37 protein-coding genes, 1 CRISPR repeat array and 1 riboswitch are annotated in these 57,671 nt (G+C 34.1%); of the genes, 16 read left to right on the plus strand and 21 right to left on the minus strand.

Annotation, left to right across the window (positions count from 1 at the left end):
• Positions 1-427 precede the first annotated feature (427 nt).
• A CRISPR array of direct repeats spans positions 428-1,836; the repeat unit is 28 nt; unit sequence TTTCTAAACTGCCTACACGGCAGTGAAC.
• Positions 1,837-2,196: 360 nt separating this feature from the next.
• Genes ACGH6S_RS06455 through ACGH6S_RS06470 form a run of 4 tightly spaced genes read left to right on the plus strand, consistent with a single transcriptional unit; the run spans position 2,197 to position 9,157 of the window.
• A complete protein-coding gene (locus ACGH6S_RS06455) occupies positions 2,197-3,762 on the plus strand; it encodes a type I restriction-modification system subunit M (RefSeq protein ID WP_411578539.1) in 1,566 nt (521 codons plus the stop codon).
• Positions 3,759-4,922 (plus strand): restriction endonuclease subunit S, encoded by a 1,164-nt coding sequence (locus ACGH6S_RS06460; protein WP_411578538.1) that lies wholly within the window; start codon positions 3,759-3,761, stop codon positions 4,920-4,922. The genes ACGH6S_RS06455 and ACGH6S_RS06460 overlap by 4 nt, the downstream gene beginning before the upstream one ends.
• A 20-nt stretch (positions 4,923-4,942) precedes the next feature.
• On the plus strand, positions 4,943-6,043 hold the full coding sequence (locus ACGH6S_RS06465) for an anticodon nuclease (RefSeq protein ID WP_411578537.1): 1,101 nt from the start codon (positions 4,943-4,945) through the stop codon (positions 6,041-6,043).
• 12 nt (positions 6,044-6,055) lie between these two features.
• Positions 6,056-9,157, plus strand: a complete 3,102-nt coding sequence (locus ACGH6S_RS06470) for a type I restriction endonuclease subunit R (RefSeq protein WP_411578536.1) — start codon at positions 6,056-6,058, stop codon at positions 9,155-9,157.
• An 85-nt stretch (positions 9,158-9,242) separates the two neighbouring features.
• On the opposite strand, the gene ACGH6S_RS06475 is transcribed toward ACGH6S_RS06470, so the two are convergent.
• A complete protein-coding gene (locus ACGH6S_RS06475; protein ID WP_411578535.1) occupies positions 9,243-9,947 on the minus strand; it encodes a GntR family transcriptional regulator in 705 nt (234 codons plus the stop codon).
• Positions 9,948-10,124: 177 nt separating this feature from the next.
• On the opposite strand from ACGH6S_RS06475, the gene ACGH6S_RS06480 reads away from it, so the two are divergent.
• Positions 10,125-12,014, plus strand: coding sequence for a beta-glucoside-specific PTS transporter subunit IIABC (locus ACGH6S_RS06480; RefSeq protein WP_411578534.1), 1,890 nt, complete (start codon positions 10,125-10,127; stop codon positions 12,012-12,014).
• Between the two features lie 13 nt (positions 12,015-12,027).
• Positions 12,028-13,464 carry a 6-phospho-beta-glucosidase gene (locus ACGH6S_RS06485; protein ID WP_411578533.1) on the plus strand — a complete coding sequence of 479 codons (1,437 nt, stop codon included), beginning with the start codon at positions 12,028-12,030 and terminating at the stop codon, positions 13,462-13,464.
• Positions 13,465-13,543: 79 nt separating this feature from the next.
• On the opposite strand, the gene dinB is transcribed toward ACGH6S_RS06485, so the two are convergent.
• The 10 genes from dinB to rnm all read right to left on the minus strand — a co-directional run bounded on the left by dinB (position 13,544) and on the right by rnm (position 25,898).
• Positions 13,544-14,599 carry a DNA polymerase IV gene (gene dinB / locus ACGH6S_RS06490; protein ID WP_065611232.1) on the minus strand — a complete coding sequence of 352 codons (1,056 nt, stop codon included), beginning with the start codon at positions 14,597-14,599 and terminating at the stop codon, positions 13,544-13,546.
• 82 nt (positions 14,600-14,681) lie between these two features.
• Positions 14,682-16,388 carry a phosphoethanolamine transferase CptA gene (cptA, locus tag ACGH6S_RS06495; RefSeq protein WP_411578532.1) on the minus strand — a complete coding sequence of 569 codons (1,707 nt, stop codon included), beginning with the start codon at positions 16,386-16,388 and terminating at the stop codon, positions 14,682-14,684.
• Between the two features lie 117 nt (positions 16,389-16,505).
• Complete coding sequence (gene thiQ, locus ACGH6S_RS06500) at positions 16,506-17,216, minus strand: thiamine ABC transporter ATP-binding protein ThiQ (RefSeq protein WP_065589937.1); 711 nt, start codon at positions 17,214-17,216, stop codon at positions 16,506-16,508.
• The gene (gene thiP, locus ACGH6S_RS06505; protein WP_411578531.1) at positions 17,194-18,771 is read right to left on the minus strand and encodes a thiamine/thiamine pyrophosphate ABC transporter permease; all 1,578 of its coding nucleotides are present in this window, start codon (positions 18,769-18,771) and stop codon (positions 17,194-17,196) included. The genes thiQ and thiP overlap by 23 nt, the downstream gene beginning before the upstream one ends.
• Before the next feature lie 14 nt (positions 18,772-18,785).
• Complete coding sequence (gene thiB, locus ACGH6S_RS06510; RefSeq protein WP_085165243.1) at positions 18,786-19,781, minus strand: thiamine ABC transporter substrate binding subunit; 996 nt, start codon at positions 19,779-19,781, stop codon at positions 18,786-18,788.
• Positions 19,782-19,821: 40 nt separating this feature from the next.
• Positions 19,822-19,930, minus strand: a riboswitch (TPP riboswitch).
• 224 nt (positions 19,931-20,154) lie between these two features.
• Positions 20,155-21,090 (minus strand): hypothetical protein, encoded by a 936-nt coding sequence (locus ACGH6S_RS06515; protein WP_143422084.1) that lies wholly within the window; start codon positions 21,088-21,090, stop codon positions 20,155-20,157.
• 495 nt (positions 21,091-21,585) lie between these two features.
• Positions 21,586-22,974 carry a hypothetical protein gene (locus ACGH6S_RS06520; protein ID WP_411578530.1) on the minus strand — a complete coding sequence of 463 codons (1,389 nt, stop codon included), beginning with the start codon at positions 22,972-22,974 and terminating at the stop codon, positions 21,586-21,588.
• A 275-nt stretch (positions 22,975-23,249) separates the two neighbouring features.
• Complete coding sequence (gene rluB, locus ACGH6S_RS06525) at positions 23,250-24,254, minus strand: 23S rRNA pseudouridine(2605) synthase RluB (protein ID WP_411578529.1); 1,005 nt, start codon at positions 24,252-24,254, stop codon at positions 23,250-23,252.
• 80 nt (positions 24,255-24,334) lie between these two features.
• Entirely contained in the window at positions 24,335-24,955 is a 621-nt protein-coding gene (locus ACGH6S_RS06530) for an L-threonylcarbamoyladenylate synthase (protein WP_034909803.1), read from the minus strand.
• Positions 24,956-25,064: 109 nt separating this feature from the next.
• Positions 25,065-25,898, minus strand: a complete 834-nt coding sequence (gene rnm / locus ACGH6S_RS06535; protein WP_411578528.1) for an RNase RNM — start codon at positions 25,896-25,898, stop codon at positions 25,065-25,067.
• A gap of 70 nt (positions 25,899-25,968) precedes the next feature.
• On the opposite strand from rnm, the gene rraB reads away from it, so the two are divergent.
• Entirely contained in the window at positions 25,969-26,364 is a 396-nt protein-coding gene (gene rraB, locus ACGH6S_RS06540) for a ribonuclease E inhibitor RraB (protein ID WP_411578527.1), read from the plus strand.
• A gap of 71 nt (positions 26,365-26,435) precedes the next feature.
• On the opposite strand, the gene ACGH6S_RS06545 is transcribed toward rraB, so the two are convergent.
• The 5 genes from ACGH6S_RS06545 to prfA all read right to left on the minus strand — a co-directional run bounded on the left by ACGH6S_RS06545 (position 26,436) and on the right by prfA (position 34,130).
• Complete coding sequence (locus ACGH6S_RS06545; RefSeq protein ID WP_411578526.1) at positions 26,436-29,114, minus strand: beta-N-acetylhexosaminidase; 2,679 nt, start codon at positions 29,112-29,114, stop codon at positions 26,436-26,438.
• A 9-nt stretch (positions 29,115-29,123) separates the two neighbouring features.
• Entirely contained in the window at positions 29,124-30,539 is a 1,416-nt protein-coding gene (locus tag ACGH6S_RS06550) for an OprD family outer membrane porin (protein WP_411578525.1), read from the minus strand.
• Positions 30,540-31,340: 801 nt separating this feature from the next.
• Complete coding sequence (kdsA, locus tag ACGH6S_RS06555; protein WP_065560258.1) at positions 31,341-32,195, minus strand: 3-deoxy-8-phosphooctulonate synthase; 855 nt, start codon at positions 32,193-32,195, stop codon at positions 31,341-31,343.
• Positions 32,196-32,211: 16 nt separating this feature from the next.
• Entirely contained in the window at positions 32,212-33,048 is an 837-nt protein-coding gene (gene prmC / locus ACGH6S_RS06560; RefSeq protein WP_034909809.1) for a peptide chain release factor N(5)-glutamine methyltransferase, read from the minus strand.
• Entirely contained in the window at positions 33,045-34,130 is a 1,086-nt protein-coding gene (prfA, locus tag ACGH6S_RS06565; protein ID WP_065589944.1) for a peptide chain release factor 1, read from the minus strand. The genes prmC and prfA overlap by 4 nt, the downstream gene beginning before the upstream one ends.
• Before the next feature lie 584 nt (positions 34,131-34,714).
• Between prfA and ACGH6S_RS06570 the strand changes: the two genes are divergently transcribed.
• Genes ACGH6S_RS06570 through ACGH6S_RS06585 form a run of 4 tightly spaced genes read left to right on the plus strand, consistent with a single transcriptional unit; the run spans position 34,715 to position 43,556 of the window.
• On the plus strand, positions 34,715-37,978 hold the full coding sequence (locus ACGH6S_RS06570) for a helicase-related protein (protein ID WP_411578524.1): 3,264 nt from the start codon (positions 34,715-34,717) through the stop codon (positions 37,976-37,978).
• Positions 37,978-38,583: a DUF4391 domain-containing protein gene (locus ACGH6S_RS06575; RefSeq protein WP_411578523.1), complete on the plus strand. Its 606-nt coding sequence runs from the start codon at positions 37,978-37,980 to the stop codon at positions 38,581-38,583. Before ACGH6S_RS06570 ends, ACGH6S_RS06575 begins: the two co-directional genes overlap by 1 nt.
• Entirely contained in the window at positions 38,584-40,443 is a 1,860-nt protein-coding gene (locus ACGH6S_RS06580) for a site-specific DNA-methyltransferase (protein WP_411578522.1), read from the plus strand.
• On the plus strand, positions 40,443-43,556 hold the full coding sequence (locus tag ACGH6S_RS06585) for a type III restriction-modification system endonuclease (protein ID WP_411578521.1): 3,114 nt from the start codon (positions 40,443-40,445) through the stop codon (positions 43,554-43,556). The genes ACGH6S_RS06580 and ACGH6S_RS06585 overlap by 1 nt, the downstream gene beginning before the upstream one ends.
• 411 nt (positions 43,557-43,967) lie before the next feature.
• Here ACGH6S_RS06585 and ACGH6S_RS06590 read toward each other — a convergent pair whose 3' ends face one another.
• The 4 genes from ACGH6S_RS06590 to aceE form a co-directional block, all read right to left on the minus strand.
• The gene (locus tag ACGH6S_RS06590; RefSeq protein ID WP_085165220.1) at positions 43,968-44,324 is read right to left on the minus strand and encodes a hypothetical protein; all 357 of its coding nucleotides are present in this window, start codon (positions 44,322-44,324) and stop codon (positions 43,968-43,970) included.
• Between the two features lie 370 nt (positions 44,325-44,694).
• Positions 44,695-46,119 carry a dihydrolipoyl dehydrogenase gene (gene lpdA / locus ACGH6S_RS06595; protein WP_065560236.1) on the minus strand — a complete coding sequence of 475 codons (1,425 nt, stop codon included), beginning with the start codon at positions 46,117-46,119 and terminating at the stop codon, positions 44,695-44,697.
• Between the two features lie 16 nt (positions 46,120-46,135).
• Complete coding sequence (aceF, locus tag ACGH6S_RS06600) at positions 46,136-47,719, minus strand: pyruvate dehydrogenase complex dihydrolipoyllysine-residue acetyltransferase (protein WP_411578520.1); 1,584 nt, start codon at positions 47,717-47,719, stop codon at positions 46,136-46,138.
• A 12-nt stretch (positions 47,720-47,731) separates the two neighbouring features.
• Positions 47,732-50,398 (minus strand): pyruvate dehydrogenase (acetyl-transferring), homodimeric type, encoded by a 2,667-nt coding sequence (gene aceE / locus ACGH6S_RS06605; protein WP_065589946.1) that lies wholly within the window; start codon positions 50,396-50,398, stop codon positions 47,732-47,734.
• A gap of 377 nt (positions 50,399-50,775) precedes the next feature.
• Between aceE and lipB the strand changes: the two genes are divergently transcribed.
• Both lipB and lipA read left to right on the plus strand, forming a co-directional pair.
• Entirely contained in the window at positions 50,776-51,396 is a 621-nt protein-coding gene (gene lipB / locus ACGH6S_RS06610; RefSeq protein ID WP_065589947.1) for a lipoyl(octanoyl) transferase LipB, read from the plus strand.
• Between the two features lie 10 nt (positions 51,397-51,406).
• Positions 51,407-52,366 (plus strand): lipoyl synthase, encoded by a 960-nt coding sequence (gene lipA, locus ACGH6S_RS06615; protein WP_065589948.1) that lies wholly within the window; start codon positions 51,407-51,409, stop codon positions 52,364-52,366.
• Between the two features lie 39 nt (positions 52,367-52,405).
• On the opposite strand, the gene ACGH6S_RS06620 is transcribed toward lipA, so the two are convergent.
• Complete coding sequence (locus ACGH6S_RS06620; RefSeq protein WP_411578519.1) at positions 52,406-54,178, minus strand: DUF3413 domain-containing protein; 1,773 nt, start codon at positions 54,176-54,178, stop codon at positions 52,406-52,408.
• Positions 54,179-54,367: 189 nt separating this feature from the next.
• Between ACGH6S_RS06620 and ACGH6S_RS06625 the strand changes: the two genes are divergently transcribed.
• The 3 genes from ACGH6S_RS06625 to ACGH6S_RS06635 all read left to right on the plus strand — a co-directional run bounded on the left by ACGH6S_RS06625 (position 54,368) and on the right by ACGH6S_RS06635 (position 57,398).
• Positions 54,368-56,140, plus strand: a complete 1,773-nt coding sequence (locus tag ACGH6S_RS06625) for an AAA family ATPase (protein ID WP_411578518.1) — start codon at positions 54,368-54,370, stop codon at positions 56,138-56,140.
• A 117-nt stretch (positions 56,141-56,257) separates the two neighbouring features.
• Positions 56,258-56,779, plus strand: a complete 522-nt coding sequence (gene fabA, locus ACGH6S_RS06630) for a bifunctional 3-hydroxydecanoyl-ACP dehydratase/trans-2-decenoyl-ACP isomerase (protein ID WP_034909831.1) — start codon at positions 56,258-56,260, stop codon at positions 56,777-56,779.
• Between the two features lie 97 nt (positions 56,780-56,876).
• Positions 56,877-57,398 carry a thermonuclease family protein gene (locus tag ACGH6S_RS06635; RefSeq protein WP_296300583.1) on the plus strand — a complete coding sequence of 174 codons (522 nt, stop codon included), beginning with the start codon at positions 56,877-56,879 and terminating at the stop codon, positions 57,396-57,398.
• Positions 57,399-57,671 lie beyond the last annotated feature (273 nt).

Here is a 57,671-nt window from a genome sequence, read left to right on the forward strand (position 1 = left end):
TTCACCTGTCAAGTAAATTAATGATTTATTTTAATTTTTATGTTTATTTGATTGTTTAATGAACTATTCCTTTAAGGAGATTAAAGTATAGCTATTTTAAAAAAACTTGGCTAGTTTTTTATGCAATTTTTTAATTAGAATACGGTGTTAGGTTTTGTAAGTCTTAACTTTTGTGAAAATAATGAATATTGGTGATAATTTCTAAACTAAGGAATTAGTGAATTACCTAACAACCAATGGACATATAATCCTTACCATGTTATGGGATGTATTACGCCCATAAAATCGTTTAGGTAGAGTATTGATTTTATTTAATTTTTTATTTTTATTAAAATCAACCAGTTATACAGAAATTTCTATTTTTTATACAAAATACCGCCTACACGGCAGTGAACGTCTAACCGCTAGTAGTTCCTTTAGCCCGTCGTTTCTAAACTGCCTACACGGCAGTGAACTAAGTTTAATAACGTCACTTCCATACGATCTATTTCTAAACTGCCTACACGGCAGTGAACACAATCAACGAAGCAACAAAATGCCGACGTTTTTTCTAAACTGCCTACACGGCAGTGAACTAATTTCATCGATTAAATCACCTAAAAATGTATTTCTAAACTGCCTACACGGCAGTGAACTTTTTGAAACCAGCAACAGAACCCGAATCGGCTTTCTAAACTGCCTACACGGCAGTGAACGAATAGGAACGCTTATTGGTATTATCTTCACATTTCTAAACTGCCTACACGGCAGTGAACCGAACGGGTTTGTACGTCCAAACGTCTATATATTTTCTAAACTGCCTACACGGCAGTGAACATAATTTTTGTCAAATTTAAATCTACCGAGTATTTCTAAACTGCCTACACGGCAGTGAACTAATTTATTTATACCTTCCATCGTTTTTTCAATTTCTAAACTGCCTACACGGCAGTGAACATATTTTAAAAGAAAAAAGCGGAGCAACATTTTTTCTAAACTGCCTACACGGCAGTGAACAAAAGAGGGGACGTCTTGTAATTTGACATTTTTTTCTAAACTGCCTACACGGCAGTGAACATTTAGAATCAAGTCGCTTGCTTAATCGAACATTTCTAAACTGCCTACACGGCAGTGAACGCCCTACTGTCAAAATCACTTAGGTCTGTTATTTTCTAAACTGCCTACACGGCAGTGAACACGCCGATCGGTATATCATCGGGAAGCATGGATTTCTAAACTGCCTACACGGCAGTGAACCACCCTCCGAGCCAATATTAGTGACGGGCAACTTTCTAAACTGCCTACACGGCAGTGAACGGAACAGCGAACGGATGAATGGTTTAACGCACTTTCTAAACTGCCTACACGGCAGTGAACGGATGCTAACTTGCAAGATGCTGATTTGCAAGTTTCTAAACTGCCTACACGGCAGTGAACTGAAAGCATTGTTTATAATTTAATCTTCGAAATTTCTAAACTGCCTACACGGCAGTGAACTCTCTGATCAGGCGTTTGCAGCATTTATTCGCTTTCTAAACTGCCTACACGGCAGTGAACGTTCGTCAACAGGCAATTGTAATTCTTCAAGCTTTCTAAACTGCCTACACGGCAGTGAACAGCTCGTGATGATTATGAGATTCGTCGACAAATTTCTAAACTGCCTACACGGCAGTGAACCAAATACTTAATCATGCAATTTCTTGCGGTGATTTCTAAACTGCCTACACGGCAGTGAACCAAACTACATTCATGTTTATTGTTAATAGTGTTTTCTAAACTGCCTACACGGCAGTGAACTCGAGATAAGCACCCTCCCACACCCAAGCATATTTCTAAACTGCCTACACGGCAGTGAACTAGAAGCTAATATACTATCAATATAGTATGTAAAAAGGCAAATAGGTATTTAGGTTTTAAAAACCCTTTTTTTAGAGATAAATTTAATTTATTGATTTTATTAACTTTTAAAATATAGCTAAAAAAAGGGTTTTGTTTTTAGATTTTGTTGCTTTGTTATTTTTTAAGATTTCCCAACCTTAAAGTTCAAAATACCCATTGGCTGAGTTTTTAATAAACACCCCAGATGGAAAAATAACAACAAATCAGCTATGCTATAGCACCTATAACAGGTAGCTATAAAATGACTAATATGAAAATAAAAATTAGTTACTTTCTAATTAGGCAGCACCTATTTTTTATTTAGGAATTTTGAAAAATATGACATCTAGTAACGCTAAATCAATTACCGAAACACAACAACGCGATCAACTACAACGACAAATTTGGAAAATTGCCGACGAAGTCCGTGGTGCTGTCGATGGTTGGGATTTTAAACAATATGTACTTGGTTCTTTGTTTTATCGCTTTATTAGTGAGAATTTTGCCAATTATATTGAAGGTGGCGATGAGAGTATCGATTACAGCACATTATCCGACGATGTCATTAACGATGAAGTTAAAAAAGACGCAATAAAAACCAAAGGCTATTTTATTTATCCTAGCCAATTATTTTGTAAAATTGTAGCTGAAGCTAATACCAATCCAAGTTTAAATACTGACTTGGCAAATATTTTTAATGCGATTGAAAGCTCAGCCATTGGTTACCCTTCAGAAAGCGATATTAAAGGATTATTTGCCGATTTTGATACTACCAGTAACCGATTAGGTAATACAGTTGCCGATAAAAACAAACGGTTAGCGGCAGTACTTAATGGTGTGGCCGAACTGGATTTTGGTGATTTTGCAGACAATCAAATCGATCTGTTTGGCGATGCTTATGAGTATTTGATTTCTAATTATGCCTCGAATGCTGGTAAATCAGGTGGTGAATTTTTTACGCCGCCGAATGTGTCCAAGCTGATCTCGCAATTAGCCTTACATAATCAAAAAAAGGTCAATAAGATCTATGATCCAGCAGCAGGATCAGGCTCTTTATTGTTACAAGCGAAAAAACAGTTTGACGAACATATTATTGAGGATGGGTTCTTCGGTCAAGAAATCAATCATACTACCTATAACCTTGCTCGAATGAATATGTTTTTACACAATATCAACTATGATAAATTTGAAATTGCTTTAGGGGACACGCTACTTAATCCAAAATTTGGCGACGAAAAGCTATTTGATGCAATCGTTTCTAATCCACCCTATTCAATTAAATGGATTGGCAGTGATGATCCAACCTTAATCAATGATGACCGATATGCGCCTGCTGGCGTACTAGCACCAAAATCGAAAGCCGATTTTGCCTTTATTATGCATGCACTAAGTTATTTGTCCGAGCGAGGGCGAGCGGCAATTGTTACCTTTCCGGGGATATTTTATCGTGGTGGTGCGGAACAAAAAATTCGTAATTATTTGGTCGATAATGATTTTGTTGAAACCGTAATCTCGCTCGCACCAAACTTATTTTATGGCACATCGATTGCGGTTAATATTTTGGTGCTTGCCAAAAATAAAACCGTCAAAACAACACAATTTATTGATGCTAGCAAACTGTTTAAAAAAGAGACCAATAATAATGTGCTCACTGATGAACATATTCAAGAAATTATGCAAGTATTTGCTAGCAAGCAAGATATCGAATATTTTGCTAAATCGGTCGATAATCAAACCATTGCGCAAAATGACTATAATCTATCAGTCAGTTCGTATGTTGAAGCCGAAGATACCCGTGAAGTGATTGATATTACACAGCTTAATGCCGAAATAAAAGATACCGTAGCAAAAATTGAAAGCTTACGATCCCAAATTGACGCAATTGTGGCGGAGATTGAGGGATGATTAAACGTAATAATATAACTGAGTTATTAAAAGGTGTTGAGGTTGAGTGGAAGACGCTGGGGGAAGTTACTACTATACTAACAGCACAATCAAAAGTAAAAAAAGATAGATACAGCAAATCAGGAAAAATTCCTATTATTGACCAAGGTGAACAATTTATTGCTGGTTATAGTAATGAGAATATTCAACCTATTGAATCGGGAGAATATATCATTTTTGGTGATCATTCAGAACACATAAAATATGTCGATTTTTCTTTCATTCAAGGTGCTGATGGAATAAAAATTCTTAAAACTAAAAATGATAATACAAAATATATTTATTATGCATTTAAGAATTTTTATCATAAAGAGCTTTCATATAAAAGACATTGGTCTAATGCAAAAGAAACGTCTATTCCTATTCCTCCGCTTCACGTTCAAACCGAAATAGCCCGTATTTTAGACACATTCACAGCTCTCACAGCAGAGCTCACAGCAGAGCTCACAGCAGAGCTTACTGCACGGAAAAAACAATACAACTATTATCGAGATAAATTGTTGACCTTTAAAGAGGATGAGGTTGAGTGGAAGACTGTAGAGGAGATTTTCTATTTAAAAAATGGATACACACCAAGCAAATCAGAATCTAAATTTTGGGAAAATGGTGATATTCCTTGGTTTAGGATGGAAGATATTCGGGAAAATGGGCGAGTTTTAAATGATGCGTTACAAAAAATCAATAAAATAGCTGTAAAAGGTGGAAAGTTATTTTCTGAGAATTCAATTATTATTTCTACATCAGCAACTATAGGTGAGCATGCTTTAGTTACCGTTCCTTATTTATCAAATCAAAGATTTACAAATATAAGTTTAAAGGAAGAATATCAAGATCATTTTGATATCAGATTTATTTTTTATTATTGTTTTATTTTATGTAATTGGTGTAAAAAAAATACTACAGTATCAAATTTTTCTTCCGTAGATATGAATGGCTTTAAAAAATTTAAATTTCCCATTCCCCCACTCAAGGAACAAGCCCGTATTGTCGAAATCCTAGACAAATTCGATGCGCTAACAAATTCCATTACAGAGGGTTTACCGCGCGAGATTGCATTACGTCAAAAACAATATGAGTATTATCGGAATTTGTTATTAGACTTTCCGAAAGTGCAAGAATAATAAGATAGAGTTATAAAAAGATGAATACCACATTAAGGAATATTGCTGAAAAGCTGGATAAAAATGATAAAAAAACCCAATTAATCTATGCTTTTAACGGTACGGGTAAAACACGTTTATCTCAAATATTTAAAAATTTAATTATATCGCAGCATAAAGACGATAAAGAAAATAATGCAGCCTTAACAAGGCACAATATCCTGTACTATAACGCCTTTACTGAGGATTTATTTGCTTGGGATAATGATAAACACCAAGAGGGTGAACATCAATTAACCATAAAACCTAACTCATTTACTGACTGGATTTTGAAAGACCAAGGACAAGACCAAAATATTGTTCGTTACTTTCAATCCTATACCCATCAAAGATTACTGCCACATTTCAATGAGGATTTTTCTGCTATTAGTTTTTCGCTAGCAGGCGATAATGATCAGCGTATTGATAATATTAAAATCTCTAAAGGCGAGGAAAACAATTTAATTTGGAGTCTTTTTTTTACACTGATTAACTTAGTTATTGCAGAGCGCAATATTACTGACAAAAGCGAACGCTCGACGAATGAATTTGACCATTTACGCTATATTTTTATTGATGATCCCGTCAGTTCGTTGGACGAGAATCATCTTATCCAATTGGCGGTAGATATTGCCCAATTAATTAAATCTAGTGAATCTAAAATTAAATTTATTATTACGACCCATAATCCACTGTTTTATAATGTACTTTATAATGAGTTAGGTTTAAAAAATGGCTATATTTTAAGACGATTTGAAGACGGTGAATTTGCATTAGAAGAGAAAAAAGGCGATTCAAATCACTGTTTTTCTTATCATCTTTATTTAAAAGATATTTTACAACAAGCCATTAACGAAAAAAAAATTGAAAAATATCATTTTACCCTTTTACGTAACTTATATGAAAAAACCGCCTGTTTTTTAGGCTATCAGCAATGGTCAGAATTATTGCCTGACAATAAGCAGGCCTATTTAACACGAATTATCAATTTTACAAGTCATTCAAAATTATCCAATGAAATGCCCCCTGAACCTTCCGAGCCTGAAAAGCAGATTGTTGCCTTTTTACTTAATCATTTGCTCGAAAATTATAATTTTAAATAGCTGGAATAGACTATGACGACTTATACAAAACCAATTGCCGAAACCAATAGCTATATTATTTTAGATAACTACAACAAACTTGAAGAATCGGCTGCTGTTTATCAGACTGAAACGGATTTAGAAAATGAATTTATTCATGATTTAGCTCGACAAGGTTATGAATACTTACCGAATTTAAATACACATGAAAAGTTATTAGCCAATATTCGTGAGCAGTTGCAAACACTAAACAAAATGCAATTTACGGATGATGAATGGCAACGTTTTGTATTAGAGTATTTGGATAAACCCAATGAATCGATGATCGATAAAAGTCGCAAAATCCACCACGATCATATTTACGATTTTGTTTTTGATGACGGCCATATTCAAAATATCAAGTTGTTAGATAAAAAAGAGGTTACTAATAATAAATTACAAGTTATCCATCAATTTCAGCAAACAGGTAATTATGCAAATCGTTATGATGTGACGATTTTAGTTAATGGCTTGCCGCTTGTTCAAGTTGAACTAAAAAAACGTGGTATTGCTATTCGTGAAGCCTTTAATCAAGTGCATCGCTATAGTAAAGAGAGCTTTAATCAAGACAATTCACTATTTAAATATTTACAACTGTTTGTTATATCAAATGGTACCGATACACGTTATTTTGCTAACACGACTAAACGTGACAAAAATAGCTTTGATTTTACAATGAATTGGGCGAATGTTAAAAACGAGCCGATAAAAGATCTAAAAGACTTTACCGCAACCTTTTTTGCCAGCCGAACGCTGTTAAATGTGTTATTGACTTATTCGGTGCTCGATGTAAATGACACATTGTTAATTATGCGCCCTTACCAAATCGCCGCCACCGAGCGTATATTATGGAAAATCATTAGCGCTTATCATGCCAAAAAGTGGAGTAGCTTACAAAGTGGTGGTTTTATTTGGCACACAACAGGTTCTGGTAAAACATTAACCAGTTTTAAAGCAGCTCGTTTAGCCACTGAACTTGAATTTATAGATAAAGTTTTTTTTGTGGTGGATCGTAAAGATCTGGATTATCAAACCATGAAAGAGTATCAAAAATTTTCAAAAGATAGTGTGAATGGCTCAAATAGTACCGCAGGGCTTAAGCGCAATATTGAGAAAACCGATAATAAAATTATTGTTACTACCATTCAAAAACTTAATAACTTGATCAAAAGCGACGATAACTTAGCGATCTATGATAAGCACGTTGTATTTATTTTTGACGAAGCGCACCGCTCCCAGTTTGGCGAAGCTCAAAAAAACTTAAAGCGTAAATTTAAAAAATATTACCAATTTGGTTTTACTGGTACGCCGATTATGCATACTAACGCAATCGGAACGCAAACCACAGCGGATGTTTTTGGTCGTGAACTGCACGCTTATGTATTAACCGATGCAATTCGTGACGAAAAGGTACTAAAATTTAAAGTTGACTATAATGATGTGCGTCCTAATTTTAAATCGATAGAGCAAGAACAAAATCTCGAAAAACTCAGCGCTGCTGAAAATAAAAAAGCATTGCTCCACCCAAACCGTATTGAGCAAATCACACAATATATTCTGAATAATTTTAAACAAAAAACCCACCGATTAATGGGCAAAAGTAAAGGGTTCAATGCCATGTTTGCAGTGAGTAGTGTCGATGCGGCTAAACTCTATTATGAGTCATTCAAAAAATTACAAGAAGGTGCAAATCAACCGTTAAAAATAGCCACGATATTTTCTTATTCTGCTAATGAAGAACAAGATGCGCAAGGTAATTTTGCCGATGAAAGTTTTGAAATAGATGCCTTAAATCAAAGTGCTAAAGAGTTTTTAGCTTCTGCGATATCAGATTATAATCAGATGTTTAAAACTAACTTTGATGTCAGTAGCGATCAATTTCAAAACTATTATCGCGATTTGTCTTTAAAAGTAAAAAATCAAGAAGTCGATCTATTAATTGTCGTTGGCATGTTCCTAACTGGCTTTGATGCTCCAACACTTAATACCCTATTTGTCGACAAAAACCTGCGGTATCATGGGTTAATTCAAGCCTTTTCACGCACCAATCGTATCTATAATGCCACCAAAACCTTTGGTAATATTGTGGCGTTTCGTGATTTAGAACAAGCGACCATTGATGCAATAATAACATTTGGTAAAAGTAATACTCATGAAGTAGTGTTAGAAAAAAGCTTTAAGGAATACATGGAAGGGTTTACTGATAAAGATTCAGGTAATTTCCACAATGGCTATCTAGCCATCGTTGCCGAGTTACAAGAAAAGTTCCCACGCCCTGATGAAATTATCAAAGAAAAAGATAAAAAAGAGTTTGTTAAATTATTTGGTGAGTACTTACGTGCTGACAATATATTACAAAATTATGATGAATTTGTTGCATTAAAGGATTTCCAACAATTAGATATAACAGATGCGCAAGCAGTTTTAGCGTTTAAAAATAAGCATTATGTGACTGATGAAGATCTGCAAAAAATGCAAGCCGTTAAACTACCGACTGACCGCACAATTCAAAATTATCGTTCAACTTATAATGATATTCGTGATTGGCTACGCCGAGAAAAAGAAGCCAATCAACAAGATCAGCAAAGATTTGACTGGGATGATGTGGTTTTCGAAATTGATCTATTAAAATCGCAAGAGATCAATCTGGATTATATTCTTGAGTTAATTTATGAACAAAATAAACAAGAAAAAACCAAACAGGACATTGTCGAAGATGCTAAGCGATTAATTCGATCAAGCTTAGAAAATCGAGCTAAAGAAGAACTAGTTGTTGAGTTTATAAAACAAACTGATCTTGATGCTATTCCAGATAAAGCCTCGATTATTGATACGTTTTTCTTGTATGCACAGCAAGAGTTACAGGTAGAGCTTAATTCCTTAATTGAAGATGAAAATTTAAATGAAGCGGCAACAAAACGCTATATTGCATCATCATTAAAGCGAAAATATGCAACCGAAAACGGCACAGAGTTGAACGAGATTTTACCAAAAATGAGTCCACTCAATCCCCAATATTTAATTAAAAAGAACCGAGTCTTTGAAAAGATCGCCGCATTGGTTGAAAAGTTTAAGGGTGTTGGTGGTGAAATTTAATTGTTAACAGTTAAATTTGCTAATAATTAAAGGAAGATGAATGATCGATTTCTTATTCATCTTCCTAATAATTCATCATTCAAACTTACTTTGAGTGATTTTGTATACAAAATCTTGCATTTTCGTAGTGGTAAATAATGGTTGAAAAGTCAAAAGGTTCGCCAGCTGTGGTATAAAATACCTCTTCCACACAAAGAGCTGGTTCACCTGCTTGTAAGCCAAGATATTGAGCGGTTTCGGCATCAAGTTTGATGACTTGAAAATATTTATCAGAAAAGCCAATATTAATATTATAATTATCTTGAATGTAACTAAAAATTGAGTTTTCAACAATTTCTTTATTTAAATAACAAATTAACTTTTTACGGTAATATGACTGTTCTAGGCCATATAATTTATCTTCAACATAGCGCAATCTTTTAACAAAATAGACTTCTTCGTTATCATCGCATTGTAGATTTTCTTTAACTTTTGCACTGGGCTTGATGATATCAACATTAAGTACTGTCGAAGAACCATAAACATCTTCTAGATCGACAGTAAAACCATGACTTTGCAAAAAATTGAGATAGCCTCTTTTTTTACGTTCACGAACAAAAATACCACTACCTTGCACTTGATAAATAACGCCCTGCCGCTCAAGACAATTAAGCGCTTTAACAATTGTACTACGACTGACCTGATATTGATTAATTAACCCGTCAATATTAGCAAGCTGAGTGCCTTTGGACAGTTGTTTTTGATAAATCATCTGTTTGATTTTTTTTGCAACTTCTTGATATTTAACCATTTGTTTATGTTATTAATTTAATCAATAATTGAAGTAGTATTTTATACAGCTTATTTTTAGTTTTAAATTAAATAATATAAAAACTCGATCTAGATCACAAACAATATAATTGTTAATTAACAATTTTGAAATAGTCTATAAAATAATCTTACTGAATTGCTTTTAAGGAGTTTATGGATGTCATCAAAAATTAGAGATTATAACAAGCTAGCTGTTGATATTTTAAATGAGTTAGGTGGTGAGAAGAATATTGTTACCGTTTCTCGCTGTGCAACACGCCTTCGCCTTGTTACCCAACACACACCAGATCATGCAAAAGAAAACATTGCTAAATTGCCGGGTGTGATTACCGTTGTTGAAAAAGGCGGTCAAATCCAAGTGGTTATTGGTACACATGTTGATAAAGTCTATAACGCTTTTACTCAGCTAGTTAATACTGATAACAAAATTGAAGCAGGAAATGATAACAACATATTAAATCGCATCATTGCGACAATGTCGGCTGTATTCGCCCCGTTTGTCTATATTTTAGCCGCATCAGGAATTTTGCAAGGTATCTTGATTTTACTTAAATTAGCCTGCCCTGAGCTAGAAAAAACGGGGACTTTTGAGGTATTCAATTTCATCTCTTGGGCACCTTTTTTCTTTTTACCTATCTTTATTGCCATTACAGCTTCTCAGCATTTTCGTTGTAACTTATATATCGCTGTTGCTTGTTGTGCTGCGCTGTTATCACCGACATGGACAGAGTTTGCAAAACTAATTAGTGAAGGACAAGAAATTGATCTATTTGGTATTGCGCTATCACAAACCACTTATGCTTCAACCGTTTTACCACCACTCTTTTTAGTTTGGTTACTTTCTTATTTAGAACGATTCTTAGAGCCTAGACTGCATAGCATTATAAAACCCGTTTTATTGCCATTATTTAGCCTTGTCATTATGGTACCTTTAACATTACTTGTTGTTGGTCCATTAACCGCAAATGGTGCACAATACATTGCCAACGGCTATAATTGGTTTGTTAGCCTAGCGCCTTCAGTTGCAGGCGGAATCATAGGTGCTGTTTGGCAAGTCTTTGTTATTTTTGGTGTACATTGGGGGATCACACCTGTTATCGTCGAAAACTTTAAGCAGTATGGTCAAGATTCTTTCCAAGCTTTCCAAACCATTGCCGTTATTGGTCAAGTCGGTGCAGCATTAGGTTTTTATTTAAAAACCAAAACCCAAGAGATGAAAGGTATTTCATTATCTGCTTTTATCACTGGCTTATTTGGTATAACCGAACCTGCTATTTATGGTGTTAACTTACGCTTTAAAAAACCATTTATTTATGGCTGTATTTCTGCATCTTGTGGTGGTATTGTGGCAGGATTTTTTGCTCCTCACTATGTTGCTTACGCTGGTTTACCAGGTCCACTAACCATCGTTAATGCAATTAGCCCAAATAATCCTGGTTCATTTATTGGCGTCTTGATTGGTGCACTTATTGCTCTTTTAGGACCAGTAGTTTTGATCCAAATTTTGGGAACTGGCGAAACCATACAAGATACAGTTAATAGTCAAGAAAATATCAATATTGAAGATGATAATCCTAAGATTCTTCTTGATGAAGTTGACATCACAAGCCCGATGACAGGTCATGCTTTACCACTAAGCGAAGTGCCCGATCCTGCTTTTTCACAAAAACTCATGGGAGAAGGGATTGCAATTGAACCTACTGATAATCACGTTTATGCACCTTTTGATGGCGAGGTAACTGCAGTATTTGAAAATTCTAAACATGCCATTGGGTTAACATTAGATAATGGCGTCGAATTGTTAATTCACGTGGGTATTGATACAGTTAATTTAACTAACAATGAGTTTGAATATCATGTTGAATTACATCAAAAAATAAAAAAAGGTGATTTGCTAATCAGCTTCAATCCTGAGGCAATTAAGCAAGCAGGTTATCCATTAATTACCCCAATTATTATTGTTAATACCGATCAGTATCAACAAATTTCATTAACCGATAAAACACAAGTAACAGTTGATGATATCATATTTAACATTAAGCAATAACAAGGAATAAAAAATGACTAAAAAACCATTTTTATGGGGCGGTGCTTTAGCCGCTCACCAATTTGAAGGCGGTTGGAATGAAGGCGGTAAAGGCCCAAGTGTTGTTGATGTTATGACCGCAGGTGCTCATGGCGTTGCAAGACAAATCACTCAAAATATCGAAGCAGGTAAATTTTATCCAAATCATACTGCAATTGATTTTTATCATCATTATAAAGACGATATCAAGCTTTTTGCCGAATTAGGTCTTAAATGTCTACGCACCTCGATCGCGTGGACTCGAATTTTTCCAAAGGGTGATGAGCTTGAACCAAATGAAGAAGGTCTTCGCTTTTATGATGATGTTTTTGATGAATTAATTGCTAATGGAATTGAGCCTGTCATTACCTTATCGCATTTTGAAATACCTTTACATATTGCTCGCCATTATGGTGGTTTTAGAAACCGTAAGACAGTTGAATTTTTTGAGCGCTTTGCTACTGCATGTTTTGAACGTTATAAAAATAAAGTTAAATACTGGATGACATTTAACGAAATCAATAATCAAATGGATACTAGTAATCCTATCTTCTTTTGGACTAACTCTGGCGTACAAGTTAAACCTGATGAAAATCCGCAAGAAGTTCTGTACCAAGTTGCACATTATGAACTGTTAGCCAGTGCTAAAGCAGTAATAGCAGGTAAAAAAATTAATCCTGATTTTCAAATTGGTTGTATGGTATCGCATGTGCCAATTTATCCATTTTCATGCAATCCTGAAGATATGATGGCATCAGAAATTGCAATGCATCAACGATTCTTCTTCCCTGATGTTCACGTTCGCGGCTACTATCCAGCTTATGCATTAAAAGAATTTGAGCGTGAAGGATATAAACTCGATATTACCGAAGAAGATTTAGGTTATTTGAAAAAAGGTACGGTTGATTACATTGGCTTTAGCTATTATATGTCTACTGTCGTTAAAGCTGATGCCAAAAATGATAATCGTGACAACATAGTTAACGGTGCACTACCTAATGCGGTTGAAAATCCTTATATAAAAAGCAGCGATTGGGGTTGGCCAATTGATCCTGAAGGTTTACGTTATACACTTAACCGTCTGTATGATCGATATCAATTACCGCTATTTATTGTCGAAAATGGTTTTGGTGCAATTGATGAACTCGAAAACGGTAATCAAATACACGATAAACCACGTATTGAATATTTAGGTGCCCATATCAAAGCCATGCAAACCGCTATAGATTATGATGGTGTTGATGTAATGGGTTACACTGCTTGGGGAATTATTGATGTTGTATCATTCACTACTGGCGAAATGAAAAAACGTTATGGCGTAATTTATGTTGACCGTGATAATGAAGGTAACGGTAGTATGAAACGCTATAAAAAAGACTCTTTTGAATGGTACAAAGAAGTCATTAGTACTAATGGTGCAAGTTTGAAATAATCATTATTAGCTTAGCTATCATTTGTTATGAGGATGTTTGAAGGCTTTGCCTGCATCCTCATTTTTATGGTTAAAAGGGCTAAAACTGAAAAATCAACTGCTTTTCAACTTGCGGATCGATTAACGTTACATGAAAACCAATTAACCGAACGCCACGCCCATTACGCCGTTCTAACCAAACTTTATGCGCTTGCTCAATTAAATCAGCTTTATCCAATTTAGACCACACATGTTCTTGCGTAGTTAACTGAAAATCGTCAAACTTAAATTTTACGCCTTGCCGAGCAATCGATAAATCAGCACGAACTTTGCTTAACCGTTTTTCCATTTCATCAAATAATGGATCGAACTGCAATAAACACTCTTCCCAACTATGAATATCATCAGTTAAAGTACGCTCTACCCCTACCGATTTACGTTGCCTGTCATTACACACTTCACGATCATCAATACCTTGACATCGCTCATATAGTATTCTTCCAAATTTACCGAATTGGGTAATTAATTTAGTTACATCATAATTAACAATATCATTGCATGTAAATAGTCCCAATTGAGCTAATTTTTTTTCCGTGACCTTACCCACACCTGGGATTTTTTTTAACGGTAGCTGCTCTATAAAACTATCAACGTTATCTGGTGTTATTACATATTGGCCATTAGGTTTATTCATATCAGAGGCTATTTTGGCAAGAAACTTAAGTGGAGCAACGCCTGCCGATGCAGTTAACTCAAGCTCCTTGTAAATTGCCTGACGGATATCTTGAGCAATTAAAGTAGCTGAACCATAACAAAGTTTGCAATCAGTTACATCAAGGTAAGCTTCGTCGAGTGATAAAGCCTCAATAGATTCAGTATATCGTTTAAATATTTGGTGGATCTGTTTGGAGACTTCTTTATAAACTGCATGCCTACCCGCTATAATTTTAAGGTTAGGACAAAGTTTTATGGCTTGAGCCATTGACATAGCACTGTGTATACCATACTGACGAGCTAAATAATTGGCAGTCGCAACCACGCCACGTTTACGAGGATCCCCCCCTACCGCAATAGGCATATTGCGATAACGGGGATTGTCTCTCATTTCAACGGCGGCATAAAAACAATCCATATCGACATGAATAATTTTTCGCATAGAGGATTTCACAATACTCAAATATAACTGTATAAATATACAATATTATACCTTAAATATTTGTGTCAACAACCTAAGGGAATTACTTAGTTAATTTATCAAAATCAATTAGACCATTCTTGTCATAAGGATCGCCAATCCAACGAATCGATTCATGAAAATTAGGATTAACAATACTTTTTTCAGGAACATATAAGTTATAACTTAACCCTGCTAAATCAGACCAAGTATGAATCAAATCTTGAGTACTAAATTTTCGATCTACATAAGCTTGATAGTTATTAGGATGCGTTGCCACCCATGTTGGCGATTGCCAAAGCATAAATGGCACAGTATACATAGTTTTAGTTGGTGCCTTCTCGTTTCGCCCTAACACATTATGCGGTGGCGTTTGATAAACATCTTCACCATGATCTGAAAAATATAACATAAAACCATTTTCTTTACTGTTTTTGAAGATATTAAACAGTGTTGTTGTGACATAATCGTTATAACTTATTGCATTATCATAACTATTATATACATCTACTTTATCGTCATCGAGAGGATATGGAATACTTTCCTTATCTTTAAAACGGTCATACTTACCGTCTTTTGGGTAACGGAACTCGTATTTCATATGTGTTCCGAGCAGATGGATAACAACAAATTTCTTTTCAGCGTTGTCAGCTAGCACTTTTTTGAAAGGATCAAATACCGATTCATCATATTGTCTTGAACTTTGATTACGATCGTTATTCATATAAAACTGTTCATCGGCTTGTTTAGAAAACATAGTCAACATGGTATTACGCTTGGTCATGGTCTGCTGGTTAGTGATCCAAAATGTTTTATACCCTGCTTGCTTCATAAGATTTATTAATGAAGGAGTTTTAAGGTATAAATCGGGATGCTTCTCATCAGCAAAAGTTAACGCTTGTTGCAAAATTTCGATAGTATAAGGTCTTGATGAAACCACATCGTTAAATACAACAAAATCAGCATTATCTTTTTTAAACTGCTCAATTTGAGGTGTGGTATTTCGACCATAACCATAAATACTCATCCTATTACGTGTTGTTGATTCACCAATGACTAACACCAACGTCCTAGGCGTATTACCGTTAGCATCTTTTAAATTTTCAACAGGAGGTAAAGTGTCTAAATGATTTAAAATATCTTCCATATTTTTAAGTTGAGATCGATAAGCTAAATAGCTATTAATAAGTTGCCATGGCACAGTTGTTTCCATACGCGTTAGTAAATGAGTTCCGGCTTTTTCAATAGATGATTTTTTTATTATCACACTAATAAACACAGGCATTATGGCATAAATAGCTATTAATAGTGATACAATCCATTTAGTAGAAGTTTTAATATAAACAGGTCTGACTTTACTCCAAAGATAAACACCCATTAAACTATAAATAATCAATACTATAACTAATTTAATACTAAAATACTGCTGAACAAATTCGCTCGATTCACTATAATTTGATTCTGCCATAACAAAAAATACACTTTGCGAAAATTCTTGTCGATAAATCACAAAATAACCGACAGAAACCAAAGACAAACAGCCGACAATAAGCCCAAATATAGTCGCAATCTTTCTTGTATAATCAGGAAAAATCAAAACAGGAATAAGCCAAATCAAACTATAGATAATTGAATCGCGAAGTCCAATTGCATTGGAATGCCCCGAAAGAAAAATATATAACTGTAATGCACTAGAAAAATAAGTAAAAAATAAAATATTAAAGATAAGTGCTGACCAGCTAAATTTGTTGGTTGCTTTTATGTTTAGCATAGATATTTAATTTGCTTTGTTATTGATCATAAAATGCAATATATGCTTGGTAGATTAATAAAACCTTAAGCTTTAAATATCTAAATTTAAATATATAAATTATTAAATGCTAAACTATTAATTTTTTGAGATATTTAAACCCAATATCTTTGCAATGTGATTATTTTCAGGTTGGTTTAATTGGTTTGGTAAACCATAAAAAACGATCTGTCCATTATCCACCACCAAACAACGAGAAAAATAACTAAGCGAATCATTAAGATTGTGTGAGACCATCATTAATGTCAAATCGAGCTCATCGCAAATTTGATCAACTAATGCTAACATCTCAAAGCGTAATGCTTGATCGAGAGCTGAAAATGGCTCATCTAACAATAAAATAGGTCGACGTTGAATTAAACAACGAGCTAACGCAACACGTTGACTCTGACCACCTGAAAGTTGTTCGGGATAACGATTATTAAAACCAGTTAAACCAACTTTAGCTAACATATCATCTATTGTTTGGCGTTCCGATGTATTTAGTTTTAAACAAGGCTTTATGCCTAAGCCAATATTTTGTTCAACATTTAAATGATCAAATAAATTATTATGTTGGAATAAAATTGAAACGGGCCGCTTTCCTGGTTGAGTGTGAGTCATATTTTGATGATTAAGTAAAATTTGCCCAGAATTTGGTGAAATAAATCCAGCAATCAAGCTTAACAATGAGCTTTTACCTGCACCACTTGGCCCAACAATAACCACCTTTTCTTTTGCAGTAATTTTGATATCAAAATGCATTTTAAAATTATCGTATTGACAATTAATTTGATTCAGTTCGATCATAATCTATCACAACCAGTAAACTAAAAGATAATATTAGCAATAATGCAGCCGTTACGGCACTTTCATGATAATGATAATACGATATTTGCTCATATAAATAATAAGGTAACGTTGTGACTGACTGGCCACCAAATAACGCAATAATACCAAAATCACCCAATGATAATATTGCTGAAAAGGCAAAACTTTGGATAATTAACTTTTTTAGTGCTTTATATTCAATTAAATAAAAATGCCAAAAACCAGTAATATTAAGTGACTGGCTTAAATGCCAATAGCGTGATGTAACATCATACATTGGTGCAGCAAGGTTTTTTAATATAAATGGCAGTGCCATTAAACTGTTACAAAGCATCGTCAAAACACAAACAAAGACCGAACTATAAGCGTACGAAAATAACAGTAAAAACAGACCTGACGCCAGCACCATGCTTGGAATAATTAATATCAGCGATCCAATTAACATTAATCGATTACTCCAATTTATTTGCCGATAAATCAATAATCGGCTGTTTGTATAGAGTAATAATAAAGCTAGTAGCATAGCAATACTGGCTGACCCAAAAGCAATTAGTAAAGAAAACATAACTGCACGTTGAAAGGCCACTGAAAAAAATGACCACTGAAAAAAATAAATACCTTTTATTAATATAGTTATGATGGGTAGCAAAATAAATAATGCACCAATAACAATAATAACAAAACTCGACAAAATTAAGCTAAACGAAACAGGTAAACGATAACTTTGCTTAACATATTGAGTGTTAAATTTATAGCTATAATTAAACTTTTGCATCAACCCCATAAAAAAAGCACAACAAACCAACTGCAAACATGCTAAAAGCACGGCTTGTATCAAATCAAATTCACGGATGGATTGATAAATGGCAACTTCAAGTGTGGTATATTTAGGTCCACCACCTAGAGCTAATACAATAGCAAAGCTAGAAAAACAAAGCATAAAGATTAGCGATGCCATAGGTAGCAACTGTCGACGCAATAGTGGCCATTCCACCAATTTAAAATAAGTAAAACTCGAAAAATTCAATTGAGCAGCTAATTGTTTGTGTTCGGCTGGTACACTATTTAAGGTTTGATAAAACAAGCAACAAGCATAAGGGAAATTAAGAAATATATGTGCCAATAAAATACCTTTTAAACCATAAATGGATATCACAAAAGGCAAACCTAAATAATGACAAAACGACGCTAATAAACCATGTTGCCCATAAACAGATAATAACCCCGTTACCACAACCAACGTAGGAAATATAAACGTGATAGGCATAATGCGTAGCAATAGATTTTTACCCCAAAAATTGACTATCGATAGGGCTTTAGACATCAATATTGCCAATAACACAGATAGCAATGTTGATAACGTTGCTTGAAATATTGTTATCCAAATAACATGTAATAAATAACTATCAAAATAGACAGTTAAATTATTAGACTCAAAAGCAACTAAACAAAGCGCAAATAGTGCTGAACCTAATACAACTAAAATCAAGCTTGCAGCACTAATGCCAAGGATTAACGTTCTTAATTTCAACATTATACTGAATAAAACTATTTACTAATGGTGGATTTCCATTCACGCACCCAGCTCTTTTGATTATTTTTAACTTGCTTAGCATCAAACTCGAGTGCTTTATTGACTGGTTTAATTTGCTGAAAAGCTTCAGGCAACGTTATATTAATAATCGGATACATGAAATTTTTTTCAGCAAATTGACGTTGTACATCAGGCGTTAATAAATATTGTAAAAAAGCACGTGCCAATTCGGGATGCTGACTATACTTAGTAATACCCGCAACTTCGACTTGGCGATAATGCCCTTCGTCAAAAATAGCAGCAGCATAACGATGATCATTATCATTCATAATATGTGCAACTGGCGAAGTGCTATAACTAAGCACAAAATCAGCTTCGCCTTTTAAAAATAGGCCATAAGCTTCACCCCAACCTTTGGTCACTGTCACAGTATTTTTTGCTATTTTCTGCCATGCAGATGCAGCATCATCACCATATATATTTTTCACCCAAAATAATAAACCTAACCCAGGAGTACTGGTTCGTGGGTCTTGATAGATAATTTTCCAGTTGACTTTATTATCTACTAACTCATGCATGCTGTGTGGTGGATTACTGATTTTTTGTTGATCATAAATAAAAGCGAAATAACCAAAATCATAGGGCATAAAATCACTATCCCACCAGTTGGTATTTAAATTATCTGGTTTATTGATTTGATGAGGTATAACTATTTTGGCTTGTTTTGCCTGTTCTAAAAGATTGTTGTCTAATCCTAAAATTACATCGGCATTAGTTCTATCACCTTCAAGTCGCATTCGATTTAAAACCGCTACTCCATCGCCTAATGTAACAATCTCAAGTTCACAGTTACACTGTGCTTCAAACCCTTTCTCAATTGCTTTTCCTGGTCCCCATTCTGAAATAAAGGAATTATAACTATAAACAGTTAAGGTTGGTTTTACGTTGGCAGCATTTGCCATAAAAGGTACCGAAAATACCAAAGATAATAACAATTTTTTACAAAACATTTTGCCTCCAAAATAGCAAATAAAAGACAAAAGGTTTGAGCAAGTGCAATAACTCAAATCCCTCCGCTGGCATGATCCAGTTCAGGTTCGGCGGGTTATGTTATCCTATCTAACATTCTCAGCCCTTTAGGGCACCCCGTTGAGAACATCAATTAGTTTAGAGGTTAGTATGAAGATTGTAAACATCAGAAGTGATAAAAATTTAATGTAGGAACAACTCACTTTATTTATGAAGCTTTAAAAAATGGCTATAAAGAATATACATGAAAACAAAACTAACGCCTTATCACTGACGAAAGATATGGCGCTTATATTATAAAGAAGATGTAACTATTACCGATTCGGTTAAACATTTACCTTTACTTAAATTAGTTTATTGAGTAATAAAAAAATTAAGTTGATTAGTTTCATCGAATGCCCCCTCAAGTTCTCTTGTAGCGAACTGATAGCTTTGATTTGAATCTCCTGCTTTCGTACATTCTGTTATGATGGCATGTTTCGTGTGAAAAGTTTCAGACGATGTTAACTGTTTGTATAACAATGCCAAATCTTTACCTGTCAGAGTAAAAAGCTTATTCCAATCATTTAACTGCGTTTCAACAAATTCGCGACCTTTCTTACAAGTAATAGCATCTAGCTGAATATTTGGTATAGTATATTTTTTAAGCTCAGAAAATTTAGGATGTTCATTTATAAAATCAACTTTTTCATTAAGCCCTTCTGCTTTTAAAGCTTCAATAAAGCCATCTTCTCGGAATAATTTGATTTTTCGAGATTGAAATTGCCCTTTCCCTCGTAAAGTTACTTCATCTGGATAAGGTTCATCTACTGAATAATCCCAAAAATCTTTTTGACGCTCAATAAAAACATCATTAATAACTTTAACTGGTAGTTCAAGCTCTTGCTGTTCACCTTTAATAATTACTGGAACTGAATTTAAATATTTAGCTATCAACTTATCGTAAGTTTCATCACTCACATTTGAAGTTGTATAGAAAGTTGTTAATAAATAATAATTACTTTGAGTAGGATTAATTAATCCTGAACTATTAGTTGTTGAAGGTTTAGCTATAAAATTTAATGATTGATTACCGTAAGACAGTGTATGCTTACCGTATTCAAATGTATAATTCACACTTGATTTTGCTGGAATGGTTAATTCATTTCCATCAATAATCACTTTTATTTCATTTGGTGTTGGATTATCAATCATACGATCAACAGAGCTAGACGAAGTGGTATCTGAACCAAAACAACCGACCAATGTTATGCTGCAAACTAGCAACAAAGAATATTTTATTTTTTTCATCGTATTAATTTTTTGTAAAGTTTTTAAAAGAAACCATATTTTATCATGAATTTGATAAAACAACTATTTTAGTTATCACTTCAATAATTGAATTGAAAAAGTATGGAGTTGATGTTCTGATAAACCAAACGTCGTTTTATTTTAGATGAAATTTAGTACTGATATAGCAACTTTTTAATTGTAGGAATTTCTAGTGTTGTTTACAGTAATTAATACTATAAACATTGCGAGAAATCATGCATCAACAAGGATTCAAGTTTCATTTAGCCGAAAACAGTGTTTACTAACCAACGCTGCCCCAAACAAACACATTTTTAATTTTTGACTAGATATGATCTAATCCATCCCGTACTTCTTTATATTGGACGAATTAAAGCAACTCCGCAAATAAATAAAAACATTCAATTTACTCATTGGACACTCATTTATAAAAATGAGCACCAATGAGTAAGTAGTCTTTATTTAGTTAAATTTTAGTTATGACATTTATAGTAATTATAGATATGATAAATCCCGAACCATATCTTCAATATATACTTTTAATTCTGTTAATTGCTGTTCTTTTGCCGCTCGAAGCAAGCTATCTTTGGTTTGCAATGTTCCTTTACTGTAATTATGTAAATTTGATGGCACATTGCCAGAGTAGATATAATCATGTTTTGCTGACGTTTGTACAATGTTAAATGATTTACTGTAACTATAGATTCCATGAGCCTCAATTTTAGTGGTTAAGGTTAATTTGTTGCTGTGAGTCACAGTTTGTAAATTAAACTGCTGATCTTTATAGGTTTTAACTTGCTTTTTATTACCGTTTTCGTCAGCGAATTCAATAAATTTATCAAATATTTTTTCGGTTTTGGTTTCATTGTTAACTGATTTACCAAGATCAGAAAATTCAACATTTGTCGTTACACGGATCGTGACATCTGCTTGTCCTGGTTGGTAGATAACAAATTCTATAAAGTCTTTACTTAATAGATCTGTTACATAAGATTTTAATTCTGAAGAATTATAATAAACTTTTATTTTCCCTTCTCTTTTATATTTATCTGCTTGGAAATCTGCATCGCGAAACGCTCCGTATTGGCGATAAGCCGAAGCAGCTGAAGCGTAATATTGGGCAACTTCTCGAAATTGATAACGACGTGTTGCTGTTCTGGCTAATTGTTGTGCTTGTTCATAAGCATTTTCTGCTTGTTGAGTACAGTGTTTTCTATCATTCTCAATAGAAAGTTTGTCACTATCTTTGTACTTGCCAAGAGGCTGATATACTTCCGAGGCATTATTAAATGCATCCGCAGCAGCTTTATAATTACCTTGCTGTGCTAACATTTTTCCTTGGTCATAATAATCTTTAGCAGCAAGTTGCATATATTTTTTATTTGCATTGTTATACAAACTTTCAATGTTTTTATAGTTGTATTGCTCAAATCCTTTTTTGTATAAATCGGCTTTTATTCTATAACTTTTACTATCGGTTCCTGTGATTGAATTACCATAGTCATAGTACTCTTTTGCGATACTCTCTTGTAATTTAGTAAAATCATATTTATTATCAAAAAAACTGATTTCTTGGCTATAAAAGCGATCACTTAATCGCAGTTTCATTGCTAATAAATTTTGGTAGCATTCTATTCGTTTGGCATAATCCTGATTATTGGCATTTGATAAAGTTGTTTCATAATGTTGCATAACGTTATTGACGATATTTTGTAGTCGTTGTACGTCTTTTTGACCTAATTTTGCAGTACCCTTATCCTCAATACTATCCGCCAATAAGTTGATGCTTTCTAAATATTTTCCTTCTTTATAAGCTTCTTCTGCTGTACGTGTATGACAAGCGGCTAATAAGAACATAAAAAAAACAGCTATAATTATACGCATAATTTTCCTTTCAATTCATTTTAGTTTATTTTTTTGCTTGTTCATCTTGTTATTAAGATGAAAACTGTTTAAATATAGCTTGATTAATAAGCTAGTTGGTGAGTCTATTATAAATTAGTTCTAATTTATTAACTTTTTTTGCTAAAAATTGATTAACTAGTTACTCATTATTATTGGGTGACAAGTCAGTTTATTTGAAATAGGAAAGGTGTGAATTATATTTTATGCTGGTACCCTTAAATAGCTAAACAAACTATTTAAGGGCAGGGTAAAGGTTATTTTCGAGTTGCTTTTTGAGTTACTCTTTGCCGTGTTGTTTTAGTCTGTTGATTAAGTTTGACTCGTTTAGGTCTTACTATTCTTTTGTCAGAAGAAGAACTTGTGGTGAAACTTTTAGATTCAGGTGGCAAACCGACTAGTTCACGTAAGTAATTGACTGAGTCAATACCAAGTTCTAGCCAAGTTCCGCGTGATAATCCTTTGGGTAAAGTGATATTGCCATAGCGAATGCGTAGCAATCGACTAACTTGCACATCAATAGCTTCCCACATTCTACGAACTTCCCGATTACGGCCTTCTGTTATAACTACATTAAACCATTGGTTAATTCCATCACCACCTTGTGCTTTAATTGATTGAAATGAGGCTGGGCCATCTTCTAGTTGCACCCCTTTACGAAGTTGGTTAATTTGTTGATCAGTCACATTACCAAATACTCGCACTGCATATTCACGCTCAATCTCGTGCCGTGGATGCATTAATCGATTAGCTAATTCACCATCAGTTGTGAATAATAATAAACCCGATGTATTGATATCAAGTCTGCCAATGTTCACCCAACGTGCATTTTTTAATCTAGGTAAACGTTCAAAAACAGTTGCCCGTCCTTGCGGATCATTGCGGGAACAAATTTCACCTTCTGGTTTGTAGTAAGCTAGTACTCGGCAAACTTCTTTTTCTTTACTTCTAAGCTGAACTAAATGTCCATTGATACGAATTTTAGGGTTTGCATTTACATCAACTCGATCGCCTAATGAGGCAATTTTACCATCTACACTGATTTTACCGTCCACAATCATTGCTTCAATCTCTCGGCGTGATCCATTACCTAAATTAGCTAATACTTTTTGGAGTTTTTCAGTATTATCATGTGCCGATGTTTTGCGTGTAATAGCTGGTACTTTTGAGGTTTTTGGTTTTTCGTAGAGTTGCTTTTCCTTTGCTTTAACGCTATTTGTCTTTTTGCCAAGTTGTGGGAATGCTAATTTGCTATTTTTCATAAAATCCTCGCTGTTACCTTCTCAGGTATCAATTTTCTATTAACTATATTGTCGATATATTGACAATAAAAAATGAACATTTATTCGAATGGCTTAGTGTCTCCACTTCCTTTACGAATAATTGTTGGATAGTCATTAGTCAAGTCAATTACGCTGGTAGGTTGTTGACCTATATAACCACCGTGCACAATCGCATCAAGCTGATAACCTATTTTATCTTCTATTTCGTCGGGATCGGATTGCGCTTGGTCATCATTAGGTAAAATTAATGTCGCAGTCATTAATGGCTGCCCTAATAATTCGAGCAACGCTAAATCAATTTTATTATCAGGAATTCTTAGTCCAATTGTTTTGCGTTTTTCATTCATCAATCGACGAGGTACTTCTTTACTTGCCTGTAAAATAAAAACATATTTACCTGGGGTATTATTTTTTAGTAACCGAAAAGTTGTGTTATCTACAAAAGCATAACTAGATAGTTCAGAAAGATCACGGCACATCAAGGTAAAATTGTGATTTTTATCAAGTTGACGAATTTGACAAATTCGATCAACACCCGATTTATTGTCTAGTAAACAACCCAGTGAATATCCTGAATCGGTCGGAAAAGCTATAACACCACCATCATTTAATATGTTGACAACTTGATTTAATAATCGAGTTTGCGGATTATCTGGATGAATATAAAAAGTTTGACTCATAATTTTCTTCTATATCAATATTATTGTTAATCTGATTTGCATAATTAAATTTTATATCGTTAACCTTATAGTGAAGCACGAATATAAATCGATTTTAATCCAGATTTATTTAGAGTTTCCAATTATGCCAAATTGGTGTAACACTACCGGGTAGTGGGGTTGTTTTTCCTAAATCTAAATAGGTGTCAACACCATGAAAATCCGATCCTTGTGATGCCAATAGTTCAAATTCATTGGCTAATTTAGCTAATTTTTGTAAATCATCTTGCGTTTGCCTGCTTTGTGAAACTTCAATTGCATCACCACCACTAGATTTAAACTCACTTATTAATAATTTCAATTTAGTTAAAGTTAGATCATAGCGACTTGGATGCGCAAGTACTGCTTGCCCTCTTGCCGCATGAATGGCATTAACTGCATCTGAAATACTACACCATGTTGCAGGTACATAAGCATAACCACCTTTTCCTAAGTACGTTTTAAAGGCGCGTTTAATGTCTTTAACATAGCCATTAGCAACTAAAAATCTTGCAAAATGAGCACGCGAAACAATGTCTCCTTTTGCAAATTGTTGTGCTTGTTGATAAGCGTTTTCAATACTAACTTTAGCTAATTTATGGCTTATAGCCAACGCTCGATCGATTCTTCCTTGTTCTTGTGATGATAGCAGTGTCGTTAACTCAGGATGTGCAATATCCATATTTAACCCAACAACATGGATTTCGTTGTTTTTCCAAGAAGTTGATATTTCAACACCACAAGCTAATTTAATAGGTAAATTTTCGGTAATAATCGTTTTTTGAGCTTCAGGTAAACCTTTAACGGTGTCATGGTCGGTAATAGCCAAAATAGCAATTTGGTTATCCACCGCTCTTTTGACAAGATCGCTAGGTGTTAAAAGACCATCCGATGCTGTAGTATGTGAATGTAAATCAACGATCATTTTTTTCTCGAAAATTATTTTGAAACGTGTAATATACCACACAATTTGCATGACCACTAAAAGGTATATTATGAAAGATCAAATTCGCCTTGCTCAACAAGATACTAGCGCAATTATTGAGGAACTATTAGAAGATGGTAGCGATCCTCATGCACTTTATATTATTGAACATCACATTTCATCTCAACATTTTGATAAATTAGAAAAAGTGGCATTAGAAGCCTATAAATTAGGCTATGAAGCAACCGATCCCGATGAAGATATTGACGATGCAGGCAATGTTATTATCGCTTTTGATATTGTTACCGAAAGCCCACTCAATGCCGAACTAATAAATGCACAAATTGCAGAAATCATCGCACTTACTAGCCAATTTGGCGTCACATATGATGGTTGGGGCACTTATTTTGAAGATGGGAATGATGACGATTTTGACGAAATGGAGCTAATGGAAACGCTTCATTAAATATCATCAACTCCCTTTCTTAGGCTTTATTCTTATCCGATAAACGGATAAGAATATTAGTGTTTTAAAGCTTAATTTAGCTTTTCTATACGACTTGTTCTTTTTTGATCTGGCGAAATACTACGAACAAAAATAGTATCATCTTTATTAATAGCAACTGGATCATTATAACATTTCCAATTTTTTCCGTTATCGGTTGAATATTCAATGTTCAACCCAGGAAAGGCAATATTGGCGTTTAATTTACCATTTACAATTTTTGCACCAGGAATAGGTAATCTATAATTTATACCCGCAAGATCAAGTTTAGCTATCTCTCTTTGTCCAAGTAAATTAGCAAAGCGATTCCAATCATCATGTAACGCTTTGCTATCTACATAATGTGTTTCACCTTGCTGATATTGGCGATCTTTTTGATAAGCCATTTCCCAATCAGCTTGATGCCAAGCCCTTTCAGCAACCGCTAGTAAACGAGGAAAAGCCATATATTGCATTTTGTTATCACTACGGATATCTTCAGTCCAAATTTGTGCTGATAGCCCATAAGCACCTGACCAGTTCATAGTACCTTTAGCTGTAAATGGATTACCATCTCGGTCAACCGAAGTTTCAGCATTCTGAGGTAAATTATTCGGTGCAAAACTAAATATTTTACGTTCATCACTAAAACGTGTTGCCCAATAGTAACCACTTTCTTTTGGATTCACTTCATATGGCATATCTAAATAAACATAGTCTGGATTAGAGATAATTACTTGATAACCTTTATTTGTCCATTCATTAACTGAATCAAATCCCCCCCAATATAATGTGTCCCAAAAGTTAACTGTGACTTTATCAACCACAAAAGATTTGGCATTTTCGGCATGTTTCATGCCATCTTGCCATGCTTGCATATGATTGATGCCATGCTCTTTAATAATGGTGCTGACTTGTTGGGCAAAATAACTTGGTAGATGTTCAATATATTTCACTTCGCCTTTTCTCACAAAAGTTTGACAAGCTTGTGATTTAGCCCATGGATGATCTTCAATACTTTGATCAATAGTACCTTTAATATTAGTTTTTTCTTTTGCTTGCAGATCTTGATAACCTGCACCTAAACGGATATTTTTAGCTTCATCACCACCAAAATGCCAAGTATTAAGCGGTTGCCCTGCTTCAATATGCATTTTTGCGATTTCATCGATAACTTTATTAACAAAGCGTTTAGATGAATCAAGACAAGGATTCAAATAGCTTAAGCGATTATAAAATTGTACCGTTGTGGTATTGGATGTATCGGTTGGATCAACTAAACGATACTCATTAGCTTGTTGCTCTTTTCCTTCATTCATTAGGCGTTTATAACGTGCTTCCATTGATACTATTGCGGCTCTGGCATGTGCAGGCATATCGATTTCAGGAATAACCTCGATAAAGCGTGCTTTTGCATATTTGACAATTTCAATGTAATCATTACGACTTAAAAATCCTGATCCACTTGTATTACTATCAGGTCCCGAACCTAATTGTGGTAATAAACAATTTTGCTCCGTGAGATCGTGACAGCGTTTACTACCGATATCAGTTAGCTCAGGTAATCCAGGAATTTGAATTCGCCAACCTTCATCGTCACTTAAGTGAAAATGGAATTTATTCATTTTATATTTTGCCATTTGATCTAATAAACTTAATATGGCTTGTTTAGATTTAAAATTACGCCCAATATCAAGCATAATCCCTCGATATGTAAAACGTGGCGAATCGACTGCATTTAACGTTGGTATTGAATTAGCATGATTTACAGGAATAACAGATAAAATTGACTGAACTGCATAAAAAATTCCTGCTTCATCATAAGCGGTGATTAATGTCTTATCATTTTTAATATCTAATTGATATGATCCTACTTTTCCTTGTTCGAATTGTTTAGGATCAATCGTTGCTTTTATTTGATAACCTTTTTCTGTCACAGCTATGTTTAATGCTTTAAATTGTGCCTTTAGAATAGCTAAATTATCTTGATTTAAACCATCAAGAATTAAATTAACGCCTTGCTGATCAATCGTAACATCCTCTTTACCTATTTTAAGTTTGCTTGGTGTTGGTAGAATTTGCCCTCGTAACGATAATTCAGATAATTTATTAATATCGGCGTTATATTCAAAACGGTTAGCAGGCGTCATTAAAATATTGTGATCATCAGCCGTTCTTTTCCATTGTTGTTTTATTGGTGCAACAAATGCCGATAAATTGTCAGAATCCGTGTTAGTGTTAACAATAATTTTGGGTTTAGCATCACTTGAAGTTACATACCAACGAGGCATAACATCACTTTCACTTACAATCCAATATTCCCCAATAATTGGAATATTCACCGTTGTATTAGCAGGAAAACCAGTGAACTTTTCTGTTGGCTCGAGCTTATGTAAATCACCTGTAATATGGGTGATTTTAAACTGATCATTGTCTACAGCTAGAATCATTCTGATATTATCAAAATAGATAGCCCAATCTTTATTATTAATGGCTGTTCCAGTATTTTTAATTGAAATCATGACGTTATTACAAGAAGCCCAATCAGCACCTAAAGCTGAACAGTTAACGCCATTTGCGTTTGCTTGATTGTCGACGACTTCATATTTAACATTAAGTTGAGAACTAATCAAATCAGCAATTTGTTGAGAAGCATGTACTGATTGGATCGCACATATATTTAACAAAGAAAGGATTGAAGTTGCTAATATCGTTGCCTTAATCTTTTTCATCTTTTTTACCTATTTTTGTTTAGCACTAAAAACAGTGAATGGAATTGTAACAATAAATTTAATGTCCCGTTCATCTTGGAAGATATTACCGTATCCACCACCCCAGCTCGGTATATTTGAATGGTTATTATATTTGGTATAGTGCAATTGGAAGGTTGTATCTTTTGCCCAACTTTCTTGCACGGTATAACCTAAATCAAAGTTATATGCAGATTCAATCAAACGCTGTTTTTGATTGTATTGACGATTAGTGCTAGGTTTTGCATCCCAACCATAGGCATAAGACGCACCTGTTTTCCAACCCGCTAAATAATGAGATAAGTGACTTAAATCATAAGTCACTTCAGCAAACACTGCTTTTTCACCATTGGCATTGAAGTCTGAGCGAGAATTCCACCATATATCTAAACGACCATTTGATGAAGCATAATCAGGTGTCATACGCTGTAAAAAGAATCCCTGTTCTCCATCAGCTTTAACCGAAACGCCTTCAAATCGTAGACCTATAGCACCAACTTGATAGCCTAATGTTGCTGCTTGCAACCACGCTAAGCCATCATATACATCTGTACCTTTATGCGATTGATCTTTAGCGCCATAAAATTGGTAGCTCATAATCATAGGATTATCAAACACTTCCATTTTATAAGATACTTTACCAAAAAATTGGTTCATATAATTTTGTGCTTGTCCAAATGCACTTTCTAATACTAAGTCATTTTTAAAGTCATACTTCAAACCGGCAGAATGTAAATAATCAATTTTTTTACCTTTTCCCCACTGTTTAAATTCATAAAGCCGTTTATACCAAGGTGCTTTATATTTATCACTCCATATATATGACATCGACAATGCTCCAGCGCTATCAAAATCAAGCGTTGAACCTATCTCAAACCCACGATAAGTACCCGGTAATAAACTCCAATGTGGCGCAAGTAATGTTTGTCCTGATGGCTGAATATAACCTGCTTTTATCCAAAATAATTCGTCAATTTTGAAATTTGCTTGTGCTTTATAAAAGCTCAATCCGCTGACATCTTTTTTCCAATCCTCATCCCAACGGGTATGAGCACCACTAAATCCTATTTCATTTGGGTGACCATTACCGCCATTACTGACTTCCCAAGCGCCATAACCACCGAGTTCAATAGCCAATCTATCGGCAATATAGCCTGATTTAAAATCCAAATTAGTATTGAATGAAGTGTGTCTTAGGTTTTTTTCATACTTATGTGTATCAATATCTTTGCGTTCACGATCTCGATTCCAAAAAAAGACATTACCAGTTAATGAAGAATCATCGACAAAATGGTTTTCGTAGGTAGCATAAACAGGAACGGCACTACTTAAAATAGATAAGGATAAAATCAATTTAGTTAAATGATTAAATGGACGAGGTTTTATTTGTGCATTATAGGTATTCATATTGGTTTTCCTAAAATGATAAATTTATGCTGTTTAACTTACAATAAACTATAAAAATGTGATTTATAGGTAAATTAAAATTAATTTTTATTTTAAATATTTAACTCCTAAACTATATTTAGGTGACATGTTTAGGTGGTATATTTAAATTCAGATATAAGATAAATATACATTTTTATAATGCATAAACATATTTTATCTAGCAAATTAAACACTCTAAATCGTGATCATAATCACTAAAAAAATCGATTTTTATGCTAATTTTTAGATAAAAGTCACAACTTTTTTTATTAAAAAAAATAATATAACGGACTTTTTTAGAATTTTTTAAACTTATGACGGTATAGAATCCTGAATATTTTTTACAAAAATATAACTTAAAATAAAAACCTTTGTATAAATATCCCATTGTAAATGGACAACCCACGTACAAAATTACGTTAGTATTAATCATTAAAGTCACATTATTTAATGTGTTATGACGATTTTAGAAGATGTTAATGAATATGTTCTAGATGAACGTTTGGTGTCAATATTTAGTCTATCACCAATTTTATTTATAATATCAACACGCTACCTATGATTTAGGGTATGGCATTTTTTATGTATATTTATTACCGTGGTTGAAAAATTGAAGATTAAAAAGTAAGTAATTTCTAAAGATTAATGACGTAAAATGACCACATAACCAAATAAAAAAGAGAAATCATATTTGGTTTCTCTTTTTTATTAATATGCTAAAAATACCGTTTACTTTATAATAAATAACGTTTTTTTAATTGTAGCTAAATAATTAAACTCTTAGTGTTCAGTATCAATTTCATCAAAACTTTTTACTAGTTCATCAATGGCTTTCATCTGTTTTAAGAAAGGTTCCAATTTTGCTAGTGGTAATGCTGACGGTCCATCACATTTTGCATGACTTGGATCTGGGTGGGATTCTAAAAATAACCCAGCAATACCAACAGCCATGCCCGAGCGTGCAAGTTCAGTTACTTGGCCACGACGTCCACCTGATGCTGCTCCCATAGGATCACGGCATTGAAGAGCATGAGTAACATCAAAAATAACTGGTGACCCTTTGCTTGCTTTTTTCATAATGTTAAAACCAAGCATATCAACCACTAAGTTGTCATAACCAAAACAGCTACCACGATCACAAAGGATGATTTGATTGTTACCAGCCTCTTCAAATTTTTCAACAATATTGCCCATCTGCCCTGGACTAACAAATTGTGGTTTTTTGACATTAATTACTGCGCCTGTTTTAGCCATTGCAACAACTAAATCAGTTTGTCTTGCTAAAAAGGCAGGTAATTGAATTACATCAACCACATCAGCAACGGGTTGACATTGTGCTTCAGTATGTACATCAGTAATAATTTTAACGCCAAATTGTTGTTTAAGCTCTTGGAATATTTTTAGCCCTTCTTCTAATCCTGGTCCACGATAGGAATGAATTGATGAGCGATTTGCTTTATCAAAAGAGGCTTTAAAAATATAAGGAATATTTAGTTTATTGGTAACGGTGACATAATGTTCACAGATTTTCATCGCCAAATCACGAGATTCAAGCACATTCATACCACCAAATAGTACAAAGGGTAGATCATTAGCGACAGTAATGTCACCAATGTTTACTTTTTTTTGCTGCATCATAAAATTTTCCTAGTTAAGGTTTAAACCAGCGACCAAGGGTGACTCTATCATTACCACTGTAGTCGGTGAAGGTTTCTACTAATTGAAATCCGTGTTGTTTAAAAACAGTTTGCACTGCCTCGCCTTGTTTCCAACCATGTTCTATTAGTAACCACCCATATTGGTTTAAGTGCTTAGTTGCACCTTGTACAATTAGTTTAATATCAGCTAAACCATCATCTTCAGAAACTAATGCGCTTCTTGGTTCGTAGCGTACATCGCCTTGGGATAAGTGGATGTCTGTTGGCTCAATATAAGGAGGATTACTGACAATCATTGAAAACTTTCTATTCTTTATTGGTTTGTACCAATCACCTTGTAAAAAATAAACATTATTCACCCCAATTTGGGCAGCATTTTTTTGAGCTAAGATTAGGGCATCTTTATTTTTTTCAATTGCGGTAAATAAACAGTCTTGACGTTCGGTTGCCATTGCAATAACTATCGCGCCTGTTCCCGTGCCAAGATCCAATACTTCACAAGGCACTTTAGGAAGATACTCTAAACCTAATTCAACTAATTTTTCGGTATCCGGTCTAGGTATTAAAGTGGCGTTAGAAACATTAAACTTTAAAGACCAAAACTCTTTTTCGCCAGTTATATAAGCGATAGGCTCACCATTTTTCCTGCGTTCTAAACATTCAGATAAAGCAATCAATTCATCATCAGTTAGCAATGTTTCACTGAACGCCATTAAAAATGTCCGCGTTTTTTGCGTAACAAAACTCAGTAAAATTTCAGCATCTCGCTTTGGGCTTTCACTATCTGTTAAGGTTTGAGAGGCACTTTTAAGCCATTGTAAGTATGTCATTCATCTTGTTCCGATAAAGCTGCTAGTTGATCAGCCTGATATTCCTGCACAATCGGATCGATTAGCATCTCTAATTTTCCTTCCATGACTTCATCTAAACGGTAAAGCGTTAAATTAATTCGATGATCGGTTACTCGACCTTGTGGATAATTATATGTTCTGATTCTATCTGAACGATCGCCTGAACCTAATAGATTTCGACGTGTTGAAGCCTCTTCTTGTTGGCGCTTACGTAGTTCCGCATCTTGAATTCTTGCGGCTAAAACTGACATTGCTTTGGCTCTGTTTTTATGTTGCGATCGCTCATCTTGACATTCAACAACGATGCCCGTAGGAATGTGGGTAATACGAATAGCAGAATCTGTTGTATTAACATGCTGACCACCTGCGCCAGATGAACGATAGGTATCAATTTTTAAATCAGCGGGGTTAATTTCAGGCATTTCTGCTTCAGGGACTTCTGGTAAAACAGCAACAGTACAAGCCGATGTATGAATACGACCTTGCGATTCGGTTTCTGGCACGCGTTGAACTCGGTGTCCACCCGATTCGAATTTCAAATGGCCATAAACACCATCCCCACTCACTAACATAATAACTTCTTTATAGCCACCATGTTCACCATCATTTGCACTCATAATCTCAACACGCCAACTGTGCGACTCGGCAAATCTTGTATACATTCGGGCTAAATCACCTGCAAAAATAGCCGCTTCATCACCCCCCGTTCCTGCTCTAACTTCGACAAAACAATTATAATCATCATTAGGATCTTTAGGTAATAATAAAACTTGTAGTTGCTTTTCTTGTTCTTCAACTCGACTTAATGCTTCATTTAACTCCTCTTGAGCCATTTCACTCATTTCAGGATCAGATAGCATCATTTTAGCTGTCTCGATATCCTCTTGTGTTTGCTTCCAATCAGAAAAGCACTTAACCACCCCTGTTAATTGCGAATATTCTTTAGATAAAGTGCGAAAGCGATTTTGATCCGCAATAACCGAAGCATCAGACAATAATGCTTGAACTTCTTCATAACGCTCTTGTAGCATTTCTAATTTGTTGATAATTGAAGATTTCATAAAAATATATATTAGATGATATAAATTAATTAAATTTGTGGGGCATTATATACTTAATCACTTTTAAAATACAGTTTGAGCTAGTTATCAGGTATATATCGCATAATTACATAAATAATATATAGCAAATCGATTGAATAAATGAAATATTATATGTAAATAACCAATATATTAGAAACTTAATATTAGGTTATTTGTTGCACTATCATTTTTTCATATTTAAATTCTATTTTGATCATAAAAAATTTTCTACTTGTGAGTGTATTTTTTAGAAAGAGTTAAAAGATAATTAATTATTATTTAAACTTAACACTAACTTTTTTTGACCATGAGATATTCGCTTATGATTTTTATTTATATCAGTAAATTTTTTTCCAATTTTTATCCACTATCAATAACCATACTTTTTAGCAAAAAATAGATAAAAACATTTCTAGACAATAATTTACATTTTTACAATAATAAAAATATCACAATAAATTGCGCTGTAGTTAATCACCAATGACAATACTTTTTTGTAGAAGCTAATTTAAAATAAGGGAAGTTAGCATTAGTACAGATAATATCGCAGAGAAAATAAAACAATGGGAATCATAGATAACATAACGAAAACGCTCCAAGAAGATCTATCAGGCGAAATAAAGCAAGGGAGTAAATTAGCAATCGTTGCCGCATGCTTTTCATTTTTTGCTTTTGAAAAACTCAAAAAAGAGTTGAAAAATATAGATGAACTCCGTTTCATCTTTACTTCGCCAACCTTTATAACCGAGCAAACCCCAAAAGCACAAAGAGAATTCTACATACCACGCCTTAATCGAGAACGTAGCCTTTATGGTACCGAATTTGAAATTAAACTTCGTAACGAATTAACACAAAAAGCGATTGCTAAAGAATGTGCTGATTGGATTAGACAAAAGGTTACATTTAAATCCAACATCACTAATGAAAATATGGCTGGATTCATACATGTAGACGATAATGCTTATATACCAATCAATGGATTTACAACTATTGATCTAGGTTGTGAACGAGGAAACAATGCTTACAACATAGTACAAAAGATTCCTTCTCCAGATTCAATTAAATTTCTTTCCATTTTTAATGAACTTTGGCAAGATAAAACTAAACTTCAGGATGTAACCAATATTGTTATCGACAATATTGCCAGCGCCTACAATGAAAATTCACCTGAGTTTATCTATTTTGTTATCCTCTATAATATTTTTAATGAATTTCTTGAAGATATTTCAGAAGATGTATTGCCCAACGAAGCTACTGGATTCAAAAATAGCAAAATCTGGAATATGCTATTCAACTTTCAAAAAGATGCAGCCTTAGCAATCATCAATAAACTTGAAAAATATAATGGCTGTATTTTAGCTGACAGTGTTGGGCTGGGTAAAACATTTACTGCTTTATCAGTAATTAAATATTATGAAAACCGAAATAAGTCTGTGCTCGTTTTATGCCCTAAAAAACTGAACAATAACTGGAACACTTACAAAGCAAATTACATTAATAACCCCATCGCTGAAGATCGATTACGGTATGATGTGCTTTTTCATACCGACCTTAATCGCTCTTGTGGTAAATCAAATGGTATAGATTTAGATCGAATTCATTGGAATAATTACGACCTTGTAGTGATTGATGAATCACATAATTTCCGTAATGGTGGCAAATTATCAAGCAAAGACAACGAAAATGAAAAAGAAAATCGATATTCAAAATTACTTAATCAAGTGATCCGAAAAGGGGTCAAAACTAAAGTATTGATGCTTTCCGCAACACCTGTTAATAATCGTTTCAATGATTTAAAAAATCAATTAGCCCTTGCTTACGAAGGAAAAACCAGTCATATTGATGAAAATCTCAATACTCATCGTTCATTGGATGAGATTTTTAAGAATGCACAAAAAGCATTTAACATTTGGAGTAAACAAGATACAACTGAAAGAACAACAGAAAGCCTATTACGGATGTTGGATTTTGACTTTTTCGAAGTATTGGATTCTGTTACGATTGCTCGTTCACGCAAACACATTCAAAAATATTACGATACCACAGATATAGGTACTTTTCCAACCAGGCTCAAGCCTATTTCAGTAAGACCTAAACTAACTGATTTAGCTAATGCAATAAGTTATAACGAAATTTTCGAACAACTAATGCTACTGAATCTATCAATTTATACCCCTACCCACTTTATCTTACCAAGTAAAATGGAAAAGTATGCAGAAATATATGAGGACAACACAATCAATGTAGGATTTACCCAAGCTAATCGAGAACAAGGAATTCGTCGTTTAATGGCAATCAACTTGATGAAACGACTGGAAAGCTCGGTATTCTCATTTAATCATACATTAGAGCGTATAAAAAACTTTATTCAGCAAACAATAGCTACTATTGAATCTTATAATCAAAGTATAAAAAAAGAATTAGAGCTTACCGATATTACTAATTTCAATGATCTTGATGAAGATGAACAAAATAATGATCAGTTATTTACATTTGGCAAAAAAGTAAAAATTGCCTTAGCCGATATGGATTATCTTTCATGGAAACACTATCTTACTAAAGATTATGAAATCTTATCATTATTAACTCATATGATAAGTGATATCACCGCAAAACATGATATTAAATTACAAAATTTACTTACTATTATTAAAAATAAGCAACTAAACCCCATTAATAACAATAATAAAAAAGTGATTATATTTACCGCTTTTGCCGATACAGCAAGTTATTTGTTTGATCACGTTAGCCAGTATGTACAAAATAACTTTTCCCTACATACCGCAATGATAACAGGTTCGGTTGACGGAAGATCTACTGTACCTAAATTGCATTGTGATTTAAACACTGTTTTAACCTGCTTTTCACCCAAATCAAAAGATAAACACTTGTTAATGCCGAATAACACTCATGAGATTGATATATTAATTGCAACCGATTGCATCTCTGAAGGGCAAAACTTACAAGATTGTGATTATTTAATTAATTACGATATACATTGGAATCCGGTACGAATTATTCAGCGGTTTGGACGTATTGATCGCATAGGCAGCAAAAATCAGTCGATTCAGCTAGTTAACTTTTGGCCTGATGTTACTTTAGATGAATATATTGATCTAAAAGCTAAGGTAGAAACTCGCATGAAAATTGTCGACATGACTGCAACAGGTGATGACAATATTTTAAGTGAAGAAGAAAAATCCGATTTAGCATATCGTAAAGCACAGCTCAAACGCTTACAAGACGAAGTGGTTGATATTGAAGATATCACTAACAGTATATCAATTATGGATTTAGGTTTAAATGAATTTAGACTTGATTTGCTAGAGTATATCAAAAACCATCCTGAGCTTGATAAAACACCGTATGGATTACATGCAGTTGTGCCAGCTTCACCAGATATACCCGCAGGAGTTATTTATATATTAAAAAATCGGGCAAACAGCATTAATATTAATAATCAAAATCGACTTCATCCGTTTTACATGGTGTATGTAGCTAATAATGGCGAAGTTATTTGTGATCATTTATCGCCAAAACAATTACTCGATAAAATACGCTTACTTTGCAAAGGCAAAACAGAACCCATTGCAAAATTGTATCAGCAATTTAACAAAATCACAGCCGATGGCAGTAATATGACTCATTTTTCACAACGACTTGGTGATGCCATAAATTCAATTATTGAAGTAAAAAAACACAGTGATATTGATAATTTTTTAAGCGGTAACTCAGTTAGTTTTGTTACCGATAGTATAAAAGGTCTAGATGACTTTGAATTAATCTGTTTTTTAGTTGTCAGTGAATCAGAAAATAAGGTAGCATAATGCTTGGTTTGCCCAAAACGACAGAAATAAATCACCAGTTAGCTAAAAAAACAATCTATGCAAAGTTTAAACTGAACAATGCTACGAAAGAAAAAGTCGATGCAGATATAGCTAAAATTACCCTTGTTAACGAGGTTTCCGCAGCAAAGATAAATCTCGCAGCAGGAAACAACATTAATGCTTTTTTTGTGGCATTGGTACAACTAAAAAAAATCAATTTTAATGAAACAAGCCTTGTTTTATTATCCAAACTAATACCGCAAAATATACTATTTATTTTGCAATATGCTAAGCAGGCTAAATTGGCCGTTTTTCAACATAAATTGATACAAAGTGATTGGCAAGCTAAAGAAGAATTACACATTGAATTAAAAGGATTAAACCTTGATAATGTCTGGCAAAACATCATTCAACAAGTCGGCAAATTCAATATTGAGCAAGGCAATAGCCTTGAGCAGCAGATTATCATTGCCGATAAAAGACAAAAACTGATTTTAAATATTGCACGTCTTGAAAAGCAAGCAAGAAAAGAGCTACAGCCTAAAAAAGTATTTGAATTGGTGCAAAAAATTAACCAATTGAAACAAGAGTTAAAGGATTCTTAAATGGATAAATTAAAGATGCATTCACTCAATAAAGTGGATGAAAATATCAAAAAAATCGGTGCACAATTCCCGAACTGTATTACTGAACGCAAAAACCAACAAGGTGAAGTGGAATACGCCATCGACTTTGATATGCTCAAACAAGAACTTTCATCAGTGATTGTTGAAGGTCGAGAAGAACGTTACCAATTTACTTGGCCAGATAAAAAGAAATCGATTCTACTTGCCAATGCCCCCATAGCCAAAACCTTACGACCTTGCCGTGAAGAAAGTGTTGATTTTGACAATACCAAAAATTTATATATTGAAGGTGATAATCTTGAAGTACTAAAACTATTGCAGGAAACTTACCTTGGCAAAGTCAAAATGATCTATATCGACCCGCCTTATAATACCGGTAATGATTTTGTTTATGAAGATGATTTTACCCAAAACTCATCAGAATACCTTGAAAACAGTGGGCAATTTGATGATGAAGGCAATCGGTTAATAAAAAATATGGAAACCAATGGCCGCTTTCATACTGATTGGCTGAATATGATTTATCCACGTTTAAAACTCGCCAAAGATCTATTGACTGATGATGGCGTGATTTTTATTAGTATTGATGATAATGAGGTGGCACAACTTAGAAAAATTTGTGATGAGATTTTTGGTGAGAGCAATTTCGAAGGACACATTCATTGGAGAAGAAGACACAATCAGCCAAATGACAAAACAAAAATGATAGGAATTGTTACAGAACACATTCTAGCTTTTGCAAAAAATAGTAGATTCTTAAAAAACTCCGGTATAGGAAAGCTTAATTTGACAGCAAATTTCTCAAATCCTGATAATGATCCTCTTGGTTGTTGGGCTAGTAAGCCATGGAAAGTAGGTTCTGACCAATCGGGTAGTCAATATACAATTGTTACACCAACAGGAAAAATACTCAATGAAGAATGGATGGGAGAAGAAGATACCTTTAAAAAATACCTTAAAGAAGGACGCATATACTTTCCCAAAAGTGGAAATGGAATGCCTAGGAAAAAATACTATCAATTTGAACGAGAAGAAGAGGGACAATGTGCGACAAATTGGTGGACTCATGAACAATTTGGACATAATCAAGGTGCTAACGACTATGCAACAACCCTCTTTGGCATCAAAAATATTTTTAGTAACCCAAAACCAATTGAATTGATAAAAGCTTTGTTAAGAATTGCCAATGTAAAAAATGAACACATTGTTCTGGATTTTTTTTCAGGATCCGCTACTACAGCTGATACAATTATGCAACTCAATGCAGAAGACGGCGGCAACCGCAAATTTATCATGGTGCAACTGCCAGAATCAACGGATGAGAAAAGCGAAGCTTACAAGGCTGGTTATAAAAATATCTGCGAAATTGGTAAAGAGCGCATTCGCCGGGCAGGCAATAAAATTGCTCAAGAAAATCCACAGGCTAAATTTGATAAAGGCTTTCGCGTCTTAAAGTGCGATAGCAGTAATATGAAAGAGGTTTATTACAACCCTGCTGAGTATAATACCGATCTTCTTGACGCCCTGATTGACAATATCAAAACCGATAGAACGGCGGAAGATTTATTGTTCCAAGTTATGCTGGATTTAGGGGTATTACTTTCTAGTGATATTAAGCAAACCACCATTGCTGGTAAAACCGTATTTAACGTAGCAGATAACTTTTTAATGGCTTGCTTTGATACAGACATTAATGAAGAGGTCATCACGGCTATTGCCAAACAAAAACCTTACTATTTTGTTATGCGTGACAGCTCAATGGAAAATGATAGTGTTGCCACCAATTTTGAACAAATTTTTACTACCTACAGCCCTGAAACCAAGAGGAAGGTGTTGTAATGAAATTTAATTTTAAAATTCAACAATATCAAACCGATGCAGTAAATGCAGTAGTTCAAGTTTTTAACGGGCAAGGTTATCAAAATAGCCTGCGTTATGTGCGTGATTTAGGCAATGCACCTACTCAGGCAGAAATGAGTTATGAAACGGCTTCAAGTTATACATCAGATGATAGCGCAATCGATATTGGTTTTAAAAATGAAATTATTTCGTTAACCGATAACGAGTTACTCGCTAATATTAAAAAAATACAAAATATAAACAATATCAAACAGTCGGCTGATTTAATTAAAAACTTAGGTCGGTGTAGTCTTGATATTGAAATGGAAACCGGTACTGGTAAAACCTATGTTTACCTCAAAACCATGTTTGAACTGAACAAGCATTATGGCTGGAGCAAGTTTATTGTTGTGGTACCCTCTATTGCCATTCGTGAGGGAGTAAAAAAAACCTTTGAAATAACCTCAGACCATTTTATGGAGCATTATGGTCAAAAGGCTCGCTTTTTTGTCTATGACAGTAAAAATTTAACTTTATTAGATAGTTTTGCTGCCAATTCGGGCATTAATGTTATGATCATTAACACCCAAGCTTTTGCTTCCTCGCTAAAAGAAGATGGCAAAAATAAAGAAGCACGAATTATTTACTCAAAACGCGATGCATTTGCCTCGCGCCGGCCGATTGATGTTATAGCCGCTAATAATCCCATTATTATTTTGGATGAGCCACAAAAAATGGGTGGTGAAGTCACGCAAAAAGCTTTAAAAAATTTTAATCCATTATTTTCATTAAATTATTCTGCTACCCATAAAAAACAGAATAATCTAATTTATGTACTTGATGCACTTGATGCATACAATAAACGGCTAGTTAAAAAAATTGAAGTAAAGGGTTTTGAAGTTAAAAATCTAAGAGGTACTGATAGCTACTTGTATCTTGAACAAATCGTCTTATCCAGTAAAAAACCACCACTGGCAAATATTGAGCTAGAAATAAATCATAAGAATGGTATCAAACGTGAAATTCGCCATTTTACTGAGGGTGATAATCTTTATTCTGTTTCAAAACAGATGCAGCAATACAAGGGATATACAGTATCTGAGATCAATCCTTTGACTGGAATAGTCACTTTTACCAATGGTGTTTCCATTCATACTGGCGAAGTGATAGGTGATATTTCTGAAGAAAATATGCGCCGCATTCAAATTAGAGAAACCATATTATCCCACTTTGACAAAGAAGAAAAATTGTTCAATATGGGCATTAAGTCACTATCATTATTTTTTATTGATGAAGTAGCTAAATACCGCCAATATGATGATAACAATAACGAAATATTGGGCGAATATGGCCAAATATTTGAACAAGAATACCTAACGATTTTGCAACAATACTTAGACCAAGCCAGCAACACACCTTATCAACAATATTTAAAAACTAAGTGTAATGATGCAAGCCAAGTACATAAAGGTTACTTTAGCATTGATAAAAAAACTGGCAAAAGTATTGATAGCCAATTAAAACGAGGTAGCGAATCTTCAGATGATATTTCAGCTTACGACCTGATTCTTAAAAATAAAGAACAACTGTTAAGCTTTGATGAGCCCACTCGATTTATCTTTTCGCACTCAGCACTACGTGAAGGTTGGGATAATCCCAATGTTTTCCAGATTTGTACACTAAAACACTCCGATAACCAAACAGCTAAACGGCAAGAAGTTGGTCGTGGTCTTCGTTTATGTGTTAATCAAGATGGTAATCGTATGGATATTGAAAGCTGCGGCGAACAAGTTCACGATATCAACATGTTAACCGTTATCGCTAGTGAAAGTTATAGAAACTTTGTTAATGATCTTCAAGCCGACATAAAAACAGTCATTTATGATCGACCAACTGTTGCTACCAGTGAGTACTTTTTCGGTAAATATGTAGAAGTTAATGGTGTATCAACCATTATCGATAAAGCAGTAGCTGATAAAATTGAATTTTATTTAATTAGTCATGGCTATGTTGATATCGAGCGTAAAATAACCGATAAATACCGCAATGATGTTGTAATGAACTCAGTGGCACCATTACCAGATGAATTACAACCAATGGGTGACGGAATTCATCGCCTAATTCAGACTATTTATAATGATAGCGAGTTAGACGCCATGTTTACCGATGGTCATGAAACAAAGATTAAAGATAATCCACTTAATGAGAATTTTGATAAAGCCGAATTCCAAGCATTATGGCAGCAAATTAATCAGCAATATGCCTATACTGTTGACTTTGATAGTGATGAATTAATCAACAAAGCAATTGCTCATATCAACGATAAGTTATTTGTCTCGCAGCTACAATACATTACGGCTGTCGGTCAACTTAAAGAGCAGATAACGACACAAAGTATCTATCAAAATGATGCGTTTAAAACTCAAGAAACAAAGACTACCACTTTGGAACATGCTTATTTTAAACCAATAAAATACGACTTGATTGGTCAGATTGCGCAAGAAACCACATTAACCCGCAAAACAGTAGTGGCCATATTAAAGGGGTTAGATACAAAAAAACTAGATATGTTCAAGGATAATCCAGAAGAATTTATTGCTAAAATTATTAAATTAATTAAAGAACAAAAAGCAACTACAATTATAGAACATATTACATACAATAAAACTTCAGGCAAATATGACAGTACTATTTTCACTCAGGAAAAAAGTTTACAAAGTTACGATAAAGCGTTTTTAGCGAAAAAAGCAATTCAAAATTATGTATTTACCGATGGTCTAGCCGAAAAAAGTATTGAACGGAAATTTGTTGAAGATCTTGATACGGCAGAAGAAGTGTGCGTATATGCAAAATTACCAAAAGGTTTTCATATTCCAACACCTGTTGGTAATTATTCACCCGATTGGGCAATTGCTTTTCATGTTGGGAAAGTAAAGCATATCTTTTTTATTGCTGAAACCAAAGGTACAATGGATAGTTTAAATTTAAGGCCAATTGAACAAGCAAAAATTTCGTGCGCGAAAAAGCTTTTTAACGAACTTTCGACTAGTAAGGTACGCTATCATGATGTTGATAGTTATCAAAGCCTGATGAATATAATGAATTCATTATAAAATTACTTTCATTTAAAAATATAGTTATAGATAATTTATTTTTTACTGAAACGTATAGTTACCTGAAACTTTTTGACAAAAATTATCTTATAAAAAATAAAAATGCCGTTAGTTTGAGCTAACGGCATTTTATTAAGTAAATAAGGATGCAACAGGAAAGGCGTGTTCAAATATTAAATTTTGATCAGCAAAAACATTCAGTTTTAACATATCAAACTCTGTTACCAACATCCAAATATTGTTTAATACTTTGTGAATCAAAATTCCAAGCTATTTAATCAAAGGCAGAAAGATAGAACCGTGTTTTATGAATTTTATTTATAATAATTTCTATTACCAATACTTACTGAGTATTTTTAGGCCGTCAACAACCAACAATAGATAGGTTTATGTTGGTATTTCTTCTATCAATTAATCATATTCAATTTTATATCTGCCAATAACATCAAAAATATGATCATAAGTACTAAGAATTACGCGTTGCTTGCCTTTTTTATGAACTTCATCGACTAAATCAAAACTAGATTTTGAATATTTTTCATAAGGGTATTCATCTATTAGATAAATAGATAAGCTATCAATATCACTAAAAATAAATGTAACTTTAACTTCTGGAGCATCCAGGATTTCTGGCTTACAGCCTGCTAATGATAATGATGTATTGACCATCAAAGTGAATGGTATACATTCTAATTTAACGTCAGATAATATCAATGCATTGCGTGTATAAATAATGCCGTATTTTGTTTGTATTTCCTGTGTATTCATATAAACCTCATTTTTTCAATTTATTATTAATGGGTATTGTTTTTCTGAAAAATCTTTTTATATATTTACAGACAAATTTATCTGCGATAAATCATCTGAATAAAATCCTAAGTATTCTAATCTTTTTAATAATATAAAGACACCTGTTAATAACAGGTACTAGAGTATTAACGTTTACGAAAGTTATCAATGATATATAACTTATTTATCTCTCGTTTTCATTAAGATCAACACTTAGTTATTTAATTCATTTTTTACTGAAACGTATAGTTACCTGAAACTTTTTGACAAAAATTATCTTATAAAAAATAAAAATGCCGTTAGTTTGAGCTAACGGCATTCTATTAAGTATATAAATGACCTTTTATTACTATTTCTTCTTCGCTTTAGCATTTGGTAAATCAGTGACAGAGCCTTCATAAATTTCAGAGGCTAAGCCAATTGATTCATGCAATGTTGGGTGAGCATGGATAGTTAATGCAATATCTTCGGCATCACAACCCATTTCGACAGCTAAGGTGATTTCACCAAGTAATTCACCGCCATTTGCACCAACAACCGCACCACCTAATAGGCGATTATCTGCTTTATTGAAGATCAGTTTTGTCATCCCTTCAGAGCAATCAGAAGCAATAGCTCGTCCTGAAGCTGCCCATGGGAAGATTGATACTTCATAATCAATACCTTTTTCTTTCGCTTCTTTTTCAGTTAAACCAACCCAAGCAACTTCAGGTTCAGTATAAGCGATAGAAGGAATGGTTTTTGGATCAAAGAAGTGTTTTTTACCTGCAATTACTTCTGCTGCCACATGACCTTCGTGTACGCCTTTGTGCGCAAGCATTGGTTGTCCCACAATATCCCCAATGGCATAAATGTGTGGTACGTTGGTGCGCATCTGTTTATCGACTTCGATAAATCCACGGTCAGTAACATTAACGCCTGCTTTTTCCGCACTAATTAATTTACCATTTGGTGTACGACCAATAGCCACTAATACCGCATCATAAGTATGAGTTTCGGTGCTGCCGTCTTTCTTTTCCATGGTAACATAAATTGCATCATGTTTTGCTTCAACGGTAGTAACTTTAGTTTCCAATCGTAAAGTGAATTTCTTTTGGATCTGCTTAGTAAAGACTTTAATTACATCTTTATCAGCAGCCGGAATCACTTGATCAAACATTTCAACTACATCGACTTCTGAACCAAGTGCATGGTATACAGTCCCCATTTCAAGACCTATAATTCCACCACCCATTAATAATAATTTTTTAGGAATGGTGGTTAAAGCTAAGGCATCTGTAGAATCCCAAATACGAGGATCATCATGTGGAATAAAAGGCAACTTGATTGGACGAGAGCCCGCTGCAATAATTGCATTATCAAAGGTGATCTTAGTGATTCCTTTTGATGAAGTTACCTCCATTGTATGACTACCAGTAAACTGTGCTTCACCTTGAATAACATTGACTTTGCGCATTTTGGCCATACCAGCTAGTCCATTAGTCAGTTGACTAATAACTTTTTCTTTCCAGCCACGCACTTTGTCTAATTCAAGTCTAGGTGTACCAAAATGGATACCATGTTCGGTTAATGATTTTGCTTCATCCATTACTTTAGCAACATGAAGTAATGCTTTTGATGGAATACAGCCTACATTTAAACAAACACCACCAAGTGTTGAATAACGTTCAACAAGGGTAACTTCTAGTCCAAGGTCGGCAGCACGGAACGCAGCGGAATAACCCGCTGGTCCTGCTCCTAAAACCACAACTTGTGTTTTAACATCTTGACTCATAATTTGATCTCCTTAATTACATCACTAAACGACGTAAGTCGGATAAGACGTTAACAATATGGCTTAAGAAGCGTGCACCATCAGCACCATCAATAACTCGGTGATCGAATGATAATGATAATGGCAACATTAGCCGTGGTGTAAACTCTTTGCCATTCCAAACTGGTTTCATGCTAGAGCGAGATACACCTAAAATACCAACTTCTGGCGCATTAACAATTGGTGTAAACGAGGTTGTACCAATACCACCAAGGCTAGAAATAGTGAAACATCCACCTTGCATATCGCTACCTGTCAATTTACCTTCACGTGCCTTTTTAGAAATTGCCGTAAGCTCACGAGAAAGTTCAACAATACCCTTTTTATCAACATCTTTAAATACTGGTACTACAAGACCATTTGGTGTATCGACAGCAACGCCAATATTAATGTATTTTTTGATAATTAAGGTTTGGGCATCTTCAGATAATGAGCTATTAAAGCGTGGATACGCTGTTAATGCACTTGCTACCGCTTTCATGATAAACACAAGTGGCGTGATCTTAAGATCAAGTTTTTTCTTTTCTGCTTCTGCATTTTGTTGCTTACGGAATGCTTCTAAATCAGTAATATCTGTTTCATCAAATTCTGTCACATGCGGAATCATTACCCAGTTACGGTGTAAATTTGCACCTGATACTTTTTGAATTTTAGTTAATGGTAAACTTTCAACTTCACCAAATTTGCTAAAATCAACTTTAGGCCATGGTAATAGACCAGGTAATGCACCACCTGTAGCGCCACTTTCAATTTGTTTAACAGCATTTTTTACGTAAGTTTGAATGTCTTCACGTAAAATACGGTTTTTAGGACCTGTAGCAGTAACTTTTGCTAAATTTACCCCAAATTCACGTGCTAAACGACGTACAGATGGTGTTGCATGAGCATAAGCATCGTTTTCAACAAACTCATTGCTTGATGAAGCAGGCGCTGATTTTGCAGCAACTGGGGCTGGTGCTGGCGTTGGCTCAGGTGCTGCTTTTTCAGCAACAGGCGCTGCGGCAGCTGGAGCTGCACTAGATGTGGTTTCAAATTCCATGATTTTGGAACCTGTTTTCACTTTATCACCCACTTTTATCGTGATACTTTTAACCGTACCAGCAATGGTTGCTGGTACTTCCATTGAGGCTTTATCACCCTCAACGGTAATTAATGAATCATCAACAGATATAGTATCGCCTACTTTTACCAAAATTTCCGTTACTTCGACTTCATCACCACCAATATCTGGAACTTTTACATCTACAATTTGGCTAGTTGCAGTTGGCGTTACTTCAACTTTTGGTGCTTCTTGTGCTGTAACTGGAGCAGGAGCGGCAGTTTCGCCACCTTGCTCATCAAAGACCATAATGTCAACGCCTGTTTTGACTTTATCGCCAATTTTTACAGAAATAGATTTAACAATACCAGCCTGTGGTGCAGGGATTTCCATTGATGCTTTATCACCTTCAACTGTCATAATTGACTGATCAGCTTCAACTTTATCGCCTATTTTAACCAGAATTTCGGTTACTTCTACTTCGTCACCACCGATATCAGGTAATTTGATTTGAATACTCATTATAATAACCTCTTATGCAATTCGTGGATTAAGTTTATCGGCATTGATTTCGAATTTTTTGATCGCATCTTCAACAACGCTAACTTCAATATCGCCACGTTTAGCAAGTTCACCCAATGCTGCAACCACAACATAAGATGCATCGACTTCAAAGTGATGACGTAAATTTTCACGGCTATCGCTGCGACCGAAACCGTCAGTACCGAGTACTCGATAGCTTTCAGCAGGTACAAATCCACGAATTTGCTCAGCAAACAATTTCATATAATCAGTTGAAACCACCGCTGGATTGTTATTCATAATTTGTGCAACATAAGGCACTTTTGGTGTTTCACTTGGATGCAACATATTATATCGTTCACAATCTTGGCCATCACGAGCCAGTTCAGTAAATGATGTTACGCTATAAACTTCTGAGCTAATACCATAATTTTTAGCTAAGATTTCAGCCGCTTCACGAACATGACGTAAAATAGAGCCTGAACCTAGTAACTGAACAGTCGGTTTGCCTTTTTGACCCTCAACGGTATCTAGTTTATAAATACCTCGTCGAATGCCCTCTTCTGCACCTTCTGGCATTGCTGGTTGTGCGTAGTTTTCATTGAGAGTTGTAATGTAGTAGTAAACGTTTTCTTGCTCACCATACATACGACGTAAACCGTCTTGCATGATTACTGCAACTTCATAAGCATAAGCAGGATCATATGATATACAGTTAGGGATGGTTAATGCTTGAATGTGACTGTGACCATCTTGGTGTTGTAAACCTTCACCATTTAGCGTTGTACGACCAGAGGTTCCACCAATCATAAATCCACGTGCTTGTTGATCACCTGCTGCCCACATTAGATCACCAATACGTTGGAATCCAAACATTGAATAGTAAATGTAGAATGGAATCATTGGAAAATCATTTGTGCTATATGAAGTGGCCGCAGCAATCCAAGAAGCCGTTGCACCACATTCATTAATTCCTTCTTGAAGAATTTGACCTTTCTCATCTTCACGATAATAAGCCACTTGTTCTTTATCTTGTGGTGTATATTGTTGACCGTGTGGATTATAAATACCAATTTGACGGAATAAACCTTCCATACCAAAAGTACGTGCTTCATCAGCTAGAATAGGTACTAGACGTGGAGCAAGTTCTTTATCCTTAAGCATAATATTAAGCGCACGGACAAATGCTATAGTGGTTGATATTTCTTTCGATTGAGCTTCAAGTAATGACGCAAATTCACTTAATGGAGGAATTGAAACAGTTCCTGAAAAATGAGTTAATCTAGATGGCACATAACCATGTAACGCTTCACGACGCTCATGAATGTATTTGTATTCTGGCGTGTGTTCCTCAAATTTGATGTATGGTAATTTTTCAAGTGCTTCATCTGTCACTGGAATATTGAAGAAATCGCGAACATGACGCACGCCATCCATATTCATTTTTTTCACTTGGTGAGCGATATTTTTTGCTTCAGCAGCAGCCCCCATACCATAACCTTTTATGGTGTGAGCAAGAATAACAGTTGGGCGATCTTTAGTTTCTTTTGCTCGTTGGAATGCTGCAAACATTTTAGCAGGATCTTGACCACCACGGTTTAATCTAAAGATTTCTTCATCAGACATATCTTTAACTAATTCAGCAGTTTCAGGGTATTTACCAAAGAAATGCTCGCGAACATAAGCACCGTCTTTTGATTTTAATGTTTGATAATCCCCATCAAGTGTTTCATTCATTAGTCGAATTAACTTACCTGATTTATCTTTTTGGAGAAGTTTATCCCAACGGTCACCCCAAAGAACTTTAATTACGTTCCAACCAGCACCAGCAAATACACCTTCTAGTTCATTGATAATTTTTCCATTACCCGTTACTGGACCATCTAAACGTTGTAAATTACAGTTGATAACAAAAACTAAATTATCTAGTTTTTCTCGTGTTGCAACGGTAATTGCACCTTTTGATTCTGGTTCATCCATCTCACCATCACCTAAGAAAGCATAGACAGTTTGTTCAGAAGTATCTTTCAACCCACGATTTTCTAAATATTTTAAGAAACGTGCTTGATAAATGGCATTAACAGGACCAAGCCCCATCGATACTGTTGGAAATTGCCAAAATTCTGGAAGCAATTTAGGATGAGGGTATGATGGTAAACCTTTACCATGAACTTCTTGACGGAAATTATCTAATTGCTCTTCGGTTAAACGTCCTTCAATAAAGGCTCGAGAATAAATACCTGGTGAGATGTGCCCTTGGAAGTAAATTAAATCACCGCCATCTTTTTCATTACGAGCACGGAAAAAGTGGTTAAAACAGACTTCATAAAAAGTAGCTGCAGATTGGAACGATGCCATATGACCACCAAGCTCTAAATCTTTCTTTGAAGCTCGTAACACCATCATAATTGCATTCCAACGGACAATTGAACGAATACGTCTTTCTATTTCCCAATCGCCAGGATAAGTAGGTTGCTCTTCTACTGGAATAGTATTGACATAATTACTTGTTGAAGATCCAAAAAGTACTGGAACACCCCCATCTCTCGCCTTATTAACTATTTGTTCAATAATATACTGTGCACGTTCGATTCCTTCTTCTCGAATAATAGACTCAACACTTTTGAGCCAATCTTGTGTTTCAATGGGATCGACATCATTCATTTGCATGTCCGACATATAAAAACCTCTTTTTTTGTTTAGAAAAATGCATTATTTGCTATTCTCAATTACATTAAAAAACGTAATAAAAGAAAGCTTAAACTCTGCATTACGGAGCTTCATTAATATCAGTCTGCCATTTAAAAAAAAAAAGTAAAGCAAACTGCCGCTTTGAAAAGAATGTTAATTCCTATCAAATTAATCAACTATTTCAATACTAATAATAAAATAAATGGTATTTATCTGATAAATAACTAAATTTTACTTAATAATAAATTTAAATATTATTCCTAACAGCTATGCTTAGAATAACTACAAGTTGTCAAGTTATTACAAAATCTGTTATATACTTGTAAAAATTTCGATAATATTACTTGAAGACAACAGAAAAAACTATGATCATTAATAATGTCATAATCAAAGACTTAAAAATTAAACCATATGTGTATACCTATCAAGCTATGCATGACTTTACCAAACAACGCAATGAGCATTCTCTTGATGAAATCTGGTTAGTCGAGCATGAACCGGTATTTACCCAAGGTAAAGTTGGTAAAGCAGAACATTTATTAAATCAGACAAATATCCCTGTTATTCAGACCGATCGCGGTGGTCAAATTACTTACCATGCTCCAGGTCAACAAATCATGTATATTTTATTTGATTTAAAAAGACTTAAGATAGGTATCCGAGATGTAGTTAGTTATTTAGAAAATAGTGTCATTCAAACATTGCTCCATTATGGTATTATAGCTAATGCAAAGTCTGATGCACCAGGAGTATATATTAACGAAAAGAAAATTTGTTCACTTGGTTTGCATATCAGTCGTGGCTGCACTTTACATGGACTTGCATTCAATGTTGATATGGATCTTTCCCCTTTTAATAACATTAACCCTTGTGGCTATGCTGGATTACAAATGACGCAACTAAAAGAATATGTCTCTCAAATTGACCGTAAAGAGATAAAACAACTATTAACTAATAATTTTATTAAGCAGTTACCTCAAAGATAAGATACCAATTATGCAAAATAATGAAACAATAATCAGAAGTTCGAAATATCGTGATGCCGAAAAGACACGCTTAATTCCAACTGTAACATTAGAAGATGTCGCACCGCTAAAAAAACCTGAATGGATGCGAATTAAATTATCTGCTCACTCTGATAATATAGCACATATTAAAAACACAATGCGCAAACATGGATTACATTCAGTCTGTGAAGAAGCATCTTGCCCTAATTTAGCTGAATGTTTTAATCATGGCACGGCTACTTTTATGATTTTGGGCGATATTTGTACCCGCCGTTGCCCATTTTGTGATGTAGCTCATGGTAGACCATTACCACCAGATAGTAAAGAACCCATTAAGCTAGCGCAAACCATTCAAGAAATGAAATTACGCTATGTTGTTATTACCTCGGTTGATAGGGATGATTTAAAAGATGGTGGAGCTAGCCATTTTGCCAATTGTACTCGAGAAATCAGAGAATTAAACCCAAATATAAAGGTTGAAACATTAACACCTGATTTTCGTGGTTGTATTGATGAAGCAATTGATGTCTTAAGTGATAATCCTCCCGATGTATTTAATCATAATTTAGAAAATATACCTCGCTTATATAAAAGGATTCGACCTGGTGCTAACTATGAAGGATCACTTAAATTACTGGCAGCATTTAAAGAACGACATCCTGAAATTCCTACAAAATCTGGCTTAATGGTAGGACTTGGCGAAACAAATCAAGAATTAATTCAAGTGTTAAAAGATTTACGCAGCCATGGTGTTACTATGTTGACGCTTGGTCAATATTTACAACCAAGTAAATATCATTTACCCGTTGAACGTTATGTTTCGCCACAAGAATTTGAAGAATTAAAGCAAACGGCATTAGACATGGGATTCACACATGCAGCTTGTGGACCATTTGTACGTTCATCTTATCATGCTGATTTACAAGCAATGGGCAAAGAGGTGAAGTAATCTTCACCCCCCTTTTTATAATTCTACTCAAAAGCTAAATCAATTATCCACAACCATAAAACGGCGATTTTCAGTAACGATTTGCAAAAAGATGGGTAAGCTAATTTTTTCTTCTTTTTGCAATTTACCATTAATATCATAAATTTTAGAACGACCAAAAGCATCTAAAACAACCGTTTTATCATCATAAAGTGCTGCTATAGTATTTTCATCACCAGCAACTAGCCATTGTCTAGGCTTTTGAGTAAATAGGTTTTTACCTTGACTGTATTGTTGAGGTGGCGTAGTAACATAAAATGCGTCTTGCATTAATGTAAGCATAATATCAGTTTGCGAAGTTGCTTCTGTTATTTGGGCACTTCCTTTATTTGGCCATGATATAATCAATGGTACTTTTAATGATTCTCTGTTAAAGTCGCTTCCTGCATTGCGTAACGCTACTTTTTTCACCTCGTCAATTTTAATATCATTCGAACCAGTAATAACAATAATCGTATCATCATAGGCATTAGATAATTTTAAATAGGCAATTAATGATTCAATGTATTGATCTAGCCTTTTAGCTTCTGATTGAAGATCTGATATTGTAATTTTTTTATTTTTATTACCCAATGAATATTGGATTATAGAAAACAAAGGTGCATGATTAGCAAGGCTATTTTGTTCTTCATGCCAAGTCCTCCAGTTTTCTGTTATTTGTTTATTAGATTGTTTTTTAGGTTGTGGTATTGAAAAATTAGATAACAAAGCTGAACGATATAAAGGCTCAGCAAAACCATCTTCCGAAAATAGACCTAAGTTGTAGTGCTGTTTTGTAACGACATCAAGCAATACAGACGGTTTATGTCCAACAAGGATACTATTATAGTAGTTAGGATCTAATCCATAAAACAATGAAAAGTCATTTAAATAGGACTGATTACTTGCACCATAATGATTAGCAAAGAAAATATTATCTTGAGAAAATTCATTTAACCACGGCATATGTTGAGTTAATAAATTAGTATTCCACCCTTCAATAACAATCATTAACACATTATTTTTTATTGGCTTTTGATTATAAACAATATTTCCCAACGGATATTCAATTGCCATCGCAAAAGGATTCCCTTCTTGAGCAACACGATCACGATAATCATTTTCTTTAATAAAGCCATAGCGCTCAAGAAAATGGCGAGCAGTTAAAGGATAAGAAAGAGGTAGGCTTGAACGCTGCATAGTAATTGGTCGATAAAAATTAGCATCAGCCCAAATATGAATCAAATGTGAGGCAACAAAACAAAGAATAAAAAGAATTACTACAGGCTTTGCATAGCGTTTACGTTTACTTAAGCTACGTAATTTTTTCCAGCTCCATACCGAAAATAAAATTTCAATCAACAAAATAAACGGAATAGCAATAAATACCGTACTTAAATAAGTGACTTTTTGCGATGAAAATAATTGCCAAATAGACAAATTAAGGTGCATTCTAAAATGCGAAAAAACTTCAATATCAATAATTAGTAATGAAAGACCTACTGTTGCAAAAACCGTTGCAATTATCCTTTGCCATCGAGATGAATGAATGAAAAAACTTAACGGAAAAAGCAGAATTAAATAAGCAATAAAGGTCAAATAGCTGAAATGTCCGATTGCACTAATAATTGCATAAAATCGCCCCATAAAAGTACGAGGCCAATCTGCAATGAATAAATATTGACTACCTAGTAAAATTACAACAAAAATATTAAACAACGTAAACCAATGCCCCCAACTAACAATTTGTGAGGCACGATAGTCTTTGAAGTAAGTATTTTTGATTTTGAGCATATTAAGTCGTTGCTAATGGTGGTTATTAAGATAAATAAACAATAAATTATGTTTTAGTTTACCTGATTTTAAAAAATCTTTCTGTAAATTTTTTATTTGCTACCATAAAGATTTTGGTAATCTGTTGGCGATACATCGGATACTTGTTATAATTTCAAAATGAAATAAGTTAACAAAAAGATAAAAACTTTGGCAATTAAACAACTCAACGCAAAACAGATCCAGCCTGATTTATCCTATATTTCTGAACTTAGAAACAAAACTAATAATTCAATATCATTAGCATCAGAAAAATCAGAACATTTACTCATGTGGCAACCACGTGTGGCCTCAGCCTTAGCACTGTTATGCCCACCCAAAAGAGTATGTTATAGCCCACGTTTTATGTTGCTTAAAGCACCTGAAAGCGAGCTTTTTTTTGATTTACTAAGACAAGCCATTAAATCTGATTTATATTCACCTTCATTAGGCTATAGTTATTTTTTTAGCGAAAGTAAAATTACGCTGGCCAATGCAAAGAGCAAACAAGATAATTTTGCAGCTCAAGACAATTGTTTATTTGCATCTTCTGTTGATAGTGAAAAACTATTTGGTTGTGTTAGACAACCTGAAAATAGCCCTATAAAATTACAAGCTGGACTTGTTCATCGTGCTAATGGCGGAATTTTAATTTTAGGCCTTCGCTCACTACTTAGCCAACCATTGTTATGGTCTAAACTAAAACAAATGGTAATAAAGCAAGAGTTTGAATGGGTTTCAGCTGACGAATCTCATCCTTTACCTTTGTCTATTCCTCCTATGCCACTTGATTTACGAATCATTTTAGTTGGGGATAGATTAAGTTTAGCAGAATTACAAGATTTTGAACCTGAATTTTATTCAACTTCTATTTATACTGAATTTGAAAATGAATTGCAGGTCAAATCGCCAGAACAAATCGAACAATGGATTAATTATTTAAATTTTATTGCGAACAAACAACAATTACCCAATATTGATACCTTAGCTTTAGCAAAAATTTACAAAGAGGCTACTCGCTATACTGGTGATCAACATTACCTCCCTCTTTCGGTAGATTGGATTAATTCGCTATTAGTTAATGCTACACACTTTATGCAAAATAATGTAATCGATGAATCAGCCATCACTTCTGCTATAAAGCAAAAATCATGGCATGAAAATTATTTGCAAGAAAGGCTACATGAGGAGATATTTAGTAATCAAATAATGATTAATACTAAAGAGCAAGTTGTTGGTCAAATAAATGGCTTATCAGTCATTGAATACCCTGGATATCCAAAAGCGATTGGTGAACCCACTCGTATAAGTTGTCTTATTCATTTTGGTGATGGAGAGATAATTGATATAGAACGCAAAACAGAATTAGCTGGTAATATTCACTCAAAAGGAATGATGATAATGCAGGCATTTATTATGTCTGAATTTGCTATCAATCATCAATTACCTTTTTCAACTTCTTTAGTGTTTGAACAATCTTACAGTGAAATTGATGGTGACAGCGCTTCACTTGCGGGGCTTTGTGCAATCATTAGCGCTTTATCACAACAACCTATTGATCAACAATTGGCTGTTACTGGTTCAGTAGATCAATTTGGTCATGTCCAATCAATTGGTGGAGTGAACGAAAAAATTGAAGGATTTTTTGCTGTTTGTAAACAACAAGGTTTAACTGGACAACAAGGCGTAATTATTCCAGCCACTAATCAACGCCATTTAAGTTTAAATGATGATGTTATTGAAGCAATCGATCAAGGAAAGTTTTCAATATGGTCTGTTGAACATGTTGCTGATGCGCTTTACCTACTAACAGGTATTCCTTATAAAGATAAAGATAGCATTAATCTTTACCAATTGATTCATGCACGTATGCAAGCAGTATTGTTGCAGGACAAAAAACAAGATAGTTGGTTAAGTAGATGGCAAAAATATTGCAAAAAGTAAAAATACCAAATAAACTTTGGTTCAAAATTTTATTAATTACGAAATAGAAAAAGAGAGTTAGTTAACTTTCAATTTTTCAAAACATGTTTTAATTTACATTAAATAAAAGGTTTTTTTATGACATTTGAACGTAAATCATCGTACGATAAAGCAGATCTGATTAAATCAGGCAATAATGAGTTATTTGGTCATGATGGACCACCATTACCATCTGATTTAATGTTAATGATGGATCGTATTATTGAAATGAATGAAAACGGTGGCAACTTTGGCAAAGGTTTTGTTGAAGCTGAACTTGATATTAATCCCGATTTATGGTTTTTTAAATGTCATTTTAAAAACGATCCAGTTATGCCTGGTTGCCTAGGACTTGATGCTATGTGGCAATTAGTTGGATTTTATTTAGGTTGGATTGGTGGTAAAGGGAAAGGCCGCGCTTTAGGTGTTGGTGAGGTAAAATTTACTGGCCAAGTACTACCAACCAATAAAAAAGTAACCTATAAAATCCATTTCAAACGTGTTATTAATCGCAAATTAATTATGGGTATCGGTGATGGTGAAGTTTTTGTTGATGGTAAGCTTATTTATCAAGCATCTGATTTAAAAGTAGGTCTATTCCAAGATACCAACGCTTTTTAATTTAAAGCTACTCATTCTGTCAGCCTTATTAAATACAAGTAAGGTTGACATCATCTCTTTTTTATTAAATCCATATTTAGTTATAGCATGAATAATCATGTATAATGCTACAAATTTTTATACTTTTTTATTTATAATGAATCGTTTAAAACCTTTATTAATTTGTATTATTTTATTTTTTTTATCAAACACACTAGTTTATGCTGATTTCAATGGTAAAGTTGTCAAAGTAATTGATGGCGATACAGTTGATATCTTAACTATCAAAAAACAAAAAATCCGTGTTCGTTTGCTTGATATCGATGCGCCTGAAAGTAAACAAGCCTATGGTAATGTATCACGGAAATATTTAGCTTCACTCATTGCTGGTAAAAATGTTTTTGTTAAAGAAAACAAAAAAGATATCTATAAAAGAACCTTAGGTACTATTTTTTTAAATAAAGTTAATATCAATGCCAAAATGGTCGAAAAAGGTTATGCTTGGGCATACCGTTATAAAGGAGTAGCTAATAACAAAATGATGGTAAAATTAGAGACTAGAGCAAAACAAAATAAAAAAGGACTATGGAAAGATAAACATCCAATAGCTCCTTGGGATTTTCGACATAATAACAAATAAGGCACCTTATAAAACACCTATTTTTTTAGGGGGAGTGAAGCTTCAACATGTCAATGTGAACCAATAACTAGTTTACAGTCCACTTCTTGATTATCGACTGGTGGTGCAGAAATTTATTGTTTATTATATTCTAAGCTTTGTTTGATTATGTCAGTTTGTTATTTAATTGCTAAATCATCAGGGCTAGTTTTGAGTAAAGTATCAATTTTATAAAAACTTTTTACAAACTTCAGATAAATCAGTCATAGTTACTGAAAAAATGCCTAAAGGCGC

Source organism: Gilliamella sp. BG3 (assembly GCF_046635605.1).
Lineage (GTDB): Bacteria > Pseudomonadota > Gammaproteobacteria > Enterobacterales > Orbaceae > Gilliamella > Gilliamella bombi.

Coding starts and splice junctions, on each gene's coding strand:
- thiP (WP_411578531.1), bottom strand. CDS start 18,771: ATGTTGAAATTAAGAACGTTAATCCTTGGCATTAGTGCTGCAAGCTTG.
- cptA (WP_411578532.1), bottom strand. CDS start 16,388: ATGCTAAACATAAAAGCAACCAACAAATTTAGCTGGTCAGCACTTATC.
- thiQ (WP_065589937.1), bottom strand. CDS start 17,216: ATGATCGAACTGAATCAAATTAATTGTCAATACGATAATTTTAAAATG.
- ACGH6S_RS06530 (WP_034909803.1), bottom strand. CDS start 24,955: ATGAGTCAAACTTTTTATATTCATCCAGATAATCCGCAAACTCGATTA.
- ACGH6S_RS06590 (WP_085165220.1), bottom strand. CDS start 44,324: ATGAATACACAGGAAATACAAACAAAATACGGCATTATTTATACACGC.
- ACGH6S_RS06635 (WP_296300583.1), top strand. CDS start 56,877: ATGTATAATGCTACAAATTTTTATACTTTTTTATTTATAATGAATCGT.
- ACGH6S_RS06580 (WP_411578522.1), top strand. CDS start 38,584: ATGGATAAATTAAAGATGCATTCACTCAATAAAGTGGATGAAAATATC.
- rraB (WP_411578527.1), top strand. CDS start 25,969: ATGAAAGATCAAATTCGCCTTGCTCAACAAGATACTAGCGCAATTATT.
- prmC (WP_034909809.1), bottom strand. CDS start 33,048: ATGACATACTTACAATGGCTTAAAAGTGCCTCTCAAACCTTAACAGAT.
- aceF (WP_411578520.1), bottom strand. CDS start 47,719: ATGAGTATTCAAATCAAATTACCTGATATCGGTGGTGACGAAGTAGAA.
- rnm (WP_411578528.1), bottom strand. CDS start 25,898: ATGATCGTTGATTTACATTCACATACTACAGCATCGGATGGTCTTTTA.
- prfA (WP_065589944.1), bottom strand. CDS start 34,130: ATGAAATCTTCAATTATCAACAAATTAGAAATGCTACAAGAGCGTTAT.
- ACGH6S_RS06545 (WP_411578526.1), bottom strand. CDS start 29,114: ATGAAAAAGATTAAGGCAACGATATTAGCAACTTCAATCCTTTCTTTG.
- ACGH6S_RS06570 (WP_411578524.1), top strand. CDS start 34,715: ATGGGAATCATAGATAACATAACGAAAACGCTCCAAGAAGATCTATCA.
- ACGH6S_RS06575 (WP_411578523.1), top strand. CDS start 37,978: ATGCTTGGTTTGCCCAAAACGACAGAAATAAATCACCAGTTAGCTAAA.
- ACGH6S_RS06480 (WP_411578534.1), top strand. CDS start 10,125: ATGTCATCAAAAATTAGAGATTATAACAAGCTAGCTGTTGATATTTTA.
- lpdA (WP_065560236.1), bottom strand. CDS start 46,119: ATGAGTCAAGATGTTAAAACACAAGTTGTGGTTTTAGGAGCAGGACCA.
- thiB (WP_085165243.1), bottom strand. CDS start 19,781: ATGTTTTGTAAAAAATTGTTATTATCTTTGGTATTTTCGGTACCTTTT.
- ACGH6S_RS06475 (WP_411578535.1), bottom strand. CDS start 9,947: ATGGTTAAATATCAAGAAGTTGCAAAAAAAATCAAACAGATGATTTAT.
- dinB (WP_065611232.1), bottom strand. CDS start 14,599: ATGCGAAAAATTATTCATGTCGATATGGATTGTTTTTATGCCGCCGTT.
- kdsA (WP_065560258.1), bottom strand. CDS start 32,195: ATGCAGCAAAAAAAAGTAAACATTGGTGACATTACTGTCGCTAATGAT.
- ACGH6S_RS06550 (WP_411578525.1), bottom strand. CDS start 30,539: ATGAATACCTATAATGCACAAATAAAACCTCGTCCATTTAATCATTTA.
- ACGH6S_RS06515 (WP_143422084.1), bottom strand. CDS start 21,090: ATGAAAAAAATAAAATATTCTTTGTTGCTAGTTTGCAGCATAACATTG.
- ACGH6S_RS06520 (WP_411578530.1), bottom strand. CDS start 22,974: ATGCGTATAATTATAGCTGTTTTTTTTATGTTCTTATTAGCCGCTTGT.
- ACGH6S_RS06620 (WP_411578519.1), bottom strand. CDS start 54,178: ATGCTCAAAATCAAAAATACTTACTTCAAAGACTATCGTGCCTCACAA.
- ACGH6S_RS06455 (WP_411578539.1), top strand. CDS start 2,197: ATGACATCTAGTAACGCTAAATCAATTACCGAAACACAACAACGCGAT.
- ACGH6S_RS06485 (WP_411578533.1), top strand. CDS start 12,028: ATGACTAAAAAACCATTTTTATGGGGCGGTGCTTTAGCCGCTCACCAA.
- ACGH6S_RS06585 (WP_411578521.1), top strand. CDS start 40,443: ATGAAATTTAATTTTAAAATTCAACAATATCAAACCGATGCAGTAAAT.
- ACGH6S_RS06470 (WP_411578536.1), top strand. CDS start 6,056: ATGACGACTTATACAAAACCAATTGCCGAAACCAATAGCTATATTATT.
- rluB (WP_411578529.1), bottom strand. CDS start 24,254: ATGAAAAATAGCAAATTAGCATTCCCACAACTTGGCAAAAAGACAAAT.
- lipA (WP_065589948.1), top strand. CDS start 51,407: ATGCAAAATAATGAAACAATAATCAGAAGTTCGAAATATCGTGATGCC.
- aceE (WP_065589946.1), bottom strand. CDS start 50,398: ATGTCGGACATGCAAATGAATGATGTCGATCCCATTGAAACACAAGAT.
- lipB (WP_065589947.1), top strand. CDS start 50,776: ATGATCATTAATAATGTCATAATCAAAGACTTAAAAATTAAACCATAT.
- ACGH6S_RS06460 (WP_411578538.1), top strand. CDS start 3,759: ATGATTAAACGTAATAATATAACTGAGTTATTAAAAGGTGTTGAGGTT.
- fabA (WP_034909831.1), top strand. CDS start 56,258: ATGACATTTGAACGTAAATCATCGTACGATAAAGCAGATCTGATTAAA.
- ACGH6S_RS06465 (WP_411578537.1), top strand. CDS start 4,943: ATGAATACCACATTAAGGAATATTGCTGAAAAGCTGGATAAAAATGAT.